Origin of the sequence: Paludibacterium sp. (assembly GCF_019232825.1) — a bacterium.
Taxonomy (GTDB): domain Bacteria; phylum Pseudomonadota; class Gammaproteobacteria; order Burkholderiales; family Chromobacteriaceae; genus Paludibacterium.
In genome coordinates, this window is record NZ_JAFAND010000118.1 from 1 (window position 1) to 55937 (window position 55937).

The window sequence follows — 55937 nt, forward strand, 5'->3', positions numbered from 1 at the left end:
TGCAAGGCGCGCGACGCAGGTCGCAGTTATTCTGCGATGCCAAGGAGCGCAACGCCGTCAGGCGGCCGTTTGTTGGCCAAACCCTTCGGGGCGACACCTGGCGGTCGGTCTGCTTTGTTGCGCGGCTTGTGGATGGAATGACCATCCACTGCGCCCCGCGCCGCGCATCCCATCCCGCCAGGGGCCGCCGCAGCGGCAAATAACTTGTTCAGAGGGTCCCTAACCCCCTTGCTCGCGCGCATAGCGCATCGGCGGCATGCCGACATGGCGGGCAAAGGCCACGCTGAACGCGCTGGCCGAACTGTAGCCGACCCGCTCGGCCACCTCGGCCACGGCCAGCGCGCCGCGCCCGAGCAGATCCTTGGCCAGCGCCATGCGCCAAGCAAGCAGATACGCCATCGGCGCCACGCCCACGGCGCGGCTGAAACGTTCGAAAAACACCGAGCGCGACAGCGCGGCTTGCCGCGCCAGCTGCGCCACCGTCCATGGCCGCGCCGGGCTTTCATGCATCGCCCGGATCGCGACAGCCAAACGGCTGTCCGCCAGCCCGCGCACGAGCCCTGGCGTCGCCTGCGTCTCCGCCGCGGCGCGCAGCGCCTCGATCATCAGCACTTCGAGCAAACGGGCCAATACCACGTCCCGCGCCGGCCGCGCGGCGCGCGATTCATCGCCGACAAGTGACACCAGCGTCGCCAGCCGTTGCTCGCCGCGAACATGGATGAGCCGCGGCAACAGCGACACCAGCAAGGCCGCGTCGGGCGAACCGAACACACAGTGTCCGACCAATAGCTGCACATCGGGCGCGCCGTCCTGCCGGCCGACACGGAATTCGCCATTGCCCAACGCGACCGGGGGCGCGTCGAGCCGATCCGACGGACCAGAGTCCAGACTGGACATGGTGAAGTCGTATACCGCCGGAATCAGCACGAAATCGCCCGCCTGCAGGACGATCGGCGCATGCCCATCCGCGGCCAAACGCGTCGCCCCCGACAAAATCACGCAATAGAACGGCCGCCCCGCCTCGGTGCGCCGCACGCGCCACGAACCGGCGCCGCTCACCACCTTGGAGAACGAGGCCCCCGGCTGCAGCAGCGTCACCACCTCGGCCAACGGATCGACCATCATCGGACTCTCACAGATAAAAATCGGACTATTTATTGTAGAAGGTCCGACCTCTGCGCGCTATCGTTCAAGCACGGCAAACCACACCAAGGAATCCTCATGAAGACCATTTTGATCACCGGTTGCTCGTCCGGCTTCGGCCTGGAGATTGCGCGCCACTTCCACGAACGCGATTGGCGAGTCATCGCCACCATGCGCTCGCCGCGCACCGACCTGCTGCCGCCCTCGGAACGTTTGCGCGTGTTGGCGCTCGACGTCACCGATCCGCAAAGCATCCGTCAGGCGGTGGCGGAGGCCGGCCCCATCGACGTGCTGGTCAACAACGCCGGCATCGGCGTATTGAACGCGCTTGAGGGCATCTCGATGGACACGGCGCGAGAGGTGTTCGAAACCAATACCCTCGGCACCATCGCCGTTACCCAGGCGCTGCTGCCGCAGTTTCGCCAACGCCAAAGCGGCGTGATCGTCAATGTCACCTCCAGCGTGACATTGCGCTCGTTGCCGCTGCTATCGGTGTATACGGCGAGCAAGGCGGCGGTGAACGCGTTCACCGAGTCGCTGGCGCTGGAGCTCGCGCCCTACCAGGTGCGCGTGCGGCTGGTGCTGCCGGGCCGCGCGCCCGAGACCCGCTTCGGCGAGAACGCCCGCGCGCGCATGACGGCCGGCATTCCCGAGCCGTACGCCGATCTGGCGCAGCACATCTTCGCCGAATGGCAGCAATCGACCTTGCTCACCCACCCGCAAGACGTGGCCGAAGCGGTATGGCGCGCGGCCACCGACCCGTCGACGCCGATGCGCATCGCCGCCGGCGCCGATGCCATCGAGTGGACGCAGGATTAATTCGCGCCGCTTTGCGCCTGGGACGAGACCACTTTCTCGTCCTGCGCGTACAAGGCGCACCCCTGCGCTCCATGCTGCGCGCAGAAGCCCAACGCCCGTTGCGCGCTATCCTCGCCGGTAGCGTAGCCGCAATGGCCGTCGTCAGACAACGCAAACGCCCGGTGCGTTTTGGGGTCGGCGCCGAGAAAATGGTTGGCATAGAGCTGCTTGCACGCGCGGGAAGACGTCGGCACGGCGTCGATGTCTTCCACATCCACGCCGTCGGGCTGCGGATTGCGCAGCGAATAGCGCTCGTCGAACGGCAAATTGAGCGCGGCGAGGAAATCCTTGACCGCCGGCGCCCACAACGCCATGCCGTCCGGATCGGAGAAGGTGTTATGCGAATCCTGCTTGAAAACGCCGACGTCGACGAAAGTCGCCCGCCCACCGGCTTGCCGATAGGCCGTTGACAACGCTTTGGGCATCTCCGGCCCCGGCCCCCAGTAAGTATCGTTGTCACCATAGATCATCAGCGCCGGCGCCCGGGATTGGGCGCCGTATTGCGCAAAGGCATCGATATCGCCTTGACGCCAGCCGGCGCACGAATCGTAGCGGATGCCGCCCGCCATATCGATCAGACCGAGCACGCCCGGCAGGTTGCGCTCGCCCAGCGCCATCGTCGCCAAGCCGCCGACCGATTGGCCGATCACCACGATCCGGCTGCCGTCGACGTAGGGCAGCGTCTTGGCGTAATTGATCGATAGCTCGATATCGTCGGCTTGCAGCTCGCCGGTGTGCGCCGCGTTACAGGCTTGCTCTTGAAAGTGTCCGCCCGAGGAGCCGAAGCCCTCGCGCGTCGGCACCAGCACGGCATAGCCGCGCTTGACGAACTCGCGCGCCTGAAAATAAAAGGCGCGGTCCTGCTGCATAAACGCCTTGCCGGGCGCCTTGCCGTGGTTGATCACAATCAGCGGAAACGGCCCCGGCCCCAGTGGCGCGAACAGCCGCACGCTAAGTTGAACCGTGAACAGGGTGTGGGACTTCTCGACCTGAAAGACTTCGTCGCGCATGGCTGCCGCCGCAACAGGCATTCCCTGCGCCAACAACACACCCATCAATACCGTGACCACCAAACGAAAACGCAGCGAGAACATGCGCAATCCTTCAACGAGATAATGCATTCAGGTAGCGCAGCAACGCCTCGACCAAGCCAGGGGCGATAGGCAGATTCGGGTCGCCATAGGCGGCGAAATTACTTTGCGGGTCATCTGCGACGATCTTGAGCACATGGTTCATGCCTTCGATCACCGCCCAATCCGCCGCAGGGTTGGCGGCCCGCAGCGCCATGGCCTGGTCGCACCCCACCTGCAGATCGGCGTCGCCTTGCAGCACCAGGCACGGCATCGCAAGCCGAGCGAACACCTCGGCGGGCACCCGTTTGAACCACGAGATCAGATAAGGCTGAACCGACGGACGGTAGAGCGCCATCAATCCGGGCGGCACGTCGTCCACCCGTTCGCCTCGCTCCAGCGCCTGCAAAATGGCCACATTGCGTCGCGCCAGCGCCGCCGGCAGCTTGCCCGCCAATTGCCAGCGCAACACGTTTGAAGCACGCTCGGCCAAACCGGCGATCGACACCAAGCCGTCGGCGGCGGCGCGCTCGGCGGCCAGCATGCCGATCAGCGACCCTTCGCTGTGCCCCGCCACGATCACTTGATCAAAACGACCCTCCCGCCGCAGCAACGCCAGCCAGTCGGCGGCGTCTTGCACGAAATCGTCAAAGGTCAGCGCCGCCTCGTCGACGCGCACGCTGCCGCCAACACCGCGCTTGTCGTAACGGACCGAGGCGATGCCGGCGATGGCCAATTCATTGGCCAGCATTTTCAGGCAGTCGTTATTGCCGGGCAGCAAAGGATTGTTGCCGTCGCGATCGGTCGGGCCGGAGCCGGCGATGATCAACACCACCTGCGCACAGAGTCCCGACGGCGGTGACATCAGCGTGCCGCGCAATAGGCCGGTGGCGGTGGCGAGTTCGATCGCCGACTCATATCCCTTAGCCGGCAAAGGGAGGATGGGTGGAAGAGGCATGCTTAGGATCTGTTTGCAAACCGATTGTAAACCATGGATTTTATGGCGCGTTGCTACGCAAACGCATCCTACGCCCCATTGTAGCGTGCTTTCGCCGCAGGCAATGTGCTCTCCTAGGAACCCGCCCCATCCGGTTGCCCCGCTGTTTTGAAGCGGCTGGACAAGTCCTCGCCCAAGCCCGGCATTTCCCCTGGCGAACGGCCTTTCCAGCGCTTAGGCACCCTGTCATGCCAGCCGGCGCCGGTGGCAAGAACGTACAGCCCGGCCACGTTGCGGTGATTCTGCAGCACGCCGAACGTATGGCCGACGATGATCAGCGGGACAGTCTCCTGCGCCATCATTAGCCAGAAAGTAACGATCCATCGCTCAGCGTTATTGATCTACATTCATGACGGCGGCTAATTTCTGGCGGTTCCCAGTCAATCAAACGTCATGAAACTCTCAACACGACTTGCCATCATCGTCGCGTCGGCCCTGCTCGGGTTGGTGCTTATCGCATGCTTCGCGCTAAACACCCTCGACCAGTCGATGGTCAACGAACGCAAGGCGGGCATCGACACCCTGCTGCGCCTCGCCACTCAGGACATTGCCCATTATCAAGCGCTGGAGCGTTCCGGCCGTCTCAACCGGGAGCAGGCACAGGCACAGGCGATCGAGGCGCTGCGTGCGTTGCGCGATGGCGAAGACTATCTGTTCGTGCGGCGCATGGACGGTTTTGTGCTGTTGCACGCCGACAAGCGCAAAGAGGGCCGAATCGACGACGCCGGCAAGATGGGCGACGGCCGAACCGGCATGCAAGGCTATCTCGACGCGCTCGCGCACAGTGACAGCGGTTTCGTCGAGCTGCAGGTCAAAAAGCCCGGCGAGGATAACTTCGTGCCCAAGATCAACGGGGTGCGCCACATCGCCGACTGGGACTGGATCGTCGGCTACGGCGCGTATATCGATGACATTTCGCGTCTGTTCTGGCATCAGGCGTTGCAATTCGTCGCCATTGGCGCCCTCATTCTGCTGATAGTCATCGCCCTGTCGATGTTGCAAGCCCGGCGCATTTACCGCCGCCTCGGCGGCGAGCCGGACGAGGCGGCGCTCGCCGCGGCGGCCATCGCCCGGGGCGAGCTCAATGTCACCTTGACGGCGGGCGGCGCGCCGGACAGCCTGCTGCATTCCATGGCCACCATGCAGCACGGTCTGCGCACCATGGTGGGCGACATCGGCCAAGATTCCGCCACCCTGCAACGCGCGGCGAACGACATCACGCGGCAGATGGCACATATCTCGGACTCGGCCAATCACACGGCCGAGGCGACCGCCTCGACCGCCGCAGCCATCGAACAGATGTCCGTCAGCATCCGACAAATCGCCGATCATGCGGAGGAAACCGAGCGCAACGCGGCAGAGGCCAGCCAACTCTCCGACGAAGGCATGCGGCTGGTCTTGGCGGTCGCGGCGGAAATGCGGCACACGGCCAGCGAGATTGGCGATGCCGGCACGCGTATTGGCGCGCTGGCATCGCGCACCGACGAGATCGGCGGCATTGCCAACGTCATCAAGGAAATCGCCGATCAGACCAATCTGCTGGCGCTCAACGCCGCTATCGAGGCGGCGCGGGCCGGCGAGCAAGGACGCGGGTTCGCCGTCGTCGCCGACGAAGTGCGCAAACTGGCCGAGCGCACGGCGGGCGCCACCGACCAGATCAATCAAATGATCCGCGTCATCCAAACCGATACGCACGAGGTCGTCAGCCGCATGCATGACATCGCGCCACAGGTCGACACGAGTGTCGACAAGGCGCAGCGCGCTGCCGAGAGCCTGCAGCGCATCAGCGAAGGCGCGGCGACGGCGCTCGCGCAAACACGTGAAGTCGCGCACTCCACCGCCGAGCAAAGCACGGCCAATGCGAGCCTGGCCAGCAACGTCGAGCAAATATCGCATCAGGTCGAGGAGGCTGCGCGGTCCGCCCAGGCCACGCACGATAGCGTGCGCGCGCTGGCGCAATTGTCGGCTAGCCTTGGCGTACTGGTGTCGAAATTCAAGATAGACTGAGGACGTGTATTGCCGGCAACGGATGCGCGCTACGATACGATGTAGGGTATGGCATCACAGGGAGAACCCGTTTGATCGATGAAGAAATCACCCTGCGCAAGCTAGAAGTCCTGGTGGCGTTTCTCGAACAGGGCAACTTGCCGCGCACGGCGGATGCGCTGCAATTGAGCACGGTCAGCGTGCACCGCGCGCTGCATTCGCTGGAAAATGCGATGCGCTGCCCGCTGTTTCGGCATGAGGGACGCACGCTCAAGCCGCTGCCCAGCGCCGAATTGCTGGCGCAACGCTCAACCATCCTGCTCTCCGATTTGGAGCGCGCGGTACACGACGCGCAGGCCTTGTCGGGACACGCCGCGCAACGTCTACGTGTCGGCACGCTGTTCTCGTTGTCGATCGACGTCATGCCGCGGCTGATCATGGGCATGAAAACACGCCGGCCCGAGGTCTCCGTCGAGCTGATCATGGGCTCGAACGCCGAATTGCTGTTTCGTCTCAACAATCTGCAGATCGACGCCGCCATGCTGTCCTTGGCGGAAGACCTTCATTATCCGGGCATGGAGGTGGTGCCGATGTTCCGTGACGACATCTATCTGGCCTCCCCGCCCGACTTCCGCCACCCGCGGCCCGGCCCGGCCGATCTGCGCGATTATCAGCACGAAAAATTCGTTTCCTTATCAGACGGCTTCGCCACCTGTCAGGGCTTCAAGGCGGCCTGCGAGGTCGCCGGCTTCACCCCCCAGGTGGCCTTACAGGTCAACGACATCTTCTCGCTCACCTCGCTGGTCAGCGGCGGCGTCGGGCATGCGCTGCTGCCGGGGCGGGTGAAGGACTTCTTCGCCGACAAAGTGTGCTTCACCCCGCTCAAGCCCGAGTATCAAATGCAGCAGAACCTCGGTCTGCTGTTCCTGCGCACCCGCGAGCGCGACCCCAACATTTTGGCGTTGGCCGCGGAAACCCGCATGGTCGGCCACAGCAGGCACAAAGCCGGCTGACCCCTCCGTTCCTCCTGTCGGAAAAGCTTCGGCGCATGGCCTTGGGCGATGCGCCGAAGCCATTTCATTGCGCTCACTTACCCTGATGCTAACAATCGACCCTGCCAGTTAATTGATAAGCATATCGCCACTCCCTAATGTACGAACGCGTTCCATCATCTCAGTGGAGTGAACATGCAAGTACATCAAGACCAGCCCAATCCATGGGCCAGGCGGCGTAGCGAGAAAGCACGCCGCAAGGCGCTGCTGGGCTCACTGGCGGACGGCTGCGTGCTGCCGACCGACAAGCTGCGCTCGGCGCTGGAAACCCTGATCGCCTCGGGCGATCGCGTCGCCTTGGAAGGCAACAACCAAAAGCAGGCCGATTTTCTATCGCGCACGCTGGCGCAAGTCGATCCGGGCAAGGTGAACAACCTGCACATGATCATGCCCAGCGTCGGCCGCTCCGAGCACCTCGATCTATTCGAGCGCGGCATCGCCCGCAAGCTGGATTTCTCCTTCGCCGGACCGCAGAGTCTGCGTATCGCGCAATTGTTGGAAGACGGCCGCCTCGAAATCGGCGCCATTCATACCTACATCGAACTCTACGCGCGCATGTTCGTCGACCTGACGCCCAACATCGCGCTGGTCGCCGGCTTCAAGGCCGATCGCGACGGCAATCTCTATACCGGACCGAGCACCGAAGACACGCCGGCCATCGTCGAGGCGACCGCCTTCCGCGACGGCATCGTCATCGCCCAGGTCAACGAAATCGTCGACGACCCGAAAGATCTGCCGCGCGTCGACATCCCCGGCTCCTGGGTCGATTACATCGTCCAAGCCGACCGGCCGTTCTTCATGGAACCGCTGTTCACGCGCGACCCGCGCCTGATCAAGCCGGTGCACGTGTTGATGGGCATGATGGCCATTCGCGGCATTTACGAACGCCACCAGGTGCAATCGCTCAATCATGGCATCGGCTTCAATACCGCGGCCATCGAACTGCTGCTGCCGACCTATGCCGCCTCGCTCGGCCTCAAGGGCAAGATCTGCAAGCACTGGGCGCTCAATCCGCATCCGACGCTGATTCCGGCCATCGAATCGGGCTGGGTGGAAAGCGTGCACAGCTTCGGCGGCGAAATGGGGATGGAAAACTACATCGCCGCGCGCCCGGACGTGTTCTTCAACGGCCCGGACGGTTCGATGCGCTCGAACCGCGCCTTCTGTCAGCTTGCGGGCCAATACGCCGTGGACATGTTCATCGGCTCGACACTGCAGATCGACGGTGACGGCCACTCGTCGACCGTGACCCGCGGACGGCTGGCCGGCTTCGGCGGCGCGCCGAACATGGGCCACGACCCGCGCGGCCGCCGCCATGCCACCCCCGCCTGGCTCGACATGCTGCAAACCGACAGCCCGCTCGAACGCGGCAAAAAACTGGTGGTGCAGATGGTCGAGACCTTCCAGGCCGGCGGCAAACCCACCTTCGTCGAAACGCTCGACGCCGTTCAAGTCGCCAAAGACAGCGGCATGCCGCTGGCGCCGGTCATGATCTATGGCGACGACGTCACCCACGTATTGAGCGAGGAAGGCATCGCCTATCTGTACAAGGCGCGCTCGCTGGACGAACGCCGCGCCATGTTGGCCGCGGTGGCGGGCGTGACGCCGATCGGCATGCGCCGCGACGAGGCATTGACCGAGTCCATGCGCAAACAGGGCTTGATCGCCACACCGGAAGACCTGGGCATCCGCCGCACCGACGCCACCCGTTCGCTGCTGGCCGCGCGCAGCGTTGCCGACTTGGTCGAGTGGTCCGATGGGCTCTACAACCCGCCGCCCCGCTTTAGGAGCTGGTAATGCATAGCGCACTGCGTTCGGCCGTTCGCACCGCCGTCGACCCGCTCGCCGACCGTCTCGCGGCGCATGCCGTGGCGGCGCTTGTCGACGAAGCCGAGCTGTCGCCGAAGCCGGGGCTCGTCGACAGCCGCGGATCGGGCGCGCACAGCGACCTGACGCTGGCGCTGATGCGACGCTCGGCGGCGACGCTCGGGCCGACCTTCCTGGCCATGGCGCTCGAGGCGCAATACCGCGCGCCCGGCATCGGGCTGCGCGAGGCGCTTGGCGCGATCGGCCGCGACGGCGAGGCCGCGATGATGCACGTCACCCAAGGGGTGAATACGCACCGCGGCGCCATCTGGGCGTTGGGCCTGTTGGTGGCCGCCGCCGCCATGCAGCCCGGCGACTGGCGGCCCGACGCCGTGGCGGCACGCGCCGCCGCGCTGGCGCGCCTGCCCGACCGGGGCATCCCGCCAGAACGGCGCAAGGGCGACGACGTCTGCAAGGCCTATGGCATTCGCGGCGCGCGCGGCGAAGCGCAAGACGGCTTCCCGCACGTGCTCACGCTCGGGTTGCCCACGCTGCTCGCCTCGCGCCGTCGCGGCTGCAACGAGACCGCCGCCCGCCTCAACGCGCTGCTGGCGATGATGACGCGCCTGGTCGATACCTGCGTGCTCTCGCGCGGCGGCCTGCCGGCGCTGGAATCAATGCGTCAGGGCGCCTGCCGTGTGCTGAACGCAGGCGGCGTCGACACCCTGCCGGGACGCCGCGCGCTCATGCAACTGGATCAAAAGATGCTCGAACTGCGAGCCTCCCCGGGCGGCGCGGCGGACTTGCTAGCCGCCACGCTCTTGCTCGACCGGCTCGTCAGCGACAGTTCGGATTAATTCTTCGGAAAGAAACCGCTATGGAAAAGATTCATCTCGAATACCCGGCGCAACAGCCGGCCGCGCGCGCCACGCACGTGGGCGTGGTCGGCTCGGGCGATCTGGAAGTGCTGGCCGAACCGGGCGAGTCCGGCAAGACCGTGATCGACATCCGCACCTCGGTGGACGGCAGCGGCCCGGTATGGACCGCGCAGCTGGCTCGCCTATTCGCCGCAGGCCGTCTGCCGGCCGTCAAGCTGGAAATCAACGACTTCGGCGCCACGCCGGGGGTCGTGCAAATGCGCATCGCGCAAGCGCTGGAGGAGATCGGTCATGCATGACAACAGACAAGACGCCATTTTGGCGCGGCAAAGCTTCATCGAACTCTCCGCCCGCGCCCGCGCCCGCGCCCTGCTCGACGCCGGCAGCTTCCGCGAACTGATCGGTCCGTTCGCGCGCATGACTTCGCCGTGGCTGACTGCGCAAGGCATCGTGCCGCAAGCCGACGACGGCGTGGTGATCGCCAAGGGCACGCTCGACGGCAAGGCGACGGTTGTCGCCGCCATCGAGGGATCGTTCCAGGGCGGGAGCCTCGGCGAAGTCGCCGGCGCCAAGATCGCCGGCGCGTTGGAGCTGGCGGCCGAGGACTGCCGCCAGGGCCGCCTCACCCAAGCCGTCATTCTGTTCGAAACCGGCGGCGTCCGGCTGCAGGAAGCCAACCTCGGCCTCGCGGCCATCGCCGAAATCCACTCGGCCATCGTCGATCTGCGCCAATACGCACCGGTGGTCGGCATCGTCGCCGGCACGGTCGGCTGCTTTGGCGGCATGTCGATCGCCGCCGGACTGTGCAGCTATCTGATGGTGACGCGCGAAGCGCGCCTGGGTCTGAACGGGCCACAGGTGATCGAACAGGAAGCCGGCGTCGAGGAGTACGACTCGCGCGACCGCCCGCTCATCTGGGGCTTTACCGGCGGCGAGCAACGCTATGAGACCGGCTTTGCCGACGCATTCATCGCCGACGACGTGGCCGACGTCCAGACACAGCTCGGCGCGCTGTTTGCCCGCGGCGTGCCCGCGCGCCACCGCAGCGACCGCCACGGCGACTTCCTCGCGCGGCTGGCCCGCGTCGACATCAGCCGCCAAGCCGATAGCGCCATGGTGCGCGCCCTGTTCACGAAAGGAGAACAAGCATGAGTACGTCCTCTCAACCGACACGCGGCGCATTGTGGATCGCCGCCCTCACCGGCGGCGCGCAGCCGGCCGGCGGCTACCCGGCATCGGTCACGGTCATCGACGCGGCGCTCGCGGGCGAATCCGCCCGCTTTATCGCCGTGGTGCGCGATGAGAACCACCGTTTTCCGCGCGTGCACAACGGCGAAGTTGGCTTGGTCGAAGGCTGGACGATCGCCCGCGCGGTCGATGAAGTCGTCGAGGCCGACCGCAACGCCGCGCAAAAGCGCCCGATCGTCGCCGTCATCGACGTGCCGAGCCAAGCCTACGGCCGGCGTGAGGAGGCTTTCGGCATTCACCAGGCACTGGCCGGCGCCGCCGGCGCTTATGCCAAGGCCCGCCTGGCCGGGCACCCTGTCATCGGGCTGATCGTCGGCAAGGCGATGTCCGGCGGCTTTCTCGCCCACGGTTATCAGGCCAACCGCCTGATCGCGCTCGACGACGGCAGCGTCATGGTGCACGCCATGGGCAAGGCCTCGGCCGCCCGCATCACGCTGCGCACGGTCGAGGAGCTGGAAAAGTTCGCCGCCACGGTGCCGCCGATGGCTTACGACATCGGCAACTACGCCACGCTCGGTCTGTTGTGGACGTTGCAGCAAGTCGCGTCGCCCGACGCGCCCGGCGCGGCCGACACCGCACAGGTGACCAAGACGCTGGAGCAAGCGCTGGCCGACATCCGCAAGGGGCCTCGCGACTTGTCCGGCCGGCTCAACAACGGCAACCGCCGGGCCTCGCTCGAAGTGCGCAACCGACTGCGCGCCGAGTGGGATGTTGCCGGCGGCTAAACCGATTCGAATACACTGACTAAAACGGAGACAACAATGACACTCGTCATCATCAACGCCCTGGCGCCGGTGTTCTTCATCATGCTGCTTGGGTACATGGCTGGCAAAATCAAGCTCGTAGACAATCGCAACGTCTCGCTGCTGAACATTTTCGTGATGGACTTCGCTCTGCCCGCAGCCCTATTCACCGCCACGGTCAAGACGCCGTGGGCCGGCATCGTCAAGGAAAGCCCGCTGATCATCATCTTGACGTTGTCGATGTGGATCGCCTACGCCGTGTTCTACTTCGTCAATACCCGCGTCTTCAAGAAATCGGCGCAAGACTCGGCCGTGCTCACGTTGACCGTGGCGCTGCCGAATTACGCCGCGCTGGGGCTGCCGATCCTCAACAGCATTTTCGGCGAGGGCCCCGCGACCTCGTTGAACGTGGCGGTAGCCATCGCCTGCGGTTCGGTCTTGATGACCCCGTTCTGCCTGATGACCCTCGAAGCCGGCAAGGCCGCGGCCGAAGGCGGCGAACGCCAATCGATGCTGGCGATGTTGCCGGTGTTGATGGGCCGCTCGCTGAAAAAGCCGATCGTCGCCGGTCCGCTGTTGGGCGTCATTCTGTCCGCGTTGGGCGTCACCATGCCGGCCATCGTACTGGGCGCCATCAAGCCGCTCGGTCTGTCCGCCACGGCCGCCGCGCTGTTCCTGACCGGCGTCATCCTGTCGGCGCGCCAGCTGAAGATCAACATGCCGGTATTGCTCGGCCTCGTCACCAAGAACCTGATTCAGCCGTTCATCGCCTGGGGCATCATTCTCGCCTTTGGTATTCATGGCGACGTGGCGCGAGCCGGCGTGGTGCTGATCGCGCTGTCGGCGGGCTTCTTCGGCGTAGTGTTCGGCAACCGCTTCGGTGTGCAGTCGCCCGATGCCGAGGGCACGCTGCTGTTGAGTTCGGTGCTATGTATCCTGAGCGTGCCGCTATTCATCATGCTGACCGCCGGCATGGCCTAATCCGAGCAAGACGAAACCTGCCGCCAACGGATGGATATCGACATGCGAAAGGATCGTCCCCACGCCCATGATCTGGTCTGGTGCGACAGCCCGGCCGCGCTCGATGCGGGCGCGGCCGGGCTGCCGGACTGGGCGAGAGAGTGCTGGCACGCCGGGTTGCCGCTGGTCGTCCGGCGCGCGCCGCTCGTCGGCGGGTTATTGCCGGTCGGACTGCGCGGACCGCAACGCAGCCAGCGCCATCCTGCCCATGTCCGGCTCGACCGCGTCATCCGCCGGGTCACGCCGCAGGACGTGGCGCGCGCCCGCGGCTGGCGCGGCCACCCCCGGCTAGACAGCGTGCCGCCGCTGCAAGCGCTGATCGCCATCGCCCCGTGGCTGGATGACTGGGGCGTGGACTGGGGTATTACCGGCGCCACCGGTTTCGAGCTCGCCAGCGGCCATCTCGCCTTGCGCCGCGACAGCGACCTCGACCTGACCCTGCGCTGCCCTCAGCCGCTCGATCGCGCCGAGGCACAGCAACAGTTCGCCTTGCTGCAAAGCGCGCCCTGCCGTATCGACATCCAGCTGGAAACCCCTCATGGCGCGGTCGCGCTGGCCGAGTGGCTGCGCGGCGGCCGCTGCCTGCTGAAGACCGACCTCGGCCCCTTGCTGGTGGGCGATCCCTGGCAGGCGGCCGCGGATCAGGAGATAGCCTCATGACCATTCTGTTCACCTTTCCCGGCCAGGGGGCGCAGGTGCCCGGCATGCTGCACCGGCTGCCGGACCACCCGGCCGTGGCGCACACGCTCAGCCAAGCCAGCGAGGCGCTGGGCGAGGACATTTTGGCGCTCGACAGCGCCGCCGCGCTCGCCTCGACGCGCGCCGTGCAGCTCTGTCTGCTGGTGGCCGGCGTGGCGGCCGGACGGCTGCTGGATACCCTAGGAAGCCGCCCAGACTTGGTGGCCGGGCTGTCGATCGGCGCCTATCCGGCGGCCGTCGTGGCCGGCGCGTTGGACTTTGCCGACGCGGTCCGTCTGGTGGCGCTGCGCGGCACATTGATGCAGCAGGCCTATCCGCAGGGGTATGGCATGACCGCCATTCTCGGTCTGCGCGAGGCGGCGTTGGCGCCGTTGCTCGCCGGCTTGCGCGCCGAGGGCGCGGCCGTTTTTCTCGCCAACATCAACGCCGAAACCCAACTGGTCATCGCCGGCAGCGAGGCCGATATGCAGCGCGCGGCGACGGCCGCCCTGGCCGCGGGCGCGCACAAGGCGCGCCGGCTGGCGGTCAGCGTGCCATCGCATTGCGCGTTGCTGACGGATTCGGCCCGCGATCTGGCACGGGCTTTCGCCGAGGTCCCGCTGCAAACGCCGCGCGTGGCTTATCTGAGCGCCAGTTCCGCGCGCGCCCTCTGGCAACCCGAGGCCTTGCGCGACGATCTGGTCAACAATATGGCGCGCCAGGTGCGATGGCGCGACACCGCGATCAGCGCCTGGGAACGCGGCGCGCGGCTGGCGGTGGAAATGCCGCCCGGCAGCGTGTTGACGCGGCTGGTCAAAACGGCATTCTGCGCAGGACTCTCGGTCGCCTTCGACGAAACCCGCGTCGACTCGATCCATCAATTCTGTCAGCGGGAAATCGCGCTGAACGGCGTCTACATCCCAGGACGCGGCACCGATTGGGGAACGGACTGAGGAAGCGCCTCCTTCAACAGTTCGATATCGCGCTTGGGCGGCGCGCCGAACAGGCGCGCATATTCGCGGCTGAATTGTGACGGGCTCTCGTAACCGACGCGGTAGGCCGCGGTCTCGGCGTTGACGGCTCCCGACACCATGAGGTTGCGCGCTTCCAAAAGGCGCAGCTGCTTTTGATACTGCAACGGCGTCATCGCGGTCAATGCCTTGAATTGGCGGTGAAACGCGGAAGGACTCATCTGCGCCACGCTGGCGAGGTGCTCGATGCTGACCGGCTCGGCAAACTGCCCGCGCAGCGTATGGATGGCATCGAGGACGCGCTTCATGGGGTTGTTGGCCAGCGCGAGTTGGGCCACGTCGCCGCCATGCGGCCCGGTCAGCAGCCAGTAGCTGATTTCGCGCTGAATCAATGGCGCAACCATCGCAATGGCATGCGGCGTCGCCAACAGCCGCACCATGCGCAGCACGCAATCGGCCAACGGACCGCCGAAATCGCTCACGAAGACGCCCTGACCAATGTCGCCGCCACCGGGCGGGGGCGTTTCCAGCGACGTCATCACCTCGCGCAACAGCGCCAAGTCGAATTCGACCACCACGCCCAGATAGGGCTCGGTGGGGCTGGCTTTGACCACCCGGCTTAACGCCGGCATCTCCACGCTCACCACCAGCGCTTGCCCCGGGCCATATTCCAAACGCCGGCCGCCGAAGGTGCTCCACTTGGCGCCCTGCACCACCACACACAACGCCGGCTTGTAGATCAGATGCACCGGATGGCGCTCCTGATCGGCGCGCAACAGGGTTAGACCGGGCATGGCCGTGCGAAAGGGGCTCGCGCCCGGCTGGGTGTCGGTATAGCGTTTGACGAGCTCGATCAGCGTATCCGCCATGGCAGGGGTTCTTCCGGTTTGTTTAGGGTTGCACCGCATAGTACGTCCTCGCGCCGACCGCTGGGCGTGCCATGACAGGATTAGGCAAGAACGGAGCAGATTTCGACATTCAATCACCTCCGTGCCGACACTAGACTGGCGGCATCCATCCCAACCAGGAGCCACGCATGTCTTCTCCCCGTAGAATCGCCCTCGTCACCGGCGGCAGCCGCGGCCTGGGCCGCAATACCGTGCTGAATCTGGCTCAGCGCGGCGTCGACGCGGTCTTTACCTTTCATCGCCATCAACCCGAGGCGGACAGCGTGGTCGCTCAGGTCGCCGAACTCGGCCGGCAAGCCGTGGCGCTTCCGCTCGACACCGGCAACGTCGCCGTCTTCGACGCCTTCGTGGCCGCGCTGCAAGCGGCGTTGGCGCAGCTTGGCGCCGAGCGCATCGACTATCTGGTCAACAACGCCGGCATCTCGCATCATGCGCCCTTCGCCCAAACGACCGAAGCCGAATTGGACGCCCTCTATAACGTGCATTTCAAAGGGGTGTTTTTCTTGACGCAGAAACTGCTGCCACTGATCAACGACGGCGGCCGCATCGTCAACATCTCCAGCGGGCTGACGCGCTTGGCCATTCCCGAAAGCGCGCCCTATGCGTCGATGAAGGGCGCGGTCGAGGTGCTGACGCGCTATCTGGCCAAAGAGCTGGGTCCGCGCGGCATCGCCGTCAACACCGTGGCGCCGGGCGCCATCGCCACCGATTTCAGCGGCGGCATGGTGCGCGACAACCCTGAAATCAACCGCCGTGTAGCCGAAATGACCGCGTTGGGCCGCGCCGGCGTACCGGACGATATCGGCCCGATGATCGCCGCGCTCCTATCGGAAGATAACCGCTGGATCAACGGTCAGCGCATCGAGGTGTCGGGCGGCATGGTGCTCTAGGAACCCTCTGAACAAGTTATTTACCGCTGCGGCGGCCCCGAAGGGCTGGCCGGTTTCCCAGGCGCGGGGCCGGCCGGGGACGCCTAGCATGGGCGCATCCGGGGCGAGGTTTAGGGTCTGTCTGCACCCCCTAGTCCGCCCCTGTTTGCCATCCCTTCGCAGGAGACTGTCTTGTTCATGATCACCTTGCTCTATCCCTACAAGGAGCATGCCCGCTTCGACTTCGCCTACTACCTCGGCACGCATGTGCCGTTCGTTAAGCGCTGCGTCGGTCCAACGCTGAAGGGGATCGTTATCGAAAAGGGTCTGGTCGGCATCATGCCGGACATTCCGCCCCCTTTCCTCGTCATTGCCCATCTGTATTTTGAATCGATCAAATCGTTCGAGAACACCTTCGGCGCTCACGCCAAGGAGATTTTCGCCGACATTCCCAACTTCACCGATTTACAGCCGTTGGCGATGATCAGCGAAGTGATCGCCGAGTGAGCAAGGAAAAGCCGGCCGCGCGGGCCGGCTTTGCTTGATCCGCGCGAGCGCGCCCTACGCCGCCAGCGTCTCGCCGATGCCGCGCAGGGTGCGCAGCAGCACCTCGCACTCGGCGTTCAACTTCGCCAAATGATCGATGCCTTTTTCCGGACACCCCGCCCGCGCCATGGCGGCGACCATCATGCACAGCTGCGCGGCGGGCACCGCCTTGAACTCCAGCAGCGATTGACGGAATTGCCGCGACAAATCCAGGACATGCTCCGATTCGCCGCGGCTCAATGCCTGCTGCAGCGCGGCCAGCATCGAAGGCGCCTCGGCGAGGAAGGCATGGATCTGCTCCAGCGTGACCGGATACTCCGACTCCTCCAGCGAGCGCGCATAGTCGAATTCTTGATGGCTCGGCGAGGCCGTGCCGCCATCGCGCTCGCTCTCAGGGCGCTGTTGCGGCACTCTGACGACGAAGGTGCTGCCCGAGCCGATGGCGCTTTGCAACGCAATGTCGCCTTTCATGTGCCGCACTAAGCGGCGGGCCAGCGGCAAGCCGATGCCGACGCCGCCGACGCTGCGCGTCGAGGATGCGTCCACCTGGGAGAAAGGCTCGAAAATCCGCTCATGATGCGAAGCGGCGATACCGATGCCGGTGTCGGTGACGCGCAGCACCGTCTCGCGCGCGCCGCTCGAACTGTCGGACTGCAAGCGGACATGGATCGAACCGCGCAAGGTGAACTTGATCGCGTTGTCGACCAGTACCTCGGCAATTTGCTTCCACTGATGCGCCTCGCCGACGATCCAAGGCGGAAAAGTCGGATCGATGGTCAGAACGAGGTCGAGCCCTTTGGTCGATGCGTGCGCGGCCAGTTGCGACACGGCGGCGGTGACGATGGCCGGCAGGTCGATGCGGCTTTGCTGGGTTTGCGCATCGTCGGCCTCGATCGAGATAAAACTTAGAATGGTGTCGATAATCCTCAACAATCCAGTGGCCGAACCTTGCACATCCGTCAGCAGGCTGCGCTGCTGCGCGTCCAGCGCCGTGTCCAAGACCAAGTCGAGTATGCCCATGACGCCGTTGAGCGGGGTTCTGAGCTCATGGCTCATCGAGGCCAGGAATTCGCTTTTGGCCTGGTTGGCCGCCTCGGCCCGCTCCTTGGCCAGATTCAGTTCCCGCGTGCGCTCTTCCACAAGCTCGGTCAGATGCGCCTGATGCAGCAGCAGAGTGCGCTGCGACTGTTGCAGTTCGCGCGTGACTTTTTCGTTGGCGGCCAACGCCTGATTCAGCGCCTCGGTGCGCGCCTTGACCTGCGCCTCCAGCATCAGCGTCGATTGGAACATGCCGAAATCCGATTCGGCGAGGCTGACACTGTTTTCGACGCGGTCCATCAGCACCTGAATGATGCGATCCCTGCGCGCCAACTCGGCGCGCAGCTCGTCCAGCGAGAGCGGAGCGTTGTCGACTGGCGTCATGACGCTTTCTCCGGCAGTTGTCCGAAGGCCACGCCGGTCAGCGTCTGATTGATATGCACCCCGCGCAACTGTTCGCCATAGGTGGCGAAGCCCACCATGTTGTGGTCGGTATAGAGCGTGTTCATTCGTTCGTCGAGGTGACGCTGCTGAATCTCCAGCCGGCGCAGAATGCAGTCCGAACCGAAGATCGCTACCGGCGGGCCGCCCAATGCGCTCTCGACCTCGTCAAAAGCGTCGCTCAGATTGCGAACCATATCCCCACCTTGCGCCAGGTGCAGCACCATGCCCTCCTCGATGGCGCAATAGAACTTCAGCGCGCCGCCGGGCAACGTCTGCTGGATCGCGCGGACATAATGCCGGTCGCCGACTTTGACCACGACCGGCGTCTTCGAGAACAGCTCCGGGAGACGCTCGTCCTCGACGACACCAGCGCAACGCGCATACTCTTTGGCGGCCGGCAGGCCGTTGATTTCATAGACAATGCGCTGCGCCTCGTCGGCCTTCGTCACCACCATGCGTTCGGGCAACACGTGAAAATGCTGGGTCATGAACAAATGAAACGGCAATTGCGTTGCAACCAGCGCCAGCACCATTTCACCGCTATGGAACGCGCCGTCGTGATAAACGTGGGTCTGCCGGAACGCGAGGTCGTCCCCCGCCGAACCGCCCACCATGAAGGTGGCGCCCAATGCGTTCTGCACGGTGCGCGAAACGGCCTCCTCCTTGATGGAGAGCCCGTCGATCAGTTGGAGCGCAAAAGTATTGGTCGACTGCACCCAATAGCCCTTGGCGGCAAGGCGCTCGCGCATGCCGTGCACTTGCTGCTGGCAGTCTTCGGCATCGAACGACGGTAGCAGCGGGAGATGGCAGACCTCGGCCAGGCACCATGGCGCGCAAAAGCCGATGCCGCTGATCGTGTGCTGATGAAAACCCTTGGGGCCAAACGCGCCGGCGGCGGTACAGCCGATAACGGGGATCTCGCCGAAGCGCCGGGCCAGTTCGGCCGCCATGCGGTCAAGCGCGAAGTCGCTGGAGCAGAAAAAGACCACCAAGGCCAAATCGGGATGCATGATGTCGCGGTGAAACGCCTCGACGGCGTCCGCCGCCTCCGCCAGGCATGATTGCGCGGTCCGGATCATGTTGCTCTCCTGATGGCACTGCCGCCGAAAGACCATCGCGGCGATGCGGCTATCTCATTATCCTATTTATTATGGATACATCTGCAATCATTACAATGCACATATTCTTAAGCCAAGACCGCTAGCGAGGCAACGTCAATCCTTTTTGCACCCGCCAAGACAAGGGCAAGGTCAACAACAGAACAAGCGCCAGCGCCATGACCGCGCTGGTAACGCCAGCCACGTCGCCCAAGCGGCCGAACAGCACCGGCGACAGCGCGCCGCCGCCGATGGTGCCGGTATAGAACAGCGCGAACGCCTGTTCGCGTTTGCCGGCGCCGGCAAGCTCAGGCACCGTGCCATACAGCACCGACGACGTGCCGTTCAACGCAAGGCCCATCAGCGGCAAGATCGCCATCGCGCCGGTCAACGGCAACGCCCATTCCGCGGCAATCAAGAGCGACGTCGCCGACTCCGTCAGCCAGACGGTTCTCATCATGCCGATGCGCGCGCCCAGATAGCCGCAAAACAGCTTGCCGAATGCGCCGCCGATGAACAACAGCGACAGCGCCAAACCGATGCCGGCGGTGCCGGCGCCCTTGCTTTTGAGCAGGAACGGCAAAAAGGTGAGAAAGCCCATGCGCACCGCGCTGTCGACGACGCCCGTGGCAAGCAGCGCGTGAAGCCCCGCGGACGAACCCCGCCCCGCCTCCGTCTTGATCGCGCCCGCCGTGTGCGCGGCCGTCTCCCGCCGCGCGGGAATCAGCCACCACAGAAACCCCGCGGCGCCGAGGCCGACAAGGCCCATCAGCCGCACGCTGACGCGCCAGCTCACCGCCGTCAGCAGCAGCCCCACCAATGCCGGAATCAGTGTTTTGCCAATATCGCCGGCAAAGTTATATTGCGCCAGCGCCTGCTTGCCGCCGCCCGCTTCGAAATGATCGGCCACCATCGTCGAGGCCAGGGGGTGCTGCGTGCTGGCGCCCAATCCGCCCAGCAGCAGCGCCGCCAGCAGCATCGCCAAGCCGCCGGCCTGCCCGGCCAGCAGATACGCCATGCCGGCCAACGCCGTCCCCCCCACCAGCAGCCGCGTGCGCCCCCAGCGTCTGGCGGCGCGGCTGGCCAATAGCTGAAAACCCGCCATCGAACCGGAATAGGCGCCGCGCAGCAACCCCACCAGCGCATAGCTGATCGCGAACTGAGCCTGCCAAACCGGCAGCAACACATAGATCAAATCGGTCAAGCCATCGTGGATGGCATGGGCGCTGCAGGCAGCCAGCAAGGCGCGTCGACGCGAGGCGGCATCGCCGGCTGTCGACGTTAGCGCTAAGGCGGCACTGTTCGGTTGGCTCATCGTGACAAGAGGACGCTATCGGAAGCAATCATTTAATCAGATTGCAACCATAACGGAAAGACAGTATGAAAATAGGCTAGGCTGTGGCCATCCCGACCGGCTAAAGACCCCGTATGACCGGCTTCTCCCGCTTGCCCTGTTTGCCGGCGCCTAGCCATGGCCAGCCGGGACTGAATCAGGCCACGGCCGCCGCCAGCGCGCGCCGATGGATGCGCAGCACCAGCACGGCGGCGAGCAGGCACAAGCCGCCGGACATCATCGTCGCCACGGTATAGGTGCCCAGGCTGTTGCGCAACATGCCGCCCACCAAGGCCGCCGCCGCGGCCCCCAGCTGATGGCCGGCCACTACCCAGCCGAACACCACCGGCGCGTCTTCCGAGCCGAACACATCGTGCGTCAATCGCACCGTCGGCGGCACCGTCGCCACCCAATCCAACCCATAGAACAAGCCGAACAGCGGCAGGCCGAAGTAAGTCAGGCCGAAGGCGTAGGGCAGGTAAATCAACGCCAGCCCGCGCAGGCCGTAGTACCAGAACAGCAACACGCGATTGTTGAAACGGTCCGACAGCCAGCCGGACAATGTGGTGCCGATCAGGTCGAGCGCTCCCATGGCAGCCAAAATGCTCGCGCCTTTCACCTCGCTGATGCCGTAGTCGCCGCACATGGCGATAAAGTGGGTGCCGATATAGCCGTTGGTGCTGGCGCCGCAGACGAAAAAGCTGAAGAACAGCAGCCAGAAGTCGCGCGACGACGACGCCCGCCGCAACGCGCCAAAGGCGATGGCAATGGGGTTGTGACGATGGTCGCCATCGCCTGGATGCGCGCCTACCGGCGCGCCATACAGCGGCAGGCTGACGCTGGACGGACGCTCCGGCAGCAGCCAGTAAACCAGCGGCAAAATCGCCGCCGCGCCGACGGCCACGGTCAACACCACCGGCCGCCAGCCATACGCTTCGACGATGGCCGCGAGCACCGGCAAGATCGCCAGCTGGCCGGTGGCCGAGCTGGCGGAGAGAATTCCCATGGCCAGGCCGCGCCGCTTGACGAACCAGCGATTGACGATGGTGGCGCCGAGCGTCATGGCCGTCACGCCGGTGCAACCGCCGACGATCACCCCCCAGATCAGCAGCAGCTGCCACTGATGGCGCATCAGGCTCGAGGCGGCGATGGCGCCGGCCAGCGCAACCAGCGAGAACAACACCGTGCGGCGCAAGCCGAAGCGCTGCATCGCGGCGGCGGAGAACGGTCCCATCAGACCGAACAATGCCAAGTTGATCGACAGCGCCAGTGAAATCGCCGCCCGGTTCCAACCGAAATCGTGCTCCAGCGGCAGAATCATCACACTGGGCGTAGCACGCGTGCCGGCGGTGATCAGCATCACTAAAAACGTCACACCCAAAACGACCCAGGCGTAATGAAAACGGCCACGAGCCCAGTCGGCGATCAGCTGCATGGGTTTCTCCTTGTCTTGTCTTGATCTTATATTGAATGTCGCAGTTGTTACTAGTCAGTCACATTGTTGTCATACTATGTACCGAGCGGTAACATGTCAACCCTATCGAGGAGAAGATGCATGAATGGCGAAATGGCCACGCCGGCCAAACCGGTCCGCAAGATGCTGCAGGCGGCGGAGGCGCAAACCCGCATTCTGGAAGCGGTGGACGAGCTGTTCTATCGCGAGGGCGCCCGCGCCGTCAGTGTGGACGAAGTGGTCAAACGCGCCGGCGTCAACAAGATGAGCGTCTACCGCCAGTTTCACTCCAAGGAAGATTTGATGCTGCATTACCTGGCGCGGCGCGACCAACGTTTCTGGCACTACATCAACGTCAGTCTGGCCAAACACCCGGACCGGCCGGGCGCGCAATTACGCCAGCTGTTCGCCGATTTGGCGCAACGCACGACGCAGCCAAACTACCGCGGCTGCCCGTTCGTCAACATCGCCTGCGAATTTCCCGACCCCACTCATCCCGCGCGGCGCGCGGTGGCGCAAAACAAACGTCAGCTGATCCAACGCCTGCGTGAACTGACGGCACAGGCCGGCGCGCGCGACGCGCGCATGCTGGCGGATGGCCTGGCCATCTTGATCGAGGGGGCTTACGCCGCGAGCCAGACCTATTCGCCGGATGACTCGCCGCTCAGCGGGCTGCCGCAGGTGGCCGACACGCTCCTACGCGCGGCGGGCGTGAACGATTAAAGGGTATTTGCCGCGCGGCGAAAGAGCAGCGTGTCCTCGCCGTTCATCTGCACACGTTGCGGTGCGCCATAGCCCACCTTTTCCGCCAGCCGGATCGAAGGCAGATTCTCCGGCGCGATCAGACAGACGCTATGGCCATACCCCTGCCCGTCCAGCCACGCCAATGCGGTGGACAACGCCTCGGTCGCGTAGCCTTTGCCGTGCGCCCATGGCGCCAGCGCCCACCCCGCCTCGGGTACCCCACTGATCGACGGCGCCATCATGCGATGGAAGTCGGCGAAGCCCAGATCGCCGACGTAACGGCCGCTAACCTTCTCTCTCACGCGCCAATAGCCGAAACCCAATAGCGCCCATAACCCGCGATACGACAGCATCCGGCGCCACGATTCGCTCGGCGTGGAAGGCTTGCCGCCGATGTAGCGCACCACATCGGGCGCCGCCCACATTGCGGCCAAAGGCTCGAAATCCTCGCGTTCATGGCCGGAAAGAATCAACCGCGCGCTTTCCAACCGGGGCGGCGTCGCGGCCGGCTGTGATGCTTCAGGTAATATCTGCATATTTTTTTCAAAATCACAAAAACCCTAGCATACGCCAACCGCGCAAACTCGACGCGGGAGCAAGGCATCGCCTACGCTCTGCGCGTCTTCATTCGGCTCGTCCGCCAACCCGTCCTGCGATGGAGGTCCCATGACCACGAAACTGAACCTGGCGCGCTTGACCGCGCTACGTGACCACATCATCCAGATGGGGCCCGCCGGCCACGACCTGTTGCGCGCAGCAGGGCTCGACACACTGCTGCCCGTGCTCGACCAGCTGACCGATACCTTGCCGCGGCTCGGCCTCGTCGCCGGCGAACTGGCCGATACCGGCCAAACCCTGTTGTTGATCAAAACCCGCCTGCTTCACCTCGGCGACCAGCAGGTCAACGCCGGTAGCGTGAGCGACCTGTTGGAACTGCCCTGCCTGAAACTGCAAGCACAGTCCGGCCGCCTCATCGCATTGCTCTAGGATCTGTCTGCAAACCCTAGAGAATCGGCGCGCGGCACGCGGGCGGCAACGATTGCCGGCCATTTTTGCCGCAGGGCGGCCGGCGCGCAAACGCCGGAGCCAGTTGCGGCCGCCGTCTCCGGCTCATGGCATGCGGTTTGCATAGAACATTGCACCTGGTTGATTTCATGAGGTGCTTCCATGATCGATTCAATACAGAAAGCCTCAACGGCAAACAGTATCGCCGCGGTCAGCGCCGCGGGCGCCAAGGACGACTCATTTTCCACGCTCTACCAGGCGCAACAACAGACCAGCGCCGCCCAGAGCAACGAAACGGCCTCCGGCGGCGCACCGCCTTATGCGCTGTTTTCCGCGGCACTGCTGCCCACGCCGGAAAATATCGAGAAGTTGCGCCAGCAAGCAGAGGGCTTGTTGACTCAACAAATGGGCGCTGCGGGGCTAAGCACCGCCCCCGCCTTCGATATCAACGAGGATCTGGCCACCGGCCGGATGACCATCAGCGGCAACCGGCCGGATAAAGACAAGATCGAGGCGCTGATCAACGGCAACAACACACTGCGGATGGCTTTGCACAACGCCAGCGCGCTGGCCTCGCAGCTGCCCGCCATGCAGGCTGGCGCCCAATATGCCCAAGCTTGGCAGCAGGCCGGCACCGACGAGCAGCGCAATGCGGTCTACAACTACTTCCGCTCGCTGTTCGACAGCTTGCCGGGCCAAACACATACCCAGCTCAGCATGGGACCGTCTGGTCTCGGGCTGACGCTCAACGGCCAGGTCATCTCCTCGACGTCAAGCTAGCAGCCGCTTCCCACGCGATGTCCAATAGGGAAGAGACATGATGGTTTTATCGTACTAAGATGCGTTCTGACAGCCGCCACGCGGCGTACCGTGAGATTCTTGATGAACGCAGAACAGCAGCAAATTCAAACCGCCGTGCAGCAAGGCGATTACGCAAAGGCGGAAGGCTTGATCGAACAGGTCCTGCAGCAACACCCCAACAGTGCCAAAGCGCATTACATTCATGCGGAGGTCTTGGCGCATACGGGCAAGCCTGCACAAGCGCAGCAGGAAGTTGCCGCGGCAAAACAGCTCGACCCGAAAATCGGTTTCACCTCGCCGGAAAAACTCGGCAAGTTCGAGGCCTATTTGGATGTCGCCGCACACGCCAAACAACAGACCCACACCGCCGCCCAGACCGTGGCGGTCACGCCGGCGCAGCCGGTAGAGAACCAGCCGATCGGGATTATGCCGATCGTCATCGGCTTGTTGGCGTTGGTGCTGATCACGCTGCTCGTCAGCCGGCTATTCCGTCGCCCGGCGGCGACTCAGAACGGCGGCTACCCGCCAGGCAGCCAGGGTTATGGCGGCGCGCAGAATTACCCGGTGGGGACCAATGGCGGCACCACCATCATCAACAACGGCAGCAGTACGGGCAGCAACGTGGCGGCCGGGCTGGGCGGCCTCGCGGCCGGCATGATGCTGGAGCGCGCGCTGGACGATCGCCGGGATGAGGGTTACCGCGAGGAAATGCTGCGCGAACAGGATGGTTACCGTCAGCCACTCGACAATCGCGAGGCGGACTACGCACAGCAGCAATTGGACGATCAGCCGTTCGACATGGGCAACAACGACGGCAGTTGGGACGACAGTTCGGGGCCGATCGACGACTCGATCAGCAATAGCGACAGCTGGTAAGCCACTGACGGTCTGCTCGAAAACAGACCCTAACCGCACGGACCGGCGTGACGCGCCGGTCCGTTTTTCATTGTCGTGCCAACACCGCCACGTTGACCTCGGCGCGCAAGCGGAAGCCGAGCTGATGATAGAGATCGATGGCCGGTTGATTGCTCTGCCATGCATGCAGGAAGGGAAGCTCGCCGCGCGCTTGGATCGCGGCGGCCACTGCGGCGGACAAACGGCGCGCCAGGCCTTGGCCGCGAAAGTCGGGATGGGTGCAAACGCCGCTGACTTCGGTGAAGCCCGGCATATGCATGCGCTCGCCGGCCATGGCCGCCAGACGGCCATCCAGGCGAATGCCGAGAAAACGCCCCATGGCATGGGTGCGCGCCAAGAAGGGCCCCGGTTCGGTCATCGTCGCCAACGCCAACATGTCGGGCGCGTCGGCGTCGGTCAATGCCACGATCTCGCCCGGTCCTGCAGGCACAGGCGAGATCGGCGTTTCCGCCAACATCTGCACTCCCATGGCGCGTTTGAGCGCCTTAAGACCGCAAGGGACGACAATCGGCGGCACTTGCAGCACGAATACCCGCTCATCGGGCGCCACCAGGGCCTTGAGCGCACGCCGCGCCTCGGCGCCGTCATCGCTGGCGGAGGCAAACAAATTGACGTCGCGTTGGTAACGGCGCGCCATCGCGCCGCCTTCGGCCAATGGCGCATGGTGCGTAATCAAGCTACTCCATACCGGCCGGTCCAGTGCCTTCATCGCCCCCTCCTATTGCCGCATAGCCGGCACGGCGGCTCAGCGTTCGTTCGGCCAACGCGTCTTCCAGCGCGGCCAGTTGTTCAAGCAGCGAACCGGACAGCGGCACGCAGATAGCGGCCACCACCGACGCCACTTGGCGCCAAGCGTGCGCCTTGGCCTGCTCGACGATGGCCCTCCCTTGCGGCGTCAGCATCACCGCGCGCACGCGCCGGTCGTCCACCTCGGCGCACGTGCCAACCCACCCCGAGGTTTCCAATTTTTCCAGCATGCGCGTCACCGCCGGCTGGCTCACCCCCAACGCCAAAGCAAGCTCCCCCACCGGCAGCGGGCCCGAACGATCGAGCGCGGCCAATGCCGGACAAAGCGATGCAGGAATATCGATACCAGCCTGCGCCAATACATCCTGCGTCTGGGCCTGCAGGCTCTCGCCCAGACGTTTCATGCGGCTGCCAAGCGTCATGTAGCCCAGCGCCTTGACGATGTCCTCGGCCATATTCCCCTCCCGTGACATGCGCATTTATATAACACGTTATATAAAAACACAATCCCGTAGCCCGCGCCACGTCCTCGGATTCAGATCACGACGGATTCGGTGCCGGCGGCAATATCACGAACTCGCCGTCGAAAGCGCCACCCTGCTCGCCATCGCATTCGAGCGTCGCCTGGATGGCGATACGCGCCATGCGGTTACGGGACAACAGCTTCACCAAGCGCGCCCAATCGGCGGCATCCGGCGCCACGCTCACGGCGGAGAAACCGCCGGCCATCGGCCGGTCGTAACGCATTTGATTGGCGTGAATGACGATACGGCCATCCAACGCCGCATCGCTGAGACGCACGAACAACAGACTCCAAGCGGCCAGCGTCGCCAAGGTCGACGCACTGCCGCCAAAAACCGTGTCGCGGTGGTTGATGTTGGGTGCCAGCGGCGCATAAAGCACAACCCGCTCGGCGCTGGCTTCGCGCACAGACACCGCCATCGCCTTGGAAAGGGGAATATGTTCGTGCAGATACTGTTCTACGGTTTGCCGATACATCATGGGTTCCTTGCACGACGGTCGGCCCATTGTGCCACAACAGGATTGCCGCATATTTCGATAAGGGCAATAAACCACAGATAGGAATATCTATGGAACAATTAACCACATTACATTCGATACTACAGAATAAATTATTTATTATTGTTGTATTAATGGTGTATTTCACCAATAGGGTAAGCATGGATTGTATACAATTTGCCGCAGATCAAATCGGCCGCCCCGCCCTAGCCCTAGCATGCCAGCACTGCATCAACACCCCTCATTCTTTCTAGCGACAGCATTACGCCACCGGCTTATACCGGTGGCGATTTTTTTTGCTCGCATCGATTCGAAATGTAGCATTACTACAGAAACGAACGACAAGAGCACAAACCTGACATGGATCAAAAACCCTTCTATTCCTGGATTTTTGCAATCAAATTCGTATTGACAGCGTCATTGCGCGTAGCAATACTACAGTCAAAGTCTCATCCGACTTTACCAGGACAGAAGTCAAGAAAAGAGAAAGGCCCCGCGCAAGCGGGGCCTCTTCTTTTGTCCCGCCCCATCGCTACCAGTTGTACTGCACCAAGCCGCCACCGGCACCGTAGCCGTGCGTTTTGACCAGCGGGCTATCCTGACTGCTGCCGAGCATGCGCAAATAGGCGGCGCGGCCAATCACTTGCCAATGCTTGTCGATGGGCACCAATAGCGTCAACCCGACGACCCCCTGACTCCAGCCGCCCCCCGCCTGATAGGCGGAGAAAGAGGTATTGGCCGCCTGCTCGGCGTTCACGCCGAACCAGCGTTGCATGTAGTGGCGATCGCCGGCCATCAGCGCACTGTTGAGCACCAGCACGGCGGAAGGGCGAGTCAGCAACGTATAGTCGACGCTCAAGGCCAATTGCTGTCCCTGCATGCCGCCTTTCAGATTGCTCAGATATTTGGCGCCCAGCTTCCAATCGCCTTGCTGGTAGCGCAACAACGCGCCCGCTTGTGCCGTGGCGCCGATATCGCCCATTCCTTCCAGCGAGGTGTCATGGTCGATGCGGCTACTCTGTGCGCGCCGGTCACTGGCGGCAAGCAACAATGCCAGCGACCAGTTCGGCGCCAGCTGCCACGCTTTGCCCATCCCATCACGGGTATCGACAAACCAGCCGTCGTCGCGAACGGCGCTCACCTGCCCCAGCCAGCGCACATGATCATATCGTCCGCCCATGACTTCCGGCGTCCAGGCGGCGCCAACGCCGGTACTCACCGCCCATGTCGGCGCCGATGCCGCCGGCTTGACCTCGTCGGCCCATGCCAACGCGCTGAGACCGCACAGGGCGAGCGCAAGGGGGTAACGCATGCTGTTCTCCTCAACCGCGCCAGAGAGGCCATCCTCTCCGGATCGAGGCCATTATCGGCGGCGCAACCTTGTCCGTAGCTAAGCGCAACCTTTGCCGCGGCTTAACGACGACGCGAAGACCGATGGCGACCCACGGGCTTTGCGTTACCATGCGAATAACGGTTAATCGGCATATAGATCATGCATATTTTGCTTATCGAGGACGATTTGGATCTCGGCTTCGCGCTACAACAAGCGTTGAAAGTTGAAGGCATCAGTAGCGAGTGGCGCCGCAACGTCCAGGATGCGCCGCAAACCCCGGCCGAGATCGAGCACGATTGCGTCCTGCTCGATCTGACGCTGCCGGACGGCGATGGCCTGAGCCTGCTCGGCCGCTGGCGCAAGGCCGGCATCGCCACGCCGGTGATCGTCATCACCGCCCGCTCGGCGCTGGAGGACCGCCTGGCCGGACTCGACGGCGGCGCCGACGATTTCATTCTTAAACCGTTTGCCATGCCGGAATTGATCTCGCGCATCCGCGCCGTGCTGCGCCGCTACGCCCGCCAAGCCAGCGAAGTGTGGACACTGGGGGAACTGCAGATCATTCCGAGCCGGCGGGAGGCCCAGTTGAACGACGCCCTGCTCGAACTCTCCCCGCGCGAATTCAATTTGCTACTGGAGCTCGCGCGCGAGGCCGGCAGCATCGTCGCAAAATCCGCGCTGGCGCAGCGGCTGGAGCCGCTGGGCGAACCGGTCGACTTTGGCGCGTTGGAAGTCCATATCTCCAACCTTCGGCGCAAGATCGGCGCCGAGCGTATCCGTACCGTGCGCGGCGTCGGCTATATGTTGCAATCATGAAGGCGCCTGGACATTTCTTGCGGCCAAGCCTGCTGCGGCGGGTGGTTTGGACGGTCTTCGCCAGCTTCGTGCTGGTTTGGCTCGTCCTGGTGGTATGGAAATATGTGGAACTCAAGTTTGAGACCGACAAAGATCTGAGCAAGACCTCTCAACATATCGGCAAACTGCTGATGCCATTAAGCGACCGCACCTATCTTGCCAGCGAGACCAAGGCCATTTCCGACATCATCAATGAGGCATACCGGCAGAGCGATGTGCCCGACCCCTACCTGGTCATGCTGTATGCGCCGGACGGCACACGGCTGTTCCGCTCGCACAGCAACGGGGAATTGGTGCCGCGCGCGCGCGACAACGTCATCGAAACGGTACGCATCGGCGAACTCGACTACCACATACTGCAAACGCGCGGGCCGCACTGGATATTGATATTGGCCAGCCCTTCCTTCCGGGCGCAATGGGTATTCATTCAAACAAGCAAGGACATCTGGACACGAGTCCTGCTGGCGTTCGCCATCATTCTGCTGGCACTGTCCGTTGCCGTCTGGGGCGGCCTGAGGCCGCTGCAAAAGCTCTCGCGCCTCATTGCCGCGCGTCATCCGGACGACCTTGCGCCCTTGGCGTTCAACGCCCGGCACGCCGAACTGGTCCCGCTGGTCGAAGCGCTCGACCGCCTGCTCGCCGCGCTCAAGTTGAAGATCGAACGCGAGCGCGCCTTCGTGCAGGACGCGGCGCATGAGCTGCGCACGCCGATCGCGGTCATTTCCGCCGAAGCGCACGTGCTGAGCAACCCAGGCGCCTGCGACGCGACCGAAGCCGGCGCGCGCATGAACCACGCGGTGGCGCGCACCACGGCGCTGATCGATAAGCTATTGGAAATGGCGCGGCTGGACGACCAGCGCCCGGTGCTGGCGCAACGCTGCGACTTGGCCGCCATCGTGCGCGAGGAGATCGCTGGCGCGCTCCCTCGTGCGATAGCCAAACAACAAGAGGTGTCGTTCGATGGGCCTGAGCAATTGCCGCTCGACATCGAACCGGCGGCCTTCCATTCCATCATCCAAAACCTGCTGCACAACGCGCTGGCCTACGTACAGGATGGCGGCCGCATCGAGGTACGGCTGGGCGTCAGGCACCAGAAGGTCGATCTGACGGTCTGGGACGATGGCCCCGGCATCGCGCCGGCGGATCGCGTACAGGTGTTCGAGCGCTTCCATCGCGGTTCGGGGCATGCAAGCCCCGGCTCCGGATTAGGCTTGGCCATCGTGCGTCAAGCCGCGCACCGCCTGCGCGGCACGGTCGCGCTCAGCGATGGGCTCGACGGGCGCGGCTGCTGCTTCCGCGTGCGCTTCCCCCTGCCCGCGCCGCTAGCGCCCATCTGCAAATCCTAGGACTGGCGAACAGACTTGAAGCTACCAAGCGTATTGCGCCAGCGCGGTCGCTGTGCCGTAGCCATGATTTCTGATCAGCGGACTATCTTCCGTGTGGCCGAGCTGGCGCACGTAGCTCACGCGCCCCACGGCTTGCCAATGGCGGTCGATCGGCAACAGCAGCGTCGCCCCGAGCGAGCCCTGCGTCCAACCGGCGCCGGTCCGATAAGCGGCAAACGGCGTCTTCGCCGCCTGTTCGTCACTGACGCCGAACCAGCGTTGGGAATAATGGCTGTCACCGGCGGTGAGCGCGCTATTGAGCGTCAGCGCCGCGGACGGACTTTTCAGGATTGTGTAATCGGCACCGAGCTTCAACTGCTGCCCCGGTTGGCCGTGTTTCAGATTGCCCAAGTACCGGGCCTGCCATTGCCAGTTGCCAAGCTGGTAGGTCATCGCCAAACCAGCCTGCACGACACGATCGATGTCGCCCATGCCGCTGAGCGTGGTGTCGCGGTCGATCTTGGCGCTTTCCTCGCGCGCGTCGCTCACGGCGAAGAACGTGGATAGGACCAAATCCGGCGATAGCTGCCACTTCTTGCCCGCGCCATCTTGAAGGTTAAAAAACCAACCGTCGCGATGCTCGACGTCCAGATTCGGCACCGGGCGCGCACGGTAAAACGACCCGCCCATCACCTCGGGCTTCCAGCTCACGCCCGCCCCGGCGGTCACGCGCCAATCGGACGACGGTTTGCCGTCATGGGTCATGGCGGCGGCCGGCACGTTTGCCAGGAAAAGGGCGCCCAGCGCACACACGGCCAGGGGCAACGAATCACGCATCATCTACTCCGTAGGTTATTTCTGATGCGTAATCGTGGACGACCGGCTGGCTGTGCTAAATCGGATTTGTCTGGTTTTGCGTGAGGGGCAATCAAGAAAATCGGCGCCTCGCCGAGGCGCCGATTTTCGCTTACGTCAGCGCGGGCGCACCAACTGCCAAGCGCGCGTCAGATAGGTGACGCTGGCGAAACCGCTCCAGCTGTGCACCATGCGCGTGAAGGGGAACAACATGAAAAAAGTCAGACCGCAGAAAATGTGCAGCCTGAATACCCATGGCGCGCCTACCACCAGGTTGGCGGCGTCGCCTCGGAAAGTCAGGATATGTTGCGCCCACAGCATGAAGGTCAGCATGGTTTGGCCGTCCAGGTGCTGCGCGGACTCGGGGATGGTCGCCAAACCCAGGCTCAGCGTCAGCAACAGCCACGGCAGCAGAATCTTGTCGCGCAAGGCGGTCTGGGCGGCCAGCCGCTCGTTGCCGAGCCGGCGCGCGAGCAAAATCAGCAAACCGATCAGCCCCATGCCCCCCAGCACGCCGCCCGCCCCCATGGCGATCAATTGCTTGGCCGTCAGCGGCACACCGAGGAATTCCCATACCGCGATCGGCGTCAGCAAGCCGCCCAGGTGGCCGAGAAACACGCCGATCACCCCAATGTGAAACAGGTTCGACCCCAGGCGCAGCGGGCCGCGATACAGAAATTGCGACGACTCGGCGCGCCAGGTGTACTGCTCGCGCTCGAAACGCACCAGGCTGCCGAGCAGAAACACCGCCAGGGCGATGTACGGGTAAATGCCGAACACAAACAGATGCAGGTAATTCATGATCAGGCTCCTTGCCGCTCGGGGCGCGGGTGAAAGCGGATGGTCTGGGTCGCGGGCTGCGGCGCGAGCAGCGGCTCCATGCCGTCGAGACCGCCGCCGAAACGCGCCATGGCTTCATCCATGTCGCGCACGGGCGGCACACCGATCGGCAACGGCTCGATGGGGCTCAAGGCGACGAGCGCGTCAAACACCCCGGCGTAGGGGCTTTGCGCCGCGGCCAACCGCTCGCCCACCGCGGCGATGACGTGCACCGCCTCGCCCAACAGCGCGCCGGCTTCCGCTGCCGGCAGCTGCGCGAGAAACTCGAGGAACAGCGGCAGAAAATCCGGCAACTCGTCGGCGGCGATGAAAAAACCGTGCTCGCTATAGGTGCCCATCAAACTGACCATGGCCTCGCCACGTTCGCGGCTCTCGCCGTAGACGTGCTCGAACAGGTGCAGACTGAGGCTGCGATTGCGGTCGAACTGGTCGACGTACTGCGTCTGCAAATCGATCAGCGACTCGCTTTGCATGTGGTACAAGAGCGGCGCGACCGGCAAGGCGACATCGTCCGGCAACCGGGCGGCGCGGGCGCGGATCTCGGGCAGCGCCGACACCAGATCGGCTTCCGGGTATTGCAACAGCACGGACAATAAAGAAAAGGCGTTCATGGTCGCTCCTACTGGTGGGCCTTCTTGCGCGACTTCGGCATGTCGGCGAAGAACACCGAACCCTGCTTCTTCTTGCCGAACAGCGTGCCGTCGGACACGCCGCCCGAGCAGCCGTTGCCAAAAGTGAAACCGCAGCTGCCCTTCTCGTTGAAGCTGTCTTCCACCATTTCCTTGTGGCTCGACGGAATCACGAAACGGTCTTCATAGTTGGCGATGGCCATGGTGCGGTACATGTCTTCCACCTGCTCGCGCGACAGTCCGACTTGCGCCAGCACCTCGCCCGCCTCGCGCTGTTCGACATGGCGGGCGCGCATATAGGCGCGCATGGCCAGCATGCGGTCGAGCGCGTGGCGCACCGGCTCCTCCTCGCCCGCGGTCAGCAGGTTGGCCAGATAACGCAGCGGAATGCGCAGCTCGCTCACGTCGGGCAGGATGCCGTTCTTGCCCATTACGCCGCTTTGCACCGCCTTTTGGATCGGCGACAGCGGCGGGATGTACCAGACCATCGGCAACGTGCGGTATTCCGGATGCAGCGGGAAGGCCACGCGCCATTCGACCGCCATGCGGTACACCGGCGAGCGCTTGGCGGCGTCGAGCCAGCTGTCGGGAATGCCTTGACGGCGGGCTTCCTCGATCACCGTCGGATCGTTCGGGTCGAGGAACACGTCCAGCTGCGACCGATACAGGTCCTGCTCGTCGGCGACACTCGCCGCGTCGGCGATGCGGTCGGCGTCGTACAGCATCACGCCCAGATAGCGGATACGGCCCACACACGATTCCGAACATACGGTCGGCTGGCCGGCCTCCAGGCGCGGATAACAGAAGGTGCACTTCTCGGCCTTGCCCGATTCCCAGTTGAAATAGATCTTCTTATACGGACAGCCGGAGATGCACATCCGCCAGCCGCGGCACTTATCCTGGTCAACCAGCACGATGCCGTCGTCCTCGCGCTTGTACACCGAGCCCGACGGGCAGGACGCGACGCATGTCGGATTGAGGCAGTGCTCGCACAAGCGCGGCAGATACATCATGAAGGTGTTCTCGAAGGTGGCGTACATCTCCTTCTCCACCGCCTTGAACAGCTGGTCGCGGCTGCGCTTGGCGAATTCGCCGCCCAGATCGTCTTCCCAATTCGGGCCGCCGACGATCTTGTCCATCTTTTTGCCGGTCAACACCGACACCGGACGCGCCGTCGGCGGCGCCTTCATCGCAGGCGCGTTTTGCAGATGCTCGTAGTCGTAAGTGAACGGCTCGTAGTAGTCGTCGATCTGCGGCAGGTTCGGGTTGGCGAAGATGTTGGACAGAATCTTCATCCGGCTGCCCTGGCGCGGCTCGAGCTTGCCCTCGGCGGTACGGCGCCAGCCGCCCTGCCACTTGTCCTGGTTTTCCCACTCGCTGGGGAAGCCGACGCCCGGCTTGGTCTCGACGTTGTTGAACCAGGCGTATTCCACGCCGTCGCGGCTCGTCCAGACGTTCTTGCAGGTTACCGAACAGGTATGGCAGCCGATGCACTTGTCCAGATTCAGCACCATCGCCACTTGCGCACGAATTTTCATGGTTGTCTCCTCAGGCGTCCCGGCCGTTTTGGGGCTGGTCGAGCCAGTCCACCCGATTCATCTTGCGCACGATGACGAACTCGTCGCGGTTGGCGCCGACCGTGCCGTAATAATTGAAGCCATAAGCCTGTTGCGCGTAGCCGCCGATCATATGGGTCGGCTTGGTCACGGTACGCGTCACCGAGTTGTGGATGCCGCCGCGCTTGCCGCTGGTTTCCGCGCCGGGCACGTTCACGATCTTCTCCTGGGCGTGATACATCAGCGTCATGCCGGCCGGCACGCGTTGGCTGACCACGGCGCGCGCGGTCAGCGTGCCGTTGAGGTTGAAGACTTCGACCCAGTCGTTGTCGACGATGCCGGCGCGTTGCGCATCCTCTTCCGAGACCCACACGTGCGGGCCGCCGCGGCTCAGGGTCAACATGCGGATGTTGTCCGAGTAGGTCGAGTGGATGCCCCACTTCTGGTGCGGCGTAATGAAGTTGAGCACGATCTCCTTATTGCCGTTGGGCTGATAGCCGAGCATGGCGCCGGTGGTCTTCAGGTCCACCGCCGGCTTGTAGACGGCCAAACCCTCGCCAAAGTCCAACATCCAGCGATGATCCTGATAGAACTGCTGGCGGCCGGTGAGCGTGCGCCAAGGAATCAGCTCGTGCACGTTGGTGTAGCCGGCGTTGTAGCTGACCTCCTCGCTTTCCAGACCGGACCAGGTCGGGCTGGAGATGATCTTGCGCGGCTGCGCCTGAATGTCGCGGAAACGGATCTTGTCATGCTCGCGGCCCACCGCCAAATGCGTGTGATCGCGGCCGGTAATCTTGGACAGCGCGGCCCAGGCCTTCACCGCCACATGGCCGTTGGTTTCCGGCGCCAGGGACAGAATCATCTCCGCGGCGTCGATGGCGGTTTCCAACTTCGGCTGACCATTGGCGCCGCGGCCATTGAGCTCGCCCAGTTCCTTCACCTCATGCGCGGTTTGCCAGGCGATACCCTTGCCGCCGTTGCCGGCTTTGGCCAGCAGCGGGCCGATGGTGGTGAACTTCTCGTGAATGCGGGTGTAATCGCGTTCAACCACGGTCATCTGCGGCGCGGTCTTGCCCGGAATCAGCGCACACTCGCCCTTTTTCCAGTCTTGCGGCGCGAGCGGCTGACCCAATTCTCCCGGGGTATCGTGCATCAGCGGCGTCAGCACCAGATCTTGGCGCGTGCCGAGCACCGGCCCGCCGATTTCCGATAGCTTCTTGGCCAGCAGCTTGTAGATTTCCCAGTCGCTCTTGGCTTGCCACAACGGTTGCACCGCCTCGGACAGCGGATGGATGAACGGATGCATGTCCGAGGTGTTCATGTCGTCCTTCTCGTACCACGTGGCGGTCGGCAGCACGATGTCGGCGTACAGGCAGGTGGTGCTCATACGGAAGTCGAGCACGGTCAGCAGGTCGAGCTTGCCTTCGGCCGCCGGACGCACGGTGACTTCGGACGGCTTGATGCACTGCGTCTCGTCGTCGAACAGCGCGTTTTGCGTGCCCAGCAGGTACTTGAGGAAATATTCGTGCCCCTTGCCGCTGGAGCCGAGAATGTTCGAGCGCCAGACGAACATATTGCGCGGGAAGTTCTTCGGATTATCCGGGTCGTCGCACGACATCTTCAGGTTGCCCGACTGCAGCCCCTCAACCGTGTAGGCCACGGGGTCCTTGCCGGCCGCGGCAGCGTCGCGCGTCAGATCGAGCGGGTTGGTTTCCAGCTGCGGTGCCGACGGCAGCCAGCCCATGCGTTCGGCGCGCACGTTGAAGTCAAGCAGGCTCAAGCCGGCATAACGGCCTTTCGGCGCGGTCGGGCTGAGAATCTCGTCGACGCCCAGCTTTTCGTGACGCCATTGACTGGTATGGGCGTAGAAGAAGCTGGTGCCGTTCATTTGCCGAGGCGGACGCTGCCAGTCGGTGGCAAAGGCCAACGGCGCCCAACCTTGTTGCGGGCGCAGCTTTTCCTGGCCGACATAATGCGCCCAGCCGCCGCCGCTTTGGCCGATACAACCGCACATCATCAGCAAATTGATGATGCCGCGATAGGTCATGTCCATGTGATACCAGTGGTTCAGCGCCGCGCCGACGATGACCATGCTCTTGCCGCGGGTGCGGTCGGCGTTGGCGGCAAACTCGCGCGCCACGGTGACCACGTCCGCCGCCGGCACGCCGGTATGCTTTTCCTGCCACTTCGGCGTGTAGGGCACGTCGTCTTGGTAGCTGTGCGCCACATTTTCGCCGCCCAGGCCGTTATCGACGCCATAGTTGGCCAGCATCAAGTCGTAGACGGTGGCCACCAGCACGCTCGATCCGTCCTTGAGCGTCAGCCGGCGCACCGGCACGTTGCGCGTCAAGGCGGCGTCGTGTTCGGCGCCGAAGTACGGAAACGCCACGCGCGCCACGTCGTCGTGATGGCCGCAAAGCGACAGCATCGGATCGACGTCCCGGCCATCGGCAGCCTTCATTTCCAGGTTCCACTTGCCGATCATGCCGTCCTGCTCGCCCCAACGCAGGCCGATGGTGCCGTTGGGCACGACGATGTCGCCGCTCGTGCCGTCGATCAGCACCGTCTTCCAGTCCGGGTTGTTGGCATCGGCGTGACCGGACAGCTGCGAGGCACGCAGATAATGGTCGGCCACCAGGCCGTGCTCGCCTGCCTTGAGCGTCACCAGCATCGGGAAGTCGGTGTACTGTTTGCCGTATTCGGTAAAGTAGGCGCTGGCGCCGGTGCGGTGGAATTCGTTGAGCACCACGTGCCCCATCGCCAGCGCCAAGGCGGCATCGGTGCCTTGCTTGGGCGCGAGCCAGATGTCGCCGAACTTGGCCATTTCGCCGAAGTCGCTCGACACCGCCACGGTCTTGGTGCCCTTGTAGCGCACCTCGGTGTAGAAATGCGCGTCCGGCGTGCGGGTCATCGGCACGTTCGAGCCCCACACCATCAGATAGGTCGAGTTGTACCAGTCGGCCGACTCGGGCACGTCGGTCTGCTCGCCCCACACTTGCGGCGAGGCCGGCGGCAAATCGCAGTACCAGTCGTAGAACGACGTGCAGACACCGCCGATCAGGCTGAGATAGCGGCTGCCGGCGGCATAGGACACCATCGACATCGCCGGAATCGGCGAGAAGCCGATGATGCGGTCAGGGCCGTAGGCCTCGATGGTATGGGTATTGGCCGCGGCGATGATCTCGCTGGCGGTGTCCCAGTCGGCGCGCACGAAGCCGCCCAGGCCGCGCGACTTCTTGTAGCGCGCCGCCTTGGCCGGGTCGGACGTGATGGACGCCCAGGCCTCGACCGGTCCCAGCGTCTTGCGCGCCTCGCGCCACAGCGCCATCAGCTCGCCGCGGATCATCGGGTACTTCACCCGCTGCGCCGAATAGACATACCAGGAATAAGAGGCGCCGCGCGGACAGCCGCGCGGCTCGTGATTGGGTAAATCGGGACGGGTGCGCGGATAGTCGGTCTGCTGCAATTCCCAGGTGATCAAGCCATTCTTGACGAACACGCGCCAACTGCAGGAGCCGGTGCAGTTGACGCCATGGGTGGAGCGCACCACTTTGTCCTGCTGCCAGCGCGCGCGATAGGCGTTTTCCCACTGGCGGTCTTCGTTGACCACCGCGCCGTGGCCGTCGGCGAAGGTGTCGGTGGTCCGCGAAAGGAATTTCAAGCGATCGAGAAAGTGACTCATGGCGCCTCCGAGAGCGGCGTTGTTTTATCACCCCCAGCCTACGCCGCACCGCGCCACCGCCCCATTCACCAAAGGCAGCAATCCACCCCGGATGGAAGAACTAGTCCGACTAGTCCTTTTGGACAGGTAGATACACCATCCCTTCGCGCACCTCGACCGGCAGCGACAACACCGAATAGTCCGGGTCCTCCAGACATTGGCCGTCGCTGAGCCGGAAACGTTGCTTTTTCAACGGGCTTGCCACCCACAGCTCGCCCTGATGCTCGACGATCAGTCCGCGCGACAGCACGCTGACATGGGCGAACGGGTCGACGTTATCAAGCGCAAAGACCCGCTCGTCGGCATAGGGCCGAAACAGCGCCACCTGGCGCGCGCCGATCAGCGCGCAAGCGCCGCCGCCCGGCAAAATGGCGTCAAGCGGACAAATGCGAATCCAATCCATGTTCAGTCCTCCACGCGGTGAATGGCGATGGTCCGGCGCTCTTCGAGAGCCGCCGGGCGAAGCTGCCCGCGCACCGGCACGTATTGCAGGCCAGGGTCGGCGGCGGGACTGTTGATGAAGTCGGCGAAGCGCGACGGGTGGGCCGGATCGGCCAGCGTGCGCTGCCATTCGCACTGATAGGCGGCGCGAAGCATCGCCAGATCGGCTTCCAATTGCGCGCCGAGGCCGAGGGCGTCGTCGACGATCGTCGTGCGCAAGTAATCGATGCCGCCGTCTAGGCTCTCGACCCAGGCCGCCGTGCGCTGCAGCTTGTCGGCGCTTTGCGCGTACAACATGACGAAGCGGTCGAGATAGCGCAGCAAGGTGTCGCGATCGAGATCGGCGGCCAACAGCTCGGCGTGACGCGGCTTCATGCCGCCGTTGCCGCCGACGTACAGATTCCAGCCGGCGTCGGTGGCGATGATGCCCACGTCCTTGCCTTGCGCCTCGGCGCATTCCCGGGTGCAGCCGGAGATGCCGAACTTCATCTTGTGCGGCGTGCGCAAACCCTTGTAACGATGTTCCAGCTCGACGCCGAAACCGACGCTGTCCTGCACGCCGTAGCGGCACCAGGTGCTGCCGACGCAGGTTTTCACCATGCGCAGCGATTTGGCGTAGGCTTGGCCGCTTTCGAAGCCAGCGTCGATCAACCGCGCCCAAATGCGCGGCAAATCGCCCTTGCGCGCGCCAAACAGACCGATACGCTGCGCGCCGGTCACCTTGGTGTAGAGCTGAAAATCCCGCGCCACTTGCGCCAGCGCCATGAGGCCCTCGGGCGTCACTTCGCCGCCCGCCATGCGCGGGATGACCGAATACGAGCCGTCTTTTTGCAGATTGCCGAGGAAGGCGTCGTTGGTCTCCTGCAACACCGCCAGGTCGGGACGCAGCGCGTAATCGTTCCACGCCGAGGCCAGAATCGATGCCACCGCCGGCTTGCAGACTTCGCAACCGTAGCCTTGACCGAAGCGGCGGATGGCCTCGTCGAAGGTTTTGACCTGGTTGACCTTGATCAGATGGAACAGCGCTTGCCGGCTATGGGCGAAGTGCTGGCACAAATGGTTGCTGACCTCGATGCCCTGTCGCGACAACTCGGCGTTCAACACTTGAGCGATCAACGGCACGCAGCCGCCGCAACCGGTGCCGGCGCCGGTTGCGGCCTTGATTTCCTCCACGCTGCGGCAGCCGCCGGCCACCGCCGCGGCAATGCGGTCCTTGCTGACGTCGAAGCACGAGCAAATCACCGCGCTGCCCGGCAGCGCCGACACCCCGGAAGCCGGCCGCGCGCCGGCATAGGCCGGCAGGATCAACGTGTCGGGATGCGCCGGCATCGGCAGCGCGTTGCGCTTCATCTGCAACAGCTCGCCATAATCGTCGACGTCGCCCACCAATACCGCGCCCAAGAGCTCGCGGCCGTCGGCCGATACCACCAGCTTCTTGTACACGCCACCGTGGTCGTCCTGGTAGACATAGCTCTGCGCGCCGGGCGTGCGGCCATGCGCGTCGCCGATGCTGCCGACCGACACCCCCAGCAATTTGAGCTTGGCGCTCATATCGGCGCCCGTGAAGGCGTTGTCGCACCCCATCAGGTGGTCGGCCGCCACTTGCGCCATCTTGTAGCCCGGCGCCACCAGGCCAAAGAATTGGCCGCGCCAGGCGGCGCACTCGCCGATGGCGTAAATGTCCGGATCGGCGGTCAGGCAATGATCGTCGATGACGATGCCGCCGCGTTCGGCCACCGGCAGCTCGCCGTAACGCGCCAACGTGTCTTGCGGGCGGATGCCGGTGGAAAAAACGATCAGATCGACATCGAGCACGCCGCCATCGGCAAAGCGCAGCTTATGCCCCTGGCCGTGGGTGACGATTTCGCGCGTATCTTTGCCGGTATGCACTTGCACACCGAGCGCGTCGATTTTCCGCCGCAACATCTCGCCCCCCATGCGGTCGAGCTGTTCGGCCATCAGAACCGGCGCATATTCGATCACATGCGTTTCCAGGCCCAGCGCCTTGAGCGCGCCGGCAGCCTCGAGCCCCAACAAACCGCCGCCGACGACCACCCCGCTTTTCGCGCCGCGAGCACGCGCCTCGATCGCCTTCAGATCGTCGATGGTGCGATAGACGAAACAAGCCGGATGGGCGCTGCCGGCAATCGGCGGCACCCATGGAAAGGAACCGGTGGCCAGCACCAGCTTGTCGTAGCCGATGACGGCGCCCAGATTGGTTTCCACTTGATGCCGCGCGCGATCGATGCGCTTGACCGCCTCGCCCAGATGCAGATGAATGCCGTGGCGGGTAAAGAAGTCAGGCTTCGCGAGCGCCAAGTCTTCATCGGTATGGTGCGCGAAGTACGAGGACAGGTGCACCCGGTCGTAAGCGGGCCTCGGCTCGGCGCCGATGACGGTAATGTCGTATTCGCCCGGCCAGGCTTTGTCGACCAGCTCTTCCAAGAAGCGCTGACCGACCATGCCGTTGCCGACGACGAGGAGACGTGTGGCGGTCATGGTTGTCTTTCAACAATGGTCAATGGTTTTCCACGATTGTCGCGACCCCCGGCGCCGCGGCGTTTGATCCAGCCCAAACCCCGCGGCCGACCCCCTCTACGGAACTAGTTCTTTCGAACGACAATACCCGCCGGATGGCGGGCATTGCATAGCGAGCAGGAGCGCTTGCCGGTCTAGGGTCTGTCTGCGGCCCTAGCAGGGCATCGCGGCCTTGCGGCGGGCGAAACACCACCAGGTCACCGCAATACACGTCACGTAGAACAACATGAAGCAGTACAGCGCGTCTTGCGGACCGCCAGTGAGCTTCTCGGACAAACCAAAGCTCTGCGGAATGAAATAGCCGCCATAGGCGCCGATGGCACTGATGAAACCAGCCGCTGCCGCAGACTCCTTGACGCCATCCTGCCGTGCCTGGCGCTGCGAGGCTTCGTCCTTGGCCGCCGTTTGCTGGCAATGATTGACGAACAGCGTCGGAATCATCTTGTAGGTCGAGCCGTTGCCGAGCCCCGCGCAGACGAACAGCGCCATGAAGCTGCCGAAGAACAACGGCCAGTTGCCGGCGCCGCCCGCCACCGGCAGCGCCGACAGCACGCCGAAGGCGCCCACGACCATGCCGAAGAACACCAGCATGGTAACGCGCGCGCCACCGACCTTATCGGCGATCATGCCGCCAACCGGGCGGATCAGCGCACCAAGCAACGGCCCGAGGAAGGCGATCTTCGCCACGGGAACAAGCGGAAACAGCGTCTTGGTCAAGAGCGCGAAAGCGCCGGCAAAGCCGATAAAGCTGCCGAACGTCCCCAGATACAGATAGCACATCAGCCAATTGTGGCGGCGTTTGAAGATCACCGCCTGTTCGGAGAACGACGACTTGGCGTCCGCCATGTCGTCCATGCCGAACCAGGCGGCCAAGGTCGCCAGCGCGATCAGCGGCACCCACATGAAGCCGGCGTTCTGCAGCCACAGGCTCTTCTCGACGCCCAGCTTGACGTAGTGTTGCGCCTCGCCGCCGAAGCCGCCGAAGAGCGGCATCGTCACCGCCAGCGGAATCAGGAACTGCGCCACCGACACGCCCAGATTGCCGAAACCGGCGTTCAGGCCGTTGGCCTTGCCCTTTTCCTGCGCCGGGAAGAAGTGGGCGATATTGGCCATGGAGCTGGCAAAGTTGCCGCTGCCCAGACCGCACAGCAAAGCGATGGAGAGCATCACCGGATACGGCGTGGTCGGGTCCTGCACGGCAAAACCAAGCCACAGCGCCGGAATCAGCAACAATGAGGTCGAAAAGGTCGTCCAGCGCCGGCCGCCGAACAGGCCGGGCATGAAGGCGTAGAAGATGCGCAAGGTAGCGCCGGACAGTTGCGGCAGCGCGGTCAACAGGAACAACTGCTCCTTGCTGAAGGTAAAGCCGGCGTTGGGCAGGTTCAGGGTCACCATCGACCACAGCACCGACACAATGAACCCCAGCATCAGGCAAGGGATGGAAATCCATAGGTTGCGCAGCGCCACGCGACGCCCCGTGTTTTGCCAGAAAGTCCGGTTTTCGGGCTCCCAGCGCTGTAATACCGTCGAGTCTGAAGCCATGTCGCTCTCCCAAGTTGACCCACGCCGCGCGTCACGCGGTTTCAGGGGTTATCGCGGGCAAGCTTAGGGAGCGGCGCGGTCTAGCGCCATTCATCGATTGGGGAGGAAGCGGACGGCAGGCGGGCTAGTTTTCTAGTTCTAAAGACCTAGCCGTTGTCATGGTTTTATCCCAGGCCATGCTCGACAGCATAGACCGCCGCCTGCACGCGGCTCGACAAACTGAGCTTTTTCAGGATGTTCTGCACGTGGATCTTGACCGTGCTTTCCGCCACGTCCAGCTTGCGCGCGATCACCTTGTTGCTGTCGCCACGCGCCAGGCAACCGAGGATTTCGCACTCGCGCGGTGTCAGGCGCACCTTATCGCTATTGGCCGCCGGCACGCTGCCGGCGGCGCGGAATTGCTGCACGAGCTTCGCGGTCATGCCCTCGGCAATGACCGCCTCGCCGTCATGGGCACGGCGGATGGCGCTCACCAGGAAATCGGCGTCGATGTTTTTCAACAGATAGCCCCGGGCGCCGTTACGCAACGCCAGGCCAAGATCCTCCGCCTCCTCCGAGACGGTCAGCATCAGCACCGCCAGGTCCGGGGCATCCTGCAGAATCAGTTGCAACACTTCCAGACCGGACAGGCCCGGCATGTTCAAATCGAGCAGCACCACGTCCGGCGTCAGCGCGTGCACCTGCTTGACCCCCTCGGCGCCATCGGCGGCCTCGCCCACCACGCGGATATCGGGCTGCTTGGACAACAATAGGCTGATGCCGCTACGAAACAACGTATGGTCGTCGATCAGCAACACGCGTATCGGTTCAGTCATGATCATTCCTCGGCAACGCGCCACGGGTAGGGTCTGGCCGGACAAGGCTCACGGTAACGCCCGGCCCGGAAGTAATCGTCAGGCTTGCGCCGAGCCGGGCGGCACGTTCGCGCATAATCCGCAAACCGACGTGATGGCCGTCCTCTTGGTCCGCCGCCACCGCCGGGGCCATGCCCGGCCCGTTGTCGCGGATGGTCAGCGACAACACCGGCCCCTCGACATAGCTCACCTCGACCAGATCGGCGCCGTGCGCATGCTTACGCACGTTGGACAACGCCTCTTGCAGGATGAACAACACCTGAATCTGCAGGTCGGTCGGCAACGGCAAGCCATGGCCGGAGACGATGAAATCGACCCCCATCCCGGTCTGGCGTCGAAATCGGTCGATGGTCGCCTCCAACGCGCTCTTCAGGTCGCTTTCCTCCAACCGAGAACGGAAATTGTGCAACAAATCGCGCACATCGTCATAACTTTCCTGCACGCCGGTATGCAAGAGCGGCACCACCGCACGCGCCTCATCGAGCGCGCCGCGCTTGAGGGCGTCCTCCAGCATCTGCACTTGCAGATTCAAGAAGGACAACCCCTGAGCAATGCTGTCATGCAAACCTTGGGCCAGCAGATTACGCTCTTGCGTAATCGCCAGTTCCCGTTCGCTGGCCGCCAGCCGCAGACTCTCCAGCGCATTGCCCAGGTGGTTGCCGAGGCTATCGAGCAATTGCATGTCGCGCGGGGTGAAAAGGTGCGGTTCGCGGAAATACAGCGTGAAGAAACCGGTTTGCTGCTGGCGCGCGCGCACCGGAAAAGCCGACACCTGCGCGAAGCCGAGCCGGGCGCACGAAGCGGGAAAGCCGGCGGGCACGCCGGCGCGAAAATCCTGGATCACCGCGCTGTTGCTGCGCACCACCTGGCCGCACAGACAATCGTCGATCTGGCGGCATTCCGGGGCGGAGGCCAACGTATCGGGCAGATGATCCGCCGCCAGCAGGTGCGCCTGCATGCCGGTCGGATCGGTGACGCGCGCGCTGCACGCTTCGGCGCCAAACCAGCCGCGCAAGTGCTCGACAAAGCCTTGGCACAGCTCCTGCCCGTCGAAATTCTCGTTCAGCCAGGCCGTGGTGCCATACAACAGCGACAGCTCGCGATTCTGTTCATTGAGAATCGCGGTCTTGTCATCCACGCGCGCCTCCAGCGTGGCATAAGACTCCGACAGCCGGTCGGCCATATGATTAAAGCCCTGCGCCAGCTCGCCGAACTCGTCGCGCGTCTCCACCGGCAACCGCACCGACAGGTCGTGCGACGCCATGCGCCCCATCCCCTCGCTCAGGCGCTCCAACGGCCGGAAGATCAAGAGGAACATCAGATAGATTTGCGCCGTGCAGCCGGCGATGGCCATGGCGATCAACATCACCTGCGAGGTCTGCAGCATCAGCGTGCGCTGCTCGTTATAGTGTTCGACCAAATTGACCAGGCTGTCGATCTGCCCGACGAATTCGTCCGCGCGCTGGCGCATGGCGGCGCGGTCGAGCCGGGTTTCCCCGGCGAGCACGGCGCGCGCCGGCGGCAGAATTTCAGTTTCGTAGCGGCTGCGGATGCGGTCGAACGTTTCATGCACCACATCGTCGTGCGGCAGATAGAGCGGCCGCACCGGATCGCCCTCTTTCAGATCTTGCAGCGTGCGATCGAACAACGACAAGTCGCCAACGATGCGCTGGCGCAAGGCGGGTGTTGGCGTGGCGACGTATTCCTGCAGCGACAGGGCCAACCGGTAGGTCTGCTTGCGCAGACTGCCGGCGGCATTGATGGCGGCCGCACCGCCCTCCAATTGCCAGGACAGGTATAAGGTGGCGCCGATCGCCGTCAGCCCGATGAGGAGCGTGAGCAGCAGAAAACTAACGACGCGGGTGCTCAGCCGGCGCTGCGGCGACAAAATAGTGATTGACGGCATGCGATGCGCTCCGGTTTACCCGCCGGTCTGAGACATGAATCTCACGATTTTAGCCGGCGCTTCGACAAAATGGTGTTTTTCCGGTTTACGGCGAATCGCGGCGACGATTGCGGCGCAGAGCTCAGCGTCGTCGCACCCGGCGCGCAGCAATGGCCGCAGCGCGACTTTATCCTCCTGGCCCAGGCATAGATACAGTGTGCCCTCGACCGAGAGACGAACACGATTGCACGTCGCGCAGAAATGTTGACTGATCGGCGTGATCACGCCCAATTGCCCTTGCCCATCCGGCGTCTGCCAGTAACGCGCCGGCCCGCCGCCCAATTCGCGCGCGCTGGGCGCCAAGCCAAAACGGGCAATCAGCCCCGGCAGCACCGCCGACACCGGCAGGTAGTGGGCATTGCGCCCGCGCTCGCCCATGGGCATCACTTCGATCAGACGCAGGATGAAGCCGTGCTCGAAACAGAAGGCGGCCATGCGTTCGACTTCGCCATCGTTGACGCCGCGCATCAGCACCATGTTCAGCTTGATCGGCGCGAGGCCGGCGGCCTTGCCCGCCATCAAGCCGGCGATCACCGCATCCAGACTGTCCCGCCCAGTGACTTCGCGCATACACCCCTTGTCGAGCGAATCGAGGCTCACATTCAGGCGCGTGAGGCCAGCCTGACGCAACGCCGCGGCATGGCGCGCCAGCTGGGTGCCATTGGTCGACAACGATAGATCGCGCACGCCGCCAATGGCCGACAGCCGCTCCACCAGCGAGGGCAATCGCCGGCGCATCAGCGGTTCGCCGCCCGTCAGACGGAAACGTTGCACGCCAAGCGAGGCAAATGCCGCCACCACCCGCGCGATTTCGTCAAAAGTCAGCCAATCCTCCGGTTCGGCATAGCCGTCGAATCCCTTGGGCAGGCAATAGCTGCAACGCAGATCGCAGCGGTCGGTGACCGACAGTCGCAGGTAGTCGATGCGGCGCCCGTAGGCGTCATGCAGGCCGGCAGTGGCCATCGTGCGGGGTTCAATCATGGTGCGGCGCTCCTTGCCGTCAGTGTAGAGGCTGACGGCAGCGGAAACAGTCAGCCGGATGGCGAAAGCATCTAGTTCGAACGAACTAGCTTTTCTTTCCACCCCCAGGCGTCAGAAGACGTCGCCAAGTGCTGACCGATCTTTGCACCCGCCCGAACGCATGCCCGTGCACGGGATCTAGTCGCCCAGGGGTGCGCCGCATCCTTGTTCAAGAAAGGAAAGGGTAACGACATGCAGCACAAATCCATGTTGTGGATTTGGGCAGGGCTCGCCACCGCACCGGCCTGGGCCGAGACGGCCGCGCCTTGCCCATTCGCAAGCAACATCGAAATCCGTGGCGCGGTCTATCACGCCGCGGCGCCGGGCGGCGGCGAATGGATGGGCTTTGCGTCGCCGGGCCTACCGGTGCGGCGTTTCGACAAAGCCACTTTCATCGCCGAGCGGGATAACGCCCTCTACGGCCGGCAAGCAAAATGCAGCTACGAATTACAGCAGGTCGGCAGCATTGATCTTTTTCTCAACCCGCGCCAAAGCGAGCCGCCGCGCATTCGCATGGGTAATCAGAGCGCCTGGAAATCACGCGAGCACCCACTGGGCGTGACCTACTACGAGTGCCGTAAAAAGGACCCGTCTGCCTGCGCCTTTCTCTACACCCAGCCCTAGCGGAGCAACGCCATGGTAAAAGTAAAAATAGCCTGGCTAACGGCTTCCTTGCTGACGGTGATGACGCCGGCTTGGGCCGGATCGTCGGCACATTGCCCGGCCATTCGTGACATCAAGGTTCGCGGCATGCTTTACAGCGCGCGCGTCGATGACGGGGGCAAGTGGCTCGGCATCGCCGATGCCGGCTCGCGGGGGCGGGTCAAAACCTTTGACCGCGCCATCATTTACCCCACCGAACAGCCCACAGGCAAAGCCGGCGACACCCGGCGGCTTGAGGACATGCCGGCCCGTTTCGGCAAATGCAGCTACAACCTCGAACACGGCAGCGTGGATCTGCGCTTCAAACCGGCCACCCAACCCGTTGTCTTCGTCAGCCCACGGGCAACGGCCAGTTGGCAAAAAGAAACAGGCGCATTTGATTTCCGCTATTTCCAATGCCGGCAAGCCGACCCGACGGCTTGCCTCTTTGTCTACACGGACTGAACCCCATGAACATGGAAGGAGTTGCCATGAATAAGCCGCTCGCACTGGCGCTGTCTTGGCTATTGATCGCCGCACCAGCCTTAGCCGAATCGTCGGCGCATTGCCCCGCAACCAACGCCATCAAGATACGTGGCGGCGTCTACACCGCCCCCGTTGGCGACGGCGGAGAATGGCTCGGCATCGCCGCGCCGGGCTCTGGCGGCCGCGTGCAGCGCTTCGACTCGGCCATTCTCTACCCGGCGCAAGGCGGGCACCCGGCCCGCTTCGGCAAGTGCACTTATCGGCTGCAGACCGGCTTGGTCGGTCTGCGCTTCAAACCGGGCAACGCCGAGCCTGCGGCGCGGAGAGCCGGCGCCAACGTTTGGATACGTCAGGAGGGACCGTTCAGCTTGGTCTATGACGAGTGCCGCGAAACCGACCCCACGCAGTGCGCCTTCTTGTACACCGACTAGTATCGGCGGCGCGGCCCTAGCCGCGCCAAAGCCGTCAATTCTTTTCCAAGGCGTTGAATTTTATGTTTTTTTGTTTACGCAGCCGATAACAAACACACGCTTTAACGCCTGTTCATCCTGCCGCAGCCCCCATCGCGTACAACCAAATACACGCAACGCACTTAGCGCGCTTTTCAATAACGATATCAAGGAGTCACCATGAAAACCCGACTGATTGTCGCGATACTCGCCCTCTTTGCCGCCGGCATGCCGGTCGTCGCCGCCGCCTACGACAAAGACCATCCCGCGATGAACCACTGCACCCAGAACCAAGACGGCAGTCAAACCTGCTCAACGCATTGAAGAAAGAGCGATAACGCACGCTACCGGAACGCGCCGTAGCGTGCGTTCGCGAAGCAACGCACGACATCAAAATGATCAGGCCGCTCTTTTTCGGGTATCATTCCTATTCCCCTTTACCGTGTATTCACCGTGTATCAGCTCATCGTCTCCGACTTGGACGGCACGCTGCTTGACGCCAATCACAGTGTCGATCCCTATACCGCAGAAACACTGCAAGCCCTAGAAAATCTAGGCGTGTACCTGGTCATCGCCACTGGGCGGCACTTCCTTGACGTCGCTGGCATACGCGCCGCGCTCGGCGTGCGGGCCCACCTGATCACCGCCAACGGCGCGCGCATCCACGACCCCGCCGACCGGTTGATCTACCGCCGTGACATTCCGTCCGAACTCGTGCGGCAATTGGCGGACCCGGCTTTGTCGCGGGGCTGCTTGTTGAATTTTTATGTTGACGATGGCTGGCTGATCGACCAGCCTTGCCAGCGCTTGTTCGACGTGCACCGGGACTCCGGTTTCCAGTACCAGCTCAGCGACCTCACCCAGCATAGCGGCGAAGGCGTCGGCAAGGTGTTGTACATTGCGCCGCACGATCACCTGCTGACGGTGGAACAGCAGTTGCACCAGCGTTTCGGTGACGGCGCGGCCATTACCTTCTCCGCGCCGGACTGCCTCGAAGTCATGGCCCGCGACGTCTCGAAAGGCAGCGCGCTGCAGATCGTGCTCGACCAGTTGGGCATCGACGCCGCGCACTGCCTCGCTTTCGGCGACAATCAAAACGACATCGAACTGCTGCAAGTGGCCGGCCACCCCCGCGTCATGGGGAACGCGCATCCGCGACTGACGGCGCAACTGCCCGATGCAATGCGCATCGGCCACAACCACGAAGCCGCGGTCGCTCGCCACCTGCGCGAGCTGTTCAAGCTGCGTTAAGTCCCGAGCAAGTCTCAAGCGTCTCAACTTGGCGGCCCTGGGCCGCCAAGTCCGATTTCTACTCTCTACTATCCGCGTGACGATCATGTCGGCCGAGGACCGGCCAAAGAAAAAGACGCCCGGGTTGCGCGCTTCTCACCAAAGATTTGCCTTGTACGACTACCCCGACGCACAAGGCAACAACCAGCGTATAAGAGCGAAGGGTTCCGGCGAGTAGCGCGCAACCTGGGCGTCCTCATTGGGAGCAACAGGTTACCAAACCAGGCCGGACCAGCCCGTGACATCGCGGCCGACCTGTTACGTCAAGCTTACGCCTGCGGCAGAAACTTGCACGGATTTAGTCTGAATTTGGCTATACAAACATGGGAAAAATTCTGAATATTTCTGAATGGCGTGCGATTTCCCTGCAAAAACACCCTTACTGCTCGCTGCAATAGAACTGAAAGTCTTCGTTGACCTGCACGTTGTACAGTCCGTCGGCAACGGGAGTAAACGTCATGGATCCCGTCATGCCGGGTTGCAGCATGGGGAATAGCGTCGACAGATCATCGCCGGTATCGTCGCGATAGCGCGACACGTTCCGGGTCAGATATTGAAAGCGCCCCCGGCCCAAATCCTGAAAGCGCGCGTCAATTTGCCGATGCAGGACGTGCAAGGCGCCATCCGATTTCCAATTCACGTTGAAAATCCATTGCGAGCCGGCGGCAAACACCATCAAGTGGCCCGATACGTGACTGGCGCCGTCTTGCCCGCGTGCGATAACCACATTGGCCAGGCAAGGATTGCGCGGCGCCAGCACGCGTCCGCCGGCGGGGTTGGCCCACCACAGCGTACCGGCCAGCAACGCTTCCAACACCAGAATGATCAGATATTTTTTTGCATTAGCGATACGCATGTTTCCGCCCCATCAGGCAGCGCGGTGGGGCACGCTAGGATGATGTAATTCTTACCGACCGCACGATAGTACACGTATCGGATGTTTTGCTGCTCCAGCCCAAAGCCGCGGTAGCGCGCCAATACGTCGGCCAAAGACATGCCAGGGTCCTTGTAGACGTACACCTTGATGTCGGTCATGGTGCCCAACAGGCGAAATCCGTTATCCGAGCGCAGCAGCAAGCTGCCGCACAAGAGCGCCATCAATAAGATCAACGCGCCCCACCACCAAGTGGGTAGCCGCCGCGGCGTCGGCGCCGCGTACCACGAGGCGACCTCCTGCACCAGCACCGGCGCGGGGGAGTCCGGGGCATCCGGCTCGCAGTCGGGATGCCATGGCTCGGCCTTGCCGACAAAAGCGACGCCGACACGCGGCAAGGTTTTGAGCAGATCAGCCGGCAGGCCTACCGCCTCAAACGCATTGCGCAGCCCTTTCACCACCTTGTAATAGTTGTTTTCCGTGACGATGACGCCACGCGAACCCCAGAGCAACGTGATGATTTCACGCTTATCCTGGATGCCGTCGAGAAGCGCGGACAGCAGGCGAGCCTCGTGCTCCTTCAGCTCGACATGCACATCCTGCTTGGAGAGATGTCTGCGCTGGCGGTCGAACAGCACCTGCCCTTCCAGCACAAACATCGGAGGAAAGTCATTTTGCAATGCCATGTATGTGTAGACGACCGCATGCCGGCGCTCGGGGTAGGCGACAACATCAGTCATTCATAAATTTCTTATACGCTAGATGGCGATTATACATGCCCCACATCACACGACCATGACTTAAATCGACCCGAGCGTATGCGCAGACAACCTGTTTAGGTCCGCTCGTCCAGCAAATGCTGCACGGCGCGGTTGAAGCAGTTCACCCAGTATTTGTCGAACTGATGATCCGCCGCGTTCACCTCCGCCGCGGCGCGCAACGTGGAGCGAGGCTGTCCGCGCGCGCCCTGCTTGACCATCACCGACTCGAAGGCATCCACGAGCGCCATGATTTTAGCGCCCGGCTCGATCTCATCCGCGAGCAACCCTTGCGGATATCCCGAACCATCCGGTTTTTCGTGATGGTGAAGCACGATGCGCGCCGCCAGATCCCAGCCCGGTATGCGCTGCAAGATTCCGGACGCCCATCCCACATGCTCGCGCATCAATGCCCGCTCGGCATCGTTCATGACACGGCTGCCGACCCATAGCGTTTCCGGCAGCAGCATCATGCCTAGGTCATGCACGTAAACCGCCGCGCGCAACTGGTCGGCGTCGACCGGCGAGCCGGCCAGCTGATTGGTCAACAGCGCCAACGTCAGATTGCGCTCGGTACGGCCGGTGAATAGCGACGAACGCCGCTCCAGTTGCAGCGCCAGTTGTTTGAAAAAAGCCAGATCGCCCGTTCGATCGGCGGTCAAGGCAGCCAGATCGGGCGCCTCGCCACGCGTTTCGTCCACACCGGTCAACGCATCGATCAGTTGGCCGCAGGCCCGCTCCAACTGGGGGGGCGGCAGCGACTTGAGCGCCTCCAGCGAGGCGGTCAGCTCTTTCAGATGCAAGCCGCCGGTCGGCTCATTCGCCGCCAGCGCCTCCACCGTTTGCTGCAAGCGGTCCGTCGACAGCAGCAGCACATCGGCCAGCCGGGGCGTAAAAGGCACCTCGCCCGCGCGCACCCTTGCCAGCAACGTTTCGGCGGCGTGGATGAACGGCACCAGGAAACTGAGCCGGCATAGACTGGCGTCGCCCTTGATATTGTGAAAGGTTCGAAACAGATCCGCCACGGCACCAGTGTCGCCCGGCTGCTGCCTCAGCAAGGCGACCAAGGCTTCGATATGCGGCGCATAATCATTTAAGGCATCGTGAAAGTCATGGAAACTGTCTTCATCCTCGATCAAAGTCGAGATTTGCTCGTCAGTCATGGCCCGCTCCGCGGCATTTGCCGGTCAATCAATCTATTTGAATTGCATGATAGCGGTTGGCATAACTCGTGCCTATAGGTTGCATAAAAAATGCGCCATAACGCGAGGCTCTTGCCGAAACCAACCGCCTTATACTATGTTCGCTTGAAATATTAATTTTAAAACCACAATGAATTCGACCCCTGATATCGCCGATTGCGCGAGCACCTTACGCAAACAGATGATGCTCCTGGTCCGCCGGCTACGCCGCGAGAGCACGCCACTAGAACTACCGCTAAGCCAATTGCTGTTGCTCAGCCGCATCGAGCAGTTGGGCGACGATGCCACGCCGACGGCGCTTGCCGAATATGAAGGGCTGCGGCCGCAGAATCTATCGGCACTCTTGCGCAAACTGGAGCAAATGGGGCTGACCTACAAAGAAGAAAACGCCAGCGACAAGCGTAAAAGCTGCGTACGCCTGACAGCGGCCGGACTCGGTGTCCTGACATCCAACCGCAGCAACCGGGATAACTGGCTCACCTTGGCGATGACCAGCACCCTGACGCCGGACGAGGTCGCCCTATTAAAGCAAGCCGGACCCCTGCTGGAACGGTTGGCCGTGGCATTAGAACCACCGCGCGCCGAGCGGGGAAAATAGGCCATTAACCCTTTTACAATCATGGTTTAGCGTTATGCCACCATGACATGCCACGCACCTGTCAAAAATAAAGCTTGCATAGTATTCAAACCTTATGCATTATCCGTCCCTGCAGGATTTATCAAGTCGAAATTAGGATGGTCGTAGCTGACGAAAGTCTGTACCACGGATGCCTTTTCCCTTGATTTTCATGCGCTTGAATTTTTTATTTTTATGATGGGAATTACACATGGCAACGGGTACCGTTAAGTGGTTCAACGACGCTAAGGGCTTTGGCTTTATCACTCCGGACGAAGGCGGCGAAGACGTGTTCGCTCACTTCTCCCAAATCAAGGCCAATGGCTTCAAGACCCTGGCTGAAAACCAAAAGGTCAGCTTCGACGTCACCATGGGCCCGAAGGGCAAGCAAGCTTCCAACATTCAGCCGCTGTAATCATCGGCCGATAATGCTGGACAAGAACCCGGATTCGATCCGGGTTTTTTTACGGCTTGTCAAAGCACATTTCATTCTGCATGATGCCCCTTTAACCCCAAAGCCCCCGATTCCCGCCGCATGACCGATATCTTGCACACCATCCTGGCACGCAAGGACCAGGAAGTCGCCGAGGCGCGCACCCATGCGCCGCTCGAACAAGTCCGCCAAGCCGCCGAGGCGCGCGCCGCCGACCGGCGCGATTTTGTCGACGCGTTGCGTCTCCGTCATCGCCGCGGACAATCGGCGGTCATCGCCGAAATCAAGAAAGCGAGCCCCAGCAAAGGCGTCATCCGCGTCGACTTCGACCCGGCCGACATTGCCCGGCACTACGCCAGCCACGGCGCCGCCTGCCTATCGGTGCTGACCGACCGCGATTTCTTCCAAGGCGACCGGCGCTATCTGGAGGCGGCACGCGCCGCCTGCTCGCTGCCGGTGCTGCGCAAGGACTTTCTGGTCGACGAGTATCAGGTCTACGAAGCCCGCGCCATGGGGGCCGACTGCGTGCTGCTGATCGCCGCCGCGCTTGACGACGGGCGACTGCACGCGTTCCACGATCTGGCAACGGAGCTGGGCATGGCGGTGCTGGTGGAGGTACACGACGGCCAGGAGCTCGAACGGGCGCTCGCGCTTGCCACGCCGCTCATCGGCATCAACAACCGCAACCTGCGCACTTTCGCCGTCGATTTGACCACGACCCTCGATCTGCTGCCACGCATCGACGACGGGCGCATCGTCGTGACCGAAAGCGGCATTCTGGCGCCACAAGACGTGCGCCTGATGCGCGAACATCAGGTGATGACGTTCTTGGTCGGCGAAGCCTTCATGCGCGCCCCAAACCCGGGCGCGGCCCTCGGCGAGCTCTTCGCACTGGATTGATTGAGTGGGCGTAGGGTGCACTCGCCGAAGGCAGTGCACCACCGACACACGCAGCGCCAGGCACCCTCTCTTTTGCGCTAATAATCGAACCCAAGGTACATATAGCCGATCGGACGACCGCCGCGCGCCGACCCCACACCGACGAAGAAGGGCCCGAGGATGGTATCCGCGCCCAAGAATAGCGAACCGCCGGGCAGCCATTCGGTATCCTGATCGCCGAAATTGCGCCGCCAGACCTTGCCCATTTCCAGCGACGCGCCGGCATACAGCCCCGAGCCCAGCGCCGACGGCAGCGTGGCGGCGCGCCAATACACCATGGCGCGCGCCAGCCCCACCTTCTCGCCATAGAGCTCGTCCTGCTGATAGCCGCTCAGATTCAGGAAGCCGCCGAGAAACTGCGGCGTATTAAAGTGATTGGGGTCGGCAACATCCAAATTTCCCTTCAGCTTGCCGGTAAGGCGCCAAGTGACGTCGCCGAAGGTCGTCGCATTCTCCGCCGTCAGCCCGTAGTAGCGCGTGTTGACGCCGGTCCAATCCGGCATGCCGTAGCGCAAGTTGCTGTCGAAGAAATAACCGCTGCGCGGCCAGCGCGGATTGTCGAACTGATCGGCTATCGCCGACAACTGCAAACCGGCTTCGGTGGTCTTCTGTTCAAGCCACGATTGAGAAGGCTGCAACTGTCCCATATTGACGCTCGGATCGTACTGCACCCAATAGGGGCCGCCGCGCAACTGCCCGTATTTTCCCAGCGCCACACCGGCATCGAGCGCCCCACCCGACTCGGACAAGTCGAGTTGGGCATATTTATGGTGATTGTCGTCAAAAAATGGCCAGGCGACCTGCTGATAGTTCGCCCGCGCCGCCACGAACATGGGGCTGTCGAGACCCAGCGGCTGATAGAACTCGCTGCGCACCGCGGTATCCGTGCCGAGCTGCACGTCGTTTCGCCAAGTGGCGCCGTACGCATTAAGCCATGTGGACAACGACGAGGCGAGGAAATTGACGCTGGAATCGCCCGTGGTACTGCTCTTCAAGTTCATGCCAAACCGCAGATAGGTCGGTCCGACCGCACGCTCGACCGGCAGCACTTGCATGACGCTCCGTCCATCGATGTCCTGGATACGATAGGACAGGCTGTCGTAATCGCCGCCGGCAAACAGTGAGCGCAGCTTCTGCCGTGTGCCGTCCAAATTGCCGGCTTGTCCATCATCCTGACCCAGCGCGCTCGCCAAACGTTCAGCGTTGATATGACCGGCAACAGGGCTCACCACCTCGATGCGGTCGATCTTGGGCGGCGCCGGCTCAGTCAAGCGGGTGTGCCAGGCCTGATAGGCGTCGGGCGGCACCGACCAGGCCTTGAGGCGCTCGCGCACCGGAGCCACCGCCGCCGCGCCGCGGGCGATGATCGCCTGGTTATCGGCGAACGATGCCGACGAGTAGCCGTTCAGATCAGGCCGGATCAC

56 protein-coding genes (1 of these 56 running past the window's edge) are annotated in these 55937 nt (G+C 63.3%); 27 read left to right on the top strand and 29 right to left on the bottom strand.

Annotated features, from left to right (window positions below; all coding sequences use genetic code 11):
* Positions 1–219: 219 nt before the first annotated feature.
* Entirely contained in the window at positions 220–1125 is a 906-nt protein-coding gene (locus tag JOZ06_RS15275; protein ID WP_293233924.1) for an AraC family transcriptional regulator, read from the bottom strand.
* 96 nt (positions 1126–1221) lie between these two features.
* Here JOZ06_RS15275 and JOZ06_RS15280 point away from each other — a divergent pair, with 96 nt between their 5' ends.
* A complete protein-coding gene (locus tag JOZ06_RS15280) occupies positions 1222–1962 on the top strand; it encodes an SDR family oxidoreductase (protein ID WP_293233926.1) in 741 nt (246 codons plus the stop codon).
* Here JOZ06_RS15280 and JOZ06_RS15285 read toward each other — a convergent pair.
* The 3 genes from JOZ06_RS15285 to JOZ06_RS15295 form a co-directional block, all read right to left on the bottom strand.
* Positions 1959–3095 (bottom strand): prolyl oligopeptidase family serine peptidase, encoded by a 1137-nt coding sequence (locus JOZ06_RS15285; protein ID WP_293233928.1) that lies wholly within the window; start codon positions 3093–3095, stop codon positions 1959–1961. The genes JOZ06_RS15280 and JOZ06_RS15285 overlap by 4 nt on opposite strands.
* 10 nt (positions 3096–3105) lie before the next feature.
* Positions 3106–4029: an alpha/beta fold hydrolase gene (locus JOZ06_RS15290; protein WP_293233930.1), complete on the bottom strand. Its 924-nt coding sequence runs from the start codon at positions 4027–4029 to the stop codon at positions 3106–3108.
* Between the two features lie 113 nt (positions 4030–4142).
* Positions 4143–4367: a hypothetical protein gene (locus tag JOZ06_RS15295; RefSeq protein ID WP_293233932.1), complete on the bottom strand. Its 225-nt coding sequence runs from the start codon at positions 4365–4367 to the stop codon at positions 4143–4145.
* Between the two features lie 94 nt (positions 4368–4461).
* Here JOZ06_RS15295 and JOZ06_RS15300 point away from each other — a divergent pair, with 94 nt between their 5' ends.
* From JOZ06_RS15300 to mdcH, 10 genes are all read left to right on the top strand, one after another.
* Positions 4462–6075 (top strand): methyl-accepting chemotaxis protein, encoded by a 1614-nt coding sequence (locus JOZ06_RS15300; protein ID WP_293233934.1) that lies wholly within the window; start codon positions 4462–4464, stop codon positions 6073–6075.
* A gap of 71 nt (positions 6076–6146) precedes the next feature.
* Positions 6147–7067 (top strand): LysR substrate-binding domain-containing protein, encoded by a 921-nt coding sequence (locus JOZ06_RS15305; RefSeq protein WP_293233936.1) that lies wholly within the window; start codon positions 6147–6149, stop codon positions 7065–7067.
* Between the two features lie 174 nt (positions 7068–7241).
* On the top strand, positions 7242–8903 hold the full coding sequence (gene mdcA, locus JOZ06_RS15310; protein ID WP_293233938.1) for a malonate decarboxylase subunit alpha: 1662 nt from the start codon (positions 7242–7244) through the stop codon (positions 8901–8903).
* The gene (locus JOZ06_RS15315) at positions 8903–9769 is read left to right on the top strand and encodes a triphosphoribosyl-dephospho-CoA synthase (RefSeq protein WP_293233940.1); all 867 of its coding nucleotides are present in this window, start codon (positions 8903–8905) and stop codon (positions 9767–9769) included. The genes mdcA and JOZ06_RS15315 overlap by 1 nt, the downstream gene beginning before the upstream one ends.
* Before the next feature lie 20 nt (positions 9770–9789).
* Positions 9790–10089, top strand: coding sequence for a malonate decarboxylase subunit delta (locus JOZ06_RS15320; protein ID WP_293233942.1), 300 nt, complete (start codon positions 9790–9792; stop codon positions 10087–10089).
* Positions 10082–10942 carry a biotin-independent malonate decarboxylase subunit beta gene (locus JOZ06_RS15325; protein WP_293233944.1) on the top strand — a complete coding sequence of 287 codons (861 nt, stop codon included), beginning with the start codon at positions 10082–10084 and terminating at the stop codon, positions 10940–10942. Before JOZ06_RS15320 ends, JOZ06_RS15325 begins: the two co-directional genes overlap by 8 nt.
* Positions 10939–11763 carry a biotin-independent malonate decarboxylase subunit gamma gene (gene mdcE, locus JOZ06_RS15330; RefSeq protein ID WP_293233946.1) on the top strand — a complete coding sequence of 275 codons (825 nt, stop codon included), beginning with the start codon at positions 10939–10941 and terminating at the stop codon, positions 11761–11763. The genes JOZ06_RS15325 and mdcE overlap by 4 nt, the downstream gene beginning before the upstream one ends.
* Positions 11764–11799: 36 nt before the next feature.
* Positions 11800–12762 carry an AEC family transporter gene (locus JOZ06_RS15335; RefSeq protein ID WP_293233948.1) on the top strand — a complete coding sequence of 321 codons (963 nt, stop codon included), beginning with the start codon at positions 11800–11802 and terminating at the stop codon, positions 12760–12762.
* A gap of 42 nt (positions 12763–12804) precedes the next feature.
* A complete protein-coding gene (locus JOZ06_RS15340) occupies positions 12805–13461 on the top strand; it encodes a malonate decarboxylase holo-ACP synthase (RefSeq protein ID WP_293233950.1) in 657 nt (218 codons plus the stop codon).
* Entirely contained in the window at positions 13458–14432 is a 975-nt protein-coding gene (mdcH, locus tag JOZ06_RS15345; RefSeq protein ID WP_293233952.1) for a malonate decarboxylase subunit epsilon, read from the top strand. Before JOZ06_RS15340 ends, mdcH begins: the two co-directional genes overlap by 4 nt.
* Here the strand turns inward: mdcH and JOZ06_RS15350 are convergent.
* The gene (locus JOZ06_RS15350) at positions 14393–15319 is read right to left on the bottom strand and encodes an AraC family transcriptional regulator (RefSeq protein ID WP_293233954.1); all 927 of its coding nucleotides are present in this window, start codon (positions 15317–15319) and stop codon (positions 14393–14395) included. The two genes, mdcH and JOZ06_RS15350, sit on opposite strands and share 40 nt — an antisense overlap.
* Positions 15320–15486: 167 nt before the next feature.
* Here JOZ06_RS15350 and JOZ06_RS15355 point away from each other — a divergent pair, with 167 nt between their 5' ends.
* A complete protein-coding gene (locus JOZ06_RS15355; protein ID WP_293233956.1) occupies positions 15487–16248 on the top strand; it encodes an SDR family oxidoreductase in 762 nt (253 codons plus the stop codon).
* Between the two features lie 177 nt (positions 16249–16425).
* Positions 16426–16734 carry an EthD family reductase gene (locus JOZ06_RS15360; protein WP_293234062.1) on the top strand — a complete coding sequence of 103 codons (309 nt, stop codon included), beginning with the start codon at positions 16426–16428 and terminating at the stop codon, positions 16732–16734.
* 54 nt (positions 16735–16788) lie between these two features.
* Here JOZ06_RS15360 and JOZ06_RS15365 read toward each other — a convergent pair whose 3' ends face one another.
* From JOZ06_RS15365 to JOZ06_RS15380, 4 genes are all read right to left on the bottom strand, one after another.
* Positions 16789–18195, bottom strand: a complete 1407-nt coding sequence (locus tag JOZ06_RS15365; protein ID WP_293233958.1) for an ATP-binding protein — start codon at positions 18193–18195, stop codon at positions 16789–16791.
* Positions 18192–19334, bottom strand: a complete 1143-nt coding sequence (locus JOZ06_RS15370) for an FIST N-terminal domain-containing protein (RefSeq protein WP_293233960.1) — start codon at positions 19332–19334, stop codon at positions 18192–18194. Before JOZ06_RS15370 ends, JOZ06_RS15365 begins: the two co-directional genes overlap by 4 nt.
* Before the next feature lie 121 nt (positions 19335–19455).
* Complete coding sequence (locus tag JOZ06_RS15375; protein ID WP_293233962.1) at positions 19456–20667, bottom strand: MFS transporter; 1212 nt, start codon at positions 20665–20667, stop codon at positions 19456–19458.
* A gap of 175 nt (positions 20668–20842) precedes the next feature.
* A complete protein-coding gene (locus JOZ06_RS15380; protein WP_293233964.1) occupies positions 20843–22120 on the bottom strand; it encodes an MFS transporter in 1278 nt (425 codons plus the stop codon).
* Between the two features lie 120 nt (positions 22121–22240).
* On the opposite strand from JOZ06_RS15380, the gene JOZ06_RS15385 reads away from it, so the two are divergent.
* A complete protein-coding gene (locus tag JOZ06_RS15385) occupies positions 22241–22861 on the top strand; it encodes a TetR/AcrR family transcriptional regulator (RefSeq protein ID WP_293233966.1) in 621 nt (206 codons plus the stop codon).
* Here JOZ06_RS15385 and JOZ06_RS15390 read toward each other — a convergent pair.
* Positions 22858–23418, bottom strand: a complete 561-nt coding sequence (locus tag JOZ06_RS15390) for a GNAT family N-acetyltransferase (RefSeq protein WP_293233968.1) — start codon at positions 23416–23418, stop codon at positions 22858–22860. The genes JOZ06_RS15385 and JOZ06_RS15390 overlap by 4 nt on opposite strands.
* Before the next feature lie 130 nt (positions 23419–23548).
* On the opposite strand from JOZ06_RS15390, the gene JOZ06_RS15395 reads away from it, so the two are divergent.
* From JOZ06_RS15395 to JOZ06_RS15405, 3 genes are all read left to right on the top strand, one after another.
* Positions 23549–23869, top strand: a complete 321-nt coding sequence (locus tag JOZ06_RS15395; protein ID WP_293233970.1) for a hypothetical protein — start codon at positions 23549–23551, stop codon at positions 23867–23869.
* 180 nt (positions 23870–24049) lie between these two features.
* Positions 24050–24667, top strand: coding sequence for a hypothetical protein (locus JOZ06_RS15400; protein ID WP_293233972.1), 618 nt, complete (start codon positions 24050–24052; stop codon positions 24665–24667).
* A gap of 102 nt (positions 24668–24769) precedes the next feature.
* Positions 24770–25564: a tetratricopeptide repeat protein gene (locus JOZ06_RS15405; RefSeq protein WP_293233974.1), complete on the top strand. Its 795-nt coding sequence runs from the start codon at positions 24770–24772 to the stop codon at positions 25562–25564.
* A gap of 67 nt (positions 25565–25631) precedes the next feature.
* Here the strand turns inward: JOZ06_RS15405 and JOZ06_RS15410 are convergent, their stop codons facing one another.
* From JOZ06_RS15410 to JOZ06_RS15425, 4 genes are all read right to left on the bottom strand, one after another.
* Positions 25632–26312 (bottom strand): GNAT family N-acetyltransferase, encoded by a 681-nt coding sequence (locus tag JOZ06_RS15410; RefSeq protein WP_293233976.1) that lies wholly within the window; start codon positions 26310–26312, stop codon positions 25632–25634.
* Entirely contained in the window at positions 26281–26805 is a 525-nt protein-coding gene (locus JOZ06_RS15415; protein WP_293233978.1) for a MarR family transcriptional regulator, read from the bottom strand. Before JOZ06_RS15415 ends, JOZ06_RS15410 begins: the two co-directional genes overlap by 32 nt.
* An 85-nt stretch (positions 26806–26890) precedes the next feature.
* Positions 26891–27352, bottom strand: a complete 462-nt coding sequence (locus JOZ06_RS15420) for a YiiD C-terminal domain-containing protein (RefSeq protein ID WP_293233980.1) — start codon at positions 27350–27352, stop codon at positions 26891–26893.
* A 550-nt stretch (positions 27353–27902) separates the two neighbouring features.
* Positions 27903–28682 carry a MipA/OmpV family protein gene (locus JOZ06_RS15425; RefSeq protein WP_293233982.1) on the bottom strand — a complete coding sequence of 260 codons (780 nt, stop codon included), beginning with the start codon at positions 28680–28682 and terminating at the stop codon, positions 27903–27905.
* 180 nt (positions 28683–28862) lie between these two features.
* Between JOZ06_RS15425 and JOZ06_RS15430 the strand changes: the two genes are divergently transcribed.
* On the top strand, positions 28863–29519 hold the full coding sequence (locus JOZ06_RS15430; protein WP_293233984.1) for a response regulator: 657 nt from the start codon (positions 28863–28865) through the stop codon (positions 29517–29519).
* Complete coding sequence (locus JOZ06_RS15435; protein WP_293233986.1) at positions 29516–30904, top strand: HAMP domain-containing sensor histidine kinase; 1389 nt, start codon at positions 29516–29518, stop codon at positions 30902–30904. The genes JOZ06_RS15430 and JOZ06_RS15435 overlap by 4 nt, the downstream gene beginning before the upstream one ends.
* Positions 30905–30925: 21 nt before the next feature.
* Here the strand turns inward: JOZ06_RS15435 and JOZ06_RS15440 are convergent, their stop codons facing one another.
* The 11 genes from JOZ06_RS15440 to moaA form a co-directional block, all read right to left on the bottom strand.
* The gene (locus JOZ06_RS15440) at positions 30926–31720 is read right to left on the bottom strand and encodes a MipA/OmpV family protein (RefSeq protein WP_293233988.1); all 795 of its coding nucleotides are present in this window, start codon (positions 31718–31720) and stop codon (positions 30926–30928) included.
* Positions 31721–31855: 135 nt separating this feature from the next.
* Positions 31856–32539, bottom strand: coding sequence for a respiratory nitrate reductase subunit gamma (gene narI, locus JOZ06_RS15445; RefSeq protein ID WP_293233990.1), 684 nt, complete (start codon positions 32537–32539; stop codon positions 31856–31858).
* A gap of 2 nt (positions 32540–32541) precedes the next feature.
* Positions 32542–33189: a nitrate reductase molybdenum cofactor assembly chaperone gene (gene narJ / locus JOZ06_RS15450; RefSeq protein ID WP_293233992.1), complete on the bottom strand. Its 648-nt coding sequence runs from the start codon at positions 33187–33189 to the stop codon at positions 32542–32544.
* Between the two features lie 8 nt (positions 33190–33197).
* Positions 33198–34745 (bottom strand): nitrate reductase subunit beta, encoded by a 1548-nt coding sequence (narH, locus tag JOZ06_RS15455; protein ID WP_293233994.1) that lies wholly within the window; start codon positions 34743–34745, stop codon positions 33198–33200.
* 10 nt (positions 34746–34755) lie between these two features.
* On the bottom strand, positions 34756–38445 hold the full coding sequence (locus JOZ06_RS15460; protein ID WP_293233996.1) for a nitrate reductase subunit alpha: 3690 nt from the start codon (positions 38443–38445) through the stop codon (positions 34756–34758).
* Positions 38446–38554: 109 nt separating this feature from the next.
* Positions 38555–38887 carry a nitrite reductase small subunit NirD gene (gene nirD, locus JOZ06_RS15465; RefSeq protein ID WP_293233998.1) on the bottom strand — a complete coding sequence of 111 codons (333 nt, stop codon included), beginning with the start codon at positions 38885–38887 and terminating at the stop codon, positions 38555–38557.
* A gap of 2 nt (positions 38888–38889) precedes the next feature.
* Positions 38890–41424, bottom strand: a complete 2535-nt coding sequence (gene nirB / locus JOZ06_RS15470; RefSeq protein WP_293234000.1) for a nitrite reductase large subunit NirB — start codon at positions 41422–41424, stop codon at positions 38890–38892.
* A 192-nt stretch (positions 41425–41616) separates the two neighbouring features.
* Positions 41617–43005: a NarK family nitrate/nitrite MFS transporter gene (locus JOZ06_RS15475; RefSeq protein WP_293234002.1), complete on the bottom strand. Its 1389-nt coding sequence runs from the start codon at positions 43003–43005 to the stop codon at positions 41617–41619.
* A 164-nt stretch (positions 43006–43169) separates the two neighbouring features.
* On the bottom strand, positions 43170–43820 hold the full coding sequence (locus tag JOZ06_RS15480) for a response regulator transcription factor (RefSeq protein WP_293234004.1): 651 nt from the start codon (positions 43818–43820) through the stop codon (positions 43170–43172).
* Positions 43813–45765 carry a type IV pili methyl-accepting chemotaxis transducer N-terminal domain-containing protein gene (locus JOZ06_RS15485; RefSeq protein WP_293234006.1) on the bottom strand — a complete coding sequence of 651 codons (1953 nt, stop codon included), beginning with the start codon at positions 45763–45765 and terminating at the stop codon, positions 43813–43815. Before JOZ06_RS15485 ends, JOZ06_RS15480 begins: the two co-directional genes overlap by 8 nt.
* Before the next feature lie 15 nt (positions 45766–45780).
* Positions 45781–46785: a GTP 3',8-cyclase MoaA gene (gene moaA, locus JOZ06_RS15490; RefSeq protein ID WP_293234008.1), complete on the bottom strand. Its 1005-nt coding sequence runs from the start codon at positions 46783–46785 to the stop codon at positions 45781–45783.
* A 231-nt stretch (positions 46786–47016) separates the two neighbouring features.
* Between moaA and JOZ06_RS15495 the strand changes: the two genes are divergently transcribed.
* From JOZ06_RS15495 to JOZ06_RS15515, 5 genes are all read left to right on the top strand, one after another.
* Complete coding sequence (locus JOZ06_RS15495) at positions 47017–47448, top strand: DUF3757 domain-containing protein (RefSeq protein WP_293234010.1); 432 nt, start codon at positions 47017–47019, stop codon at positions 47446–47448.
* 57 nt (positions 47449–47505) lie between these two features.
* Complete coding sequence (locus JOZ06_RS15500; RefSeq protein WP_293234064.1) at positions 47506–47931, top strand: DUF3757 domain-containing protein; 426 nt, start codon at positions 47506–47508, stop codon at positions 47929–47931.
* Between the two features lie 26 nt (positions 47932–47957).
* The gene (locus tag JOZ06_RS15505; RefSeq protein ID WP_293234012.1) at positions 47958–48383 is read left to right on the top strand and encodes a DUF3757 domain-containing protein; all 426 of its coding nucleotides are present in this window, start codon (positions 47958–47960) and stop codon (positions 48381–48383) included.
* 198 nt (positions 48384–48581) lie between these two features.
* A complete protein-coding gene (locus tag JOZ06_RS15510; RefSeq protein WP_293234014.1) occupies positions 48582–48725 on the top strand; it encodes a hypothetical protein in 144 nt (47 codons plus the stop codon).
* A 129-nt stretch (positions 48726–48854) separates the two neighbouring features.
* Complete coding sequence (locus JOZ06_RS15515; protein WP_293234016.1) at positions 48855–49652, top strand: Cof-type HAD-IIB family hydrolase; 798 nt, start codon at positions 48855–48857, stop codon at positions 49650–49652.
* Positions 49653–50070: 418 nt separating this feature from the next.
* Here the strand turns inward: JOZ06_RS15515 and JOZ06_RS15520 are convergent, their stop codons facing one another.
* The 3 genes from JOZ06_RS15520 to JOZ06_RS15530 all read right to left on the bottom strand — a co-directional run bounded on the left by JOZ06_RS15520 (position 50071) and on the right by JOZ06_RS15530 (position 52486).
* Positions 50071–50547: a hypothetical protein gene (locus JOZ06_RS15520; protein ID WP_293234018.1), complete on the bottom strand. Its 477-nt coding sequence runs from the start codon at positions 50545–50547 to the stop codon at positions 50071–50073.
* Positions 50517–51305, bottom strand: coding sequence for a hypothetical protein (locus JOZ06_RS15525; RefSeq protein WP_293234020.1), 789 nt, complete (start codon positions 51303–51305; stop codon positions 50517–50519). Before JOZ06_RS15525 ends, JOZ06_RS15520 begins: the two co-directional genes overlap by 31 nt.
* A gap of 95 nt (positions 51306–51400) precedes the next feature.
* Positions 51401–52486 (bottom strand): HD domain-containing phosphohydrolase, encoded by a 1086-nt coding sequence (locus tag JOZ06_RS15530; protein ID WP_293234022.1) that lies wholly within the window; start codon positions 52484–52486, stop codon positions 51401–51403.
* A 169-nt stretch (positions 52487–52655) separates the two neighbouring features.
* Between JOZ06_RS15530 and JOZ06_RS15535 the strand changes: the two genes are divergently transcribed.
* The 3 genes from JOZ06_RS15535 to trpC all read left to right on the top strand — a co-directional run bounded on the left by JOZ06_RS15535 (position 52656) and on the right by trpC (position 54474).
* A complete protein-coding gene (locus JOZ06_RS15535) occupies positions 52656–53123 on the top strand; it encodes a MarR family transcriptional regulator (RefSeq protein ID WP_293234024.1) in 468 nt (155 codons plus the stop codon).
* A gap of 229 nt (positions 53124–53352) precedes the next feature.
* The gene (locus tag JOZ06_RS15540; protein ID WP_293234026.1) at positions 53353–53556 is read left to right on the top strand and encodes a cold-shock protein; all 204 of its coding nucleotides are present in this window, start codon (positions 53353–53355) and stop codon (positions 53554–53556) included.
* Positions 53557–53676: 120 nt separating this feature from the next.
* Positions 53677–54474: an indole-3-glycerol phosphate synthase TrpC gene (trpC, locus tag JOZ06_RS15545; protein ID WP_293234028.1), complete on the top strand. Its 798-nt coding sequence runs from the start codon at positions 53677–53679 to the stop codon at positions 54472–54474.
* A gap of 77 nt (positions 54475–54551) precedes the next feature.
* On the opposite strand, the gene JOZ06_RS15550 is transcribed toward trpC, so the two are convergent.
* Positions 54552–55937: the 3' portion of a patatin-like phospholipase family protein gene (locus JOZ06_RS15550; RefSeq protein WP_293234030.1), read on the bottom strand. Its footprint extends 825 nt past the window's final position; 1386 of the gene's 2211 nt are visible here — the last part of the coding sequence; the start codon falls outside the window, past its right edge — the gene reads right to left on this strand; it ends in the stop codon at positions 54552–54554.

Excerpts from the sequence above, each read along its gene's own strand:
- JOZ06_RS15275 (WP_293233924.1), bottom strand. The coding sequence starts at position 1,125 with ATGATGGTCGATCCGTTGGCCGAGGTGGTGACGCTGCTGCAGCCGGGG.
- JOZ06_RS15280 (WP_293233926.1), top strand. The coding sequence starts at position 1,222 with ATGAAGACCATTTTGATCACCGGTTGCTCGTCCGGCTTCGGCCTGGAG.
- JOZ06_RS15285 (WP_293233928.1), bottom strand. The coding sequence starts at position 3,095 with ATGTTCTCGCTGCGTTTTCGTTTGGTGGTCACGGTATTGATGGGTGTG.
- JOZ06_RS15290 (WP_293233930.1), bottom strand. The coding sequence starts at position 4,029 with ATGCCTCTTCCACCCATCCTCCCTTTGCCGGCTAAGGGATATGAGTCG.
- JOZ06_RS15295 (WP_293233932.1), bottom strand. The coding sequence starts at position 4,367 with ATGGCGCAGGAGACTGTCCCGCTGATCATCGTCGGCCATACGTTCGGC.
- JOZ06_RS15300 (WP_293233934.1), top strand. The coding sequence starts at position 4,462 with ATGAAACTCTCAACACGACTTGCCATCATCGTCGCGTCGGCCCTGCTC.
- mdcA (WP_293233938.1), top strand. The coding sequence starts at position 7,242 with ATGCAAGTACATCAAGACCAGCCCAATCCATGGGCCAGGCGGCGTAGC.
- JOZ06_RS15315 (WP_293233940.1), top strand. The coding sequence starts at position 8,903 with ATGCATAGCGCACTGCGTTCGGCCGTTCGCACCGCCGTCGACCCGCTC.
- JOZ06_RS15320 (WP_293233942.1), top strand. The coding sequence starts at position 9,790 with ATGGAAAAGATTCATCTCGAATACCCGGCGCAACAGCCGGCCGCGCGC.
- JOZ06_RS15325 (WP_293233944.1), top strand. The coding sequence starts at position 10,082 with ATGCATGACAACAGACAAGACGCCATTTTGGCGCGGCAAAGCTTCATC.
- mdcE (WP_293233946.1), top strand. The coding sequence starts at position 10,939 with ATGAGTACGTCCTCTCAACCGACACGCGGCGCATTGTGGATCGCCGCC.
- JOZ06_RS15335 (WP_293233948.1), top strand. The coding sequence starts at position 11,800 with ATGACACTCGTCATCATCAACGCCCTGGCGCCGGTGTTCTTCATCATG.
- JOZ06_RS15340 (WP_293233950.1), top strand. The coding sequence starts at position 12,805 with ATGCGAAAGGATCGTCCCCACGCCCATGATCTGGTCTGGTGCGACAGC.
- mdcH (WP_293233952.1), top strand. The coding sequence starts at position 13,458 with ATGACCATTCTGTTCACCTTTCCCGGCCAGGGGGCGCAGGTGCCCGGC.
- JOZ06_RS15350 (WP_293233954.1), bottom strand. The coding sequence starts at position 15,319 with ATGGCGGATACGCTGATCGAGCTCGTCAAACGCTATACCGACACCCAG.
- JOZ06_RS15355 (WP_293233956.1), top strand. The coding sequence starts at position 15,487 with ATGTCTTCTCCCCGTAGAATCGCCCTCGTCACCGGCGGCAGCCGCGGC.
- JOZ06_RS15360 (WP_293234062.1), top strand. The coding sequence starts at position 16,426 with ATGATCACCTTGCTCTATCCCTACAAGGAGCATGCCCGCTTCGACTTC.
- JOZ06_RS15365 (WP_293233958.1), bottom strand. The coding sequence starts at position 18,195 with ATGACGCCAGTCGACAACGCTCCGCTCTCGCTGGACGAGCTGCGCGCC.
- JOZ06_RS15370 (WP_293233960.1), bottom strand. The coding sequence starts at position 19,334 with ATGATCCGGACCGCGCAATCATGCCTGGCGGAGGCGGCGGACGCCGTC.
- JOZ06_RS15375 (WP_293233962.1), bottom strand. The coding sequence starts at position 20,667 with ATGAGCCAACCGAACAGTGCCGCCTTAGCGCTAACGTCGACAGCCGGC.
- JOZ06_RS15380 (WP_293233964.1), bottom strand. The coding sequence starts at position 22,120 with ATGCAGCTGATCGCCGACTGGGCTCGTGGCCGTTTTCATTACGCCTGG.
- JOZ06_RS15385 (WP_293233966.1), top strand. The coding sequence starts at position 22,241 with ATGAATGGCGAAATGGCCACGCCGGCCAAACCGGTCCGCAAGATGCTG.
- JOZ06_RS15390 (WP_293233968.1), bottom strand. The coding sequence starts at position 23,418 with ATGCAGATATTACCTGAAGCATCACAGCCGGCCGCGACGCCGCCCCGG.
- JOZ06_RS15395 (WP_293233970.1), top strand. The coding sequence starts at position 23,549 with ATGACCACGAAACTGAACCTGGCGCGCTTGACCGCGCTACGTGACCAC.
- JOZ06_RS15400 (WP_293233972.1), top strand. The coding sequence starts at position 24,050 with ATGATCGATTCAATACAGAAAGCCTCAACGGCAAACAGTATCGCCGCG.
- JOZ06_RS15405 (WP_293233974.1), top strand. The coding sequence starts at position 24,770 with ATGAACGCAGAACAGCAGCAAATTCAAACCGCCGTGCAGCAAGGCGAT.
- JOZ06_RS15410 (WP_293233976.1), bottom strand. The coding sequence starts at position 26,312 with ATGAAGGCACTGGACCGGCCGGTATGGAGTAGCTTGATTACGCACCAT.
- JOZ06_RS15415 (WP_293233978.1), bottom strand. The coding sequence starts at position 26,805 with ATGGCCGAGGACATCGTCAAGGCGCTGGGCTACATGACGCTTGGCAGC.
- JOZ06_RS15420 (WP_293233980.1), bottom strand. The coding sequence starts at position 27,352 with ATGATGTATCGGCAAACCGTAGAACAGTATCTGCACGAACATATTCCC.
- JOZ06_RS15425 (WP_293233982.1), bottom strand. The coding sequence starts at position 28,682 with ATGCGTTACCCCCTTGCGCTCGCCCTGTGCGGTCTCAGCGCGTTGGCA.
- JOZ06_RS15430 (WP_293233984.1), top strand. The coding sequence starts at position 28,863 with ATGCATATTTTGCTTATCGAGGACGATTTGGATCTCGGCTTCGCGCTA.
- JOZ06_RS15435 (WP_293233986.1), top strand. The coding sequence starts at position 29,516 with ATGAAGGCGCCTGGACATTTCTTGCGGCCAAGCCTGCTGCGGCGGGTG.
- JOZ06_RS15440 (WP_293233988.1), bottom strand. The coding sequence starts at position 31,720 with ATGCGTGATTCGTTGCCCCTGGCCGTGTGTGCGCTGGGCGCCCTTTTC.
- narI (WP_293233990.1), bottom strand. The coding sequence starts at position 32,539 with ATGAATTACCTGCATCTGTTTGTGTTCGGCATTTACCCGTACATCGCC.
- narJ (WP_293233992.1), bottom strand. The coding sequence starts at position 33,189 with ATGAACGCCTTTTCTTTATTGTCCGTGCTGTTGCAATACCCGGAAGCC.
- narH (WP_293233994.1), bottom strand. The coding sequence starts at position 34,745 with ATGAAAATTCGTGCGCAAGTGGCGATGGTGCTGAATCTGGACAAGTGC.
- JOZ06_RS15460 (WP_293233996.1), bottom strand. The coding sequence starts at position 38,445 with ATGAGTCACTTTCTCGATCGCTTGAAATTCCTTTCGCGGACCACCGAC.
- nirD (WP_293233998.1), bottom strand. The coding sequence starts at position 38,887 with ATGGATTGGATTCGCATTTGTCCGCTTGACGCCATTTTGCCGGGCGGC.
- nirB (WP_293234000.1), bottom strand. The coding sequence starts at position 41,424 with ATGACCGCCACACGTCTCCTCGTCGTCGGCAACGGCATGGTCGGTCAG.
- JOZ06_RS15475 (WP_293234002.1), bottom strand. The coding sequence starts at position 43,005 with ATGGCTTCAGACTCGACGGTATTACAGCGCTGGGAGCCCGAAAACCGG.
- JOZ06_RS15480 (WP_293234004.1), bottom strand. The coding sequence starts at position 43,820 with ATGACTGAACCGATACGCGTGTTGCTGATCGACGACCATACGTTGTTT.
- JOZ06_RS15485 (WP_293234006.1), bottom strand. The coding sequence starts at position 45,765 with ATGCCGTCAATCACTATTTTGTCGCCGCAGCGCCGGCTGAGCACCCGC.
- moaA (WP_293234008.1), bottom strand. The coding sequence starts at position 46,785 with ATGATTGAACCCCGCACGATGGCCACTGCCGGCCTGCATGACGCCTAC.
- JOZ06_RS15495 (WP_293234010.1), top strand. The coding sequence starts at position 47,017 with ATGCAGCACAAATCCATGTTGTGGATTTGGGCAGGGCTCGCCACCGCA.
- JOZ06_RS15505 (WP_293234012.1), top strand. The coding sequence starts at position 47,958 with ATGAATAAGCCGCTCGCACTGGCGCTGTCTTGGCTATTGATCGCCGCA.
- JOZ06_RS15510 (WP_293234014.1), top strand. The coding sequence starts at position 48,582 with ATGAAAACCCGACTGATTGTCGCGATACTCGCCCTCTTTGCCGCCGGC.
- JOZ06_RS15520 (WP_293234018.1), bottom strand. The coding sequence starts at position 50,547 with ATGCGTATCGCTAATGCAAAAAAATATCTGATCATTCTGGTGTTGGAA.
- JOZ06_RS15525 (WP_293234020.1), bottom strand. The coding sequence starts at position 51,305 with ATGACTGATGTTGTCGCCTACCCCGAGCGCCGGCATGCGGTCGTCTAC.
- JOZ06_RS15530 (WP_293234022.1), bottom strand. The coding sequence starts at position 52,486 with ATGACTGACGAGCAAATCTCGACTTTGATCGAGGATGAAGACAGTTTC.
- JOZ06_RS15535 (WP_293234024.1), top strand. The coding sequence starts at position 52,656 with ATGAATTCGACCCCTGATATCGCCGATTGCGCGAGCACCTTACGCAAA.
- JOZ06_RS15540 (WP_293234026.1), top strand. The coding sequence starts at position 53,353 with ATGGCAACGGGTACCGTTAAGTGGTTCAACGACGCTAAGGGCTTTGGC.
- trpC (WP_293234028.1), top strand. The coding sequence starts at position 53,677 with ATGACCGATATCTTGCACACCATCCTGGCACGCAAGGACCAGGAAGTC.